The sequence below is a fragment of the Arthrobacter sp. AFG20 genome (genome assembly GCF_002892795.1).
Taxonomy (GTDB): Bacteria; Actinomycetota; Actinomycetes; order Actinomycetales; family Micrococcaceae; genus Arthrobacter.
The window spans coordinates 1-57671 of sequence record NZ_PJMC01000005.1; the positions used below are offsets into that span (position 1 = coordinate 1).

General features: G+C 67.7%; 46 protein-coding genes, 2 tRNA genes and 1 riboswitch (1 of these 49 running past the window's edge). Of the genes, 28 read left to right on the forward strand and 20 right to left on the reverse strand.

Annotated features, from left to right (window positions below; all coding sequences use genetic code 11):
* Both CXZ05_RS07055 and CXZ05_RS07060 read right to left on the reverse strand, forming a co-directional pair.
* The coding region (locus tag CXZ05_RS07055; protein ID WP_102971921.1) for a DEAD/DEAH box helicase at positions 1-1673 on the reverse strand (1673 nt) is incomplete at its 3' end.
* A 302-nt stretch (positions 1674-1975) separates the two neighbouring features.
* Positions 1976-3496 (reverse strand): RNB domain-containing ribonuclease, encoded by a 1521-nt coding sequence (locus CXZ05_RS07060; protein WP_102971922.1) that lies wholly within the window; start codon positions 3494-3496, stop codon positions 1976-1978.
* A gap of 41 nt (positions 3497-3537) precedes the next feature.
* Here CXZ05_RS07060 and CXZ05_RS07065 point away from each other — a divergent pair, with 41 nt between their 5' ends.
* Entirely contained in the window at positions 3538-4224 is a 687-nt protein-coding gene (locus CXZ05_RS07065; protein ID WP_102971923.1) for a ferritin-like fold-containing protein, read from the forward strand.
* Positions 4225-4257: 33 nt separating this feature from the next.
* On the opposite strand, the gene thiE is transcribed toward CXZ05_RS07065, so the two are convergent.
* Positions 4258-4959 carry a thiamine phosphate synthase gene (thiE, locus tag CXZ05_RS07070; protein ID WP_102972181.1) on the reverse strand — a complete coding sequence of 234 codons (702 nt, stop codon included), beginning with the start codon at positions 4957-4959 and terminating at the stop codon, positions 4258-4260.
* Between the two features lie 27 nt (positions 4960-4986).
* Positions 4987-5107: riboswitch (TPP riboswitch) on the forward strand.
* Between thiE and thiO the strand changes: the two genes are divergently transcribed.
* The 4 genes from thiO (at position 5099) to CXZ05_RS07090 (ending at position 8239) form a co-directional block, all read left to right on the forward strand.
* Positions 5099-6373: a glycine oxidase ThiO gene (thiO, locus tag CXZ05_RS07075; protein ID WP_102972182.1), complete on the forward strand. Its 1275-nt coding sequence runs from the start codon at positions 5099-5101 to the stop codon at positions 6371-6373. It overlaps the preceding riboswitch by 9 nt.
* Before the next feature lie 78 nt (positions 6374-6451).
* Positions 6452-6688, forward strand: coding sequence for a sulfur carrier protein ThiS (thiS, locus tag CXZ05_RS07080; RefSeq protein ID WP_102971924.1), 237 nt, complete (start codon positions 6452-6454; stop codon positions 6686-6688).
* 5 nt (positions 6689-6693) lie between these two features.
* Positions 6694-7488: a thiazole synthase gene (locus CXZ05_RS07085; RefSeq protein WP_102971925.1), complete on the forward strand. Its 795-nt coding sequence runs from the start codon at positions 6694-6696 to the stop codon at positions 7486-7488.
* A gap of 64 nt (positions 7489-7552) precedes the next feature.
* Positions 7553-8239, forward strand: a complete 687-nt coding sequence (locus tag CXZ05_RS07090; protein WP_102971926.1) for a 4a-hydroxytetrahydrobiopterin dehydratase — start codon at positions 7553-7555, stop codon at positions 8237-8239.
* Here CXZ05_RS07090 and CXZ05_RS07095 read toward each other — a convergent pair.
* From CXZ05_RS07095 to CXZ05_RS07115, 5 genes are all read right to left on the reverse strand, one after another.
* Positions 8236-8958 (reverse strand): cation transporter, encoded by a 723-nt coding sequence (locus tag CXZ05_RS07095; protein ID WP_102971927.1) that lies wholly within the window; start codon positions 8956-8958, stop codon positions 8236-8238. The two genes, CXZ05_RS07090 and CXZ05_RS07095, sit on opposite strands and share 4 nt — an antisense overlap.
* Entirely contained in the window at positions 8955-9281 is a 327-nt protein-coding gene (locus tag CXZ05_RS07100) for a helix-turn-helix transcriptional regulator (protein ID WP_102972183.1), read from the reverse strand. Before CXZ05_RS07100 ends, CXZ05_RS07095 begins: the two co-directional genes overlap by 4 nt.
* 152 nt (positions 9282-9433) lie before the next feature.
* Positions 9434-9736 carry a hypothetical protein gene (locus tag CXZ05_RS07105; RefSeq protein ID WP_102971928.1) on the reverse strand — a complete coding sequence of 101 codons (303 nt, stop codon included), beginning with the start codon at positions 9734-9736 and terminating at the stop codon, positions 9434-9436.
* An 8-nt stretch (positions 9737-9744) separates the two neighbouring features.
* The gene (locus CXZ05_RS07110; protein ID WP_003805104.1) at positions 9745-9969 is read right to left on the reverse strand and encodes a DUF3107 domain-containing protein; all 225 of its coding nucleotides are present in this window, start codon (positions 9967-9969) and stop codon (positions 9745-9747) included.
* A 56-nt stretch (positions 9970-10025) separates the two neighbouring features.
* Positions 10026-10694 carry a TetR/AcrR family transcriptional regulator gene (locus CXZ05_RS07115; protein ID WP_102971929.1) on the reverse strand — a complete coding sequence of 223 codons (669 nt, stop codon included), beginning with the start codon at positions 10692-10694 and terminating at the stop codon, positions 10026-10028.
* A gap of 84 nt (positions 10695-10778) precedes the next feature.
* Between CXZ05_RS07115 and moeB the strand changes: the two genes are divergently transcribed.
* On the forward strand, positions 10779-11978 hold the full coding sequence (moeB, locus tag CXZ05_RS07120; protein WP_102971930.1) for a molybdopterin-synthase adenylyltransferase MoeB: 1200 nt from the start codon (positions 10779-10781) through the stop codon (positions 11976-11978).
* A gap of 11 nt (positions 11979-11989) precedes the next feature.
* Here the strand turns inward: moeB and CXZ05_RS07125 are convergent, their stop codons facing one another.
* The 3 genes from CXZ05_RS07125 to CXZ05_RS07135 all read right to left on the reverse strand — a co-directional run bounded on the left by CXZ05_RS07125 (position 11990) and on the right by CXZ05_RS07135 (position 16482).
* Positions 11990-14335: a multicopper oxidase domain-containing protein gene (locus CXZ05_RS07125; RefSeq protein ID WP_102971931.1), complete on the reverse strand. Its 2346-nt coding sequence runs from the start codon at positions 14333-14335 to the stop codon at positions 11990-11992.
* Positions 14332-15018, reverse strand: a complete 687-nt coding sequence (locus CXZ05_RS07130) for a hypothetical protein (protein WP_102971932.1) — start codon at positions 15016-15018, stop codon at positions 14332-14334. The genes CXZ05_RS07125 and CXZ05_RS07130 overlap by 4 nt, the downstream gene beginning before the upstream one ends.
* A 96-nt stretch (positions 15019-15114) precedes the next feature.
* Positions 15115-16482: a glutamyl-tRNA reductase gene (locus CXZ05_RS07135; protein WP_102971933.1), complete on the reverse strand. Its 1368-nt coding sequence runs from the start codon at positions 16480-16482 to the stop codon at positions 15115-15117.
* Between the two features lie 156 nt (positions 16483-16638).
* Here CXZ05_RS07135 and hemE point away from each other — a divergent pair, with 156 nt between their 5' ends.
* The 10 genes from hemE (at position 16639) to hemL (ending at position 27797) form a co-directional block, all read left to right on the forward strand.
* Complete coding sequence (hemE, locus tag CXZ05_RS07140) at positions 16639-17733, forward strand: uroporphyrinogen decarboxylase (RefSeq protein WP_102971934.1); 1095 nt, start codon at positions 16639-16641, stop codon at positions 17731-17733.
* A 6-nt stretch (positions 17734-17739) separates the two neighbouring features.
* Positions 17740-19224: a protoporphyrinogen oxidase gene (gene hemG, locus CXZ05_RS07145; RefSeq protein ID WP_102971935.1), complete on the forward strand. Its 1485-nt coding sequence runs from the start codon at positions 17740-17742 to the stop codon at positions 19222-19224.
* A 117-nt stretch (positions 19225-19341) separates the two neighbouring features.
* Entirely contained in the window at positions 19342-20406 is a 1065-nt protein-coding gene (locus CXZ05_RS07150) for a hypothetical protein (RefSeq protein WP_146033073.1), read from the forward strand.
* Between the two features lie 74 nt (positions 20407-20480).
* Positions 20481-21182: a hydrogen peroxide-dependent heme synthase gene (gene hemQ / locus CXZ05_RS07155; protein ID WP_102971937.1), complete on the forward strand. Its 702-nt coding sequence runs from the start codon at positions 20481-20483 to the stop codon at positions 21180-21182.
* Complete coding sequence (locus tag CXZ05_RS07160) at positions 21179-22414, forward strand: ferrochelatase (protein WP_102971938.1); 1236 nt, start codon at positions 21179-21181, stop codon at positions 22412-22414. The genes hemQ and CXZ05_RS07160 overlap by 4 nt, the downstream gene beginning before the upstream one ends.
* Positions 22411-23409 (forward strand): hydroxymethylbilane synthase, encoded by a 999-nt coding sequence (gene hemC, locus CXZ05_RS07165; RefSeq protein WP_102971939.1) that lies wholly within the window; start codon positions 22411-22413, stop codon positions 23407-23409. The genes CXZ05_RS07160 and hemC overlap by 4 nt, the downstream gene beginning before the upstream one ends.
* 26 nt (positions 23410-23435) lie before the next feature.
* Positions 23436-24317, forward strand: coding sequence for a uroporphyrinogen-III synthase (locus tag CXZ05_RS07170; RefSeq protein ID WP_308410996.1), 882 nt, complete (start codon positions 23436-23438; stop codon positions 24315-24317).
* Between the two features lie 42 nt (positions 24318-24359).
* The gene (gene hemB / locus CXZ05_RS07175; protein ID WP_102971941.1) at positions 24360-25340 is read left to right on the forward strand and encodes a porphobilinogen synthase; all 981 of its coding nucleotides are present in this window, start codon (positions 24360-24362) and stop codon (positions 25338-25340) included.
* Positions 25340-26452, forward strand: a complete 1113-nt coding sequence (locus CXZ05_RS07180) for an LLM class flavin-dependent oxidoreductase (protein ID WP_102971942.1) — start codon at positions 25340-25342, stop codon at positions 26450-26452. Before hemB ends, CXZ05_RS07180 begins: the two co-directional genes overlap by 1 nt.
* Positions 26453-26465: 13 nt before the next feature.
* Positions 26466-27797, forward strand: a complete 1332-nt coding sequence (gene hemL / locus CXZ05_RS07185) for a glutamate-1-semialdehyde 2,1-aminomutase (protein WP_102972184.1) — start codon at positions 26466-26468, stop codon at positions 27795-27797.
* 88 nt (positions 27798-27885) lie between these two features.
* Here the strand turns inward: hemL and CXZ05_RS07190 are convergent, their stop codons facing one another.
* From CXZ05_RS07190 to CXZ05_RS07205, 4 genes are all read right to left on the reverse strand, one after another.
* Positions 27886-28731 carry a MetQ/NlpA family ABC transporter substrate-binding protein gene (locus CXZ05_RS07190; protein ID WP_102971943.1) on the reverse strand — a complete coding sequence of 282 codons (846 nt, stop codon included), beginning with the start codon at positions 28729-28731 and terminating at the stop codon, positions 27886-27888.
* 96 nt (positions 28732-28827) lie between these two features.
* Entirely contained in the window at positions 28828-29499 is a 672-nt protein-coding gene (locus CXZ05_RS07195) for a methionine ABC transporter permease (protein WP_102971944.1), read from the reverse strand.
* The gene (locus CXZ05_RS07200) at positions 29496-30566 is read right to left on the reverse strand and encodes a methionine ABC transporter ATP-binding protein (RefSeq protein WP_102971945.1); all 1071 of its coding nucleotides are present in this window, start codon (positions 30564-30566) and stop codon (positions 29496-29498) included. The genes CXZ05_RS07195 and CXZ05_RS07200 overlap by 4 nt, the downstream gene beginning before the upstream one ends.
* A gap of 297 nt (positions 30567-30863) precedes the next feature.
* Positions 30864-31574, reverse strand: coding sequence for a 3'-5' exonuclease (locus CXZ05_RS07205; protein WP_102971946.1), 711 nt, complete (start codon positions 31572-31574; stop codon positions 30864-30866).
* A gap of 144 nt (positions 31575-31718) precedes the next feature.
* Between CXZ05_RS07205 and CXZ05_RS07210 the strand changes: the two genes are divergently transcribed.
* The 3 genes from CXZ05_RS07210 to CXZ05_RS07220 all read left to right on the forward strand — a co-directional run bounded on the left by CXZ05_RS07210 (position 31719) and on the right by CXZ05_RS07220 (position 38979).
* On the forward strand, positions 31719-32135 hold the full coding sequence (locus tag CXZ05_RS07210) for an MGMT family protein (protein WP_102971947.1): 417 nt from the start codon (positions 31719-31721) through the stop codon (positions 32133-32135).
* Between the two features lie 140 nt (positions 32136-32275).
* Positions 32276-35524, forward strand: a complete 3249-nt coding sequence (locus CXZ05_RS07215; RefSeq protein WP_258006500.1) for an ATP-dependent DNA helicase — start codon at positions 32276-32278, stop codon at positions 35522-35524.
* On the forward strand, positions 35521-38979 hold the full coding sequence (locus CXZ05_RS07220; protein WP_102971948.1) for an ATP-dependent DNA helicase: 3459 nt from the start codon (positions 35521-35523) through the stop codon (positions 38977-38979). Before CXZ05_RS07215 ends, CXZ05_RS07220 begins: the two co-directional genes overlap by 4 nt.
* A 49-nt stretch (positions 38980-39028) precedes the next feature.
* Here CXZ05_RS07220 and CXZ05_RS07225 read toward each other — a convergent pair whose 3' ends face one another.
* The gene (locus CXZ05_RS07225; protein WP_258006482.1) at positions 39029-40378 is read right to left on the reverse strand and encodes a phosphotransferase; all 1350 of its coding nucleotides are present in this window, start codon (positions 40376-40378) and stop codon (positions 39029-39031) included.
* A gap of 164 nt (positions 40379-40542) precedes the next feature.
* On the opposite strand from CXZ05_RS07225, the gene nudC reads away from it, so the two are divergent.
* The 3 genes from nudC (at position 40543) to CXZ05_RS07240 (ending at position 44449) form a co-directional block, all read left to right on the forward strand.
* Entirely contained in the window at positions 40543-41595 is a 1053-nt protein-coding gene (nudC, locus tag CXZ05_RS07230) for an NAD(+) diphosphatase (RefSeq protein WP_102971950.1), read from the forward strand.
* Between the two features lie 86 nt (positions 41596-41681).
* Positions 41682-43814, forward strand: a complete 2133-nt coding sequence (locus CXZ05_RS07235; RefSeq protein ID WP_102971951.1) for an ATP-dependent DNA helicase UvrD2 — start codon at positions 41682-41684, stop codon at positions 43812-43814.
* Positions 43814-44449, forward strand: a complete 636-nt coding sequence (locus CXZ05_RS07240) for a M48 family metallopeptidase (RefSeq protein ID WP_102971952.1) — start codon at positions 43814-43816, stop codon at positions 44447-44449. Before CXZ05_RS07235 ends, CXZ05_RS07240 begins: the two co-directional genes overlap by 1 nt.
* Before the next feature lie 13 nt (positions 44450-44462).
* Here CXZ05_RS07240 and CXZ05_RS07245 read toward each other — a convergent pair whose 3' ends face one another.
* Entirely contained in the window at positions 44463-45920 is a 1458-nt protein-coding gene (locus CXZ05_RS07245) for a zinc-dependent metalloprotease (RefSeq protein ID WP_102971953.1), read from the reverse strand.
* A 222-nt stretch (positions 45921-46142) separates the two neighbouring features.
* Here CXZ05_RS07245 and CXZ05_RS07250 point away from each other — a divergent pair, with 222 nt between their 5' ends.
* The 5 genes from CXZ05_RS07250 (at position 46143) to CXZ05_RS07270 (ending at position 51948) form a co-directional block, all read left to right on the forward strand.
* Positions 46143-47294 carry a PDZ domain-containing protein gene (locus tag CXZ05_RS07250; RefSeq protein ID WP_102971954.1) on the forward strand — a complete coding sequence of 384 codons (1152 nt, stop codon included), beginning with the start codon at positions 46143-46145 and terminating at the stop codon, positions 47292-47294.
* A gap of 130 nt (positions 47295-47424) precedes the next feature.
* Positions 47425-50406 carry a UPF0182 family protein gene (locus CXZ05_RS07255; protein ID WP_102971955.1) on the forward strand — a complete coding sequence of 994 codons (2982 nt, stop codon included), beginning with the start codon at positions 47425-47427 and terminating at the stop codon, positions 50404-50406.
* A 168-nt stretch (positions 50407-50574) separates the two neighbouring features.
* A tRNA-Met gene (locus CXZ05_RS07260) sits at positions 50575-50648 on the forward strand.
* A 125-nt stretch (positions 50649-50773) separates the two neighbouring features.
* Positions 50774-50850 (forward strand) — tRNA-Met (locus tag CXZ05_RS07265).
* A 162-nt stretch (positions 50851-51012) separates the two neighbouring features.
* Complete coding sequence (locus tag CXZ05_RS07270; RefSeq protein WP_102971956.1) at positions 51013-51948, forward strand: cytochrome b/b6 domain-containing protein; 936 nt, start codon at positions 51013-51015, stop codon at positions 51946-51948.
* A 16-nt stretch (positions 51949-51964) separates the two neighbouring features.
* Here CXZ05_RS07270 and CXZ05_RS07275 read toward each other — a convergent pair whose 3' ends face one another.
* From CXZ05_RS07275 to CXZ05_RS07285, 3 genes are all read right to left on the reverse strand, one after another.
* Positions 51965-53389, reverse strand: a complete 1425-nt coding sequence (locus CXZ05_RS07275) for a deoxyribodipyrimidine photo-lyase (RefSeq protein ID WP_102971957.1) — start codon at positions 53387-53389, stop codon at positions 51965-51967.
* Positions 53390-53477: 88 nt separating this feature from the next.
* Positions 53478-54272: a PspA/IM30 family protein gene (locus CXZ05_RS07280; protein WP_102971958.1), complete on the reverse strand. Its 795-nt coding sequence runs from the start codon at positions 54270-54272 to the stop codon at positions 53478-53480.
* A gap of 108 nt (positions 54273-54380) precedes the next feature.
* A complete protein-coding gene (locus CXZ05_RS07285) occupies positions 54381-56456 on the reverse strand; it encodes a TPM domain-containing protein (protein ID WP_102971959.1) in 2076 nt (691 codons plus the stop codon).
* 308 nt (positions 56457-56764) lie between these two features.
* Here CXZ05_RS07285 and CXZ05_RS07290 point away from each other — a divergent pair, with 308 nt between their 5' ends.
* A protein-coding gene (locus tag CXZ05_RS07290; protein WP_102971960.1) for a S1C family serine protease crosses the window boundary here: on the forward strand, positions 56765-57671 show its 5' portion. The gene runs 674 nt beyond the window's last position; the window shows 907 of its 1581 coding nt (coding positions 1-907); it begins with the start codon at positions 56765-56767; its stop codon lies off the right edge, out of view.

Consider the following 57671-nt stretch of genomic DNA (forward strand, 5'->3'; position numbering starts at 1 on the left):
GGGGCCTCGGTGCCGGGCTGCGAACCGGTTGCGGCGGATTCGCCGCCGGAGACCACTTCGCCGTTGCGGCGGCGCGTGCGGGTGCGGCTGCGGCGGGGGCGCGCCGGCTGCTCGGTACCCGTTGCGGCGGCGCCGGTGGCAGTGGAAACGGGACCGGTAGCAGCGTCCGCGCCGGAGTCTGAGGAACGACGGCGGCGCTCGCCTGAACGCTTCCCCGCGTCACCGCCGCGGCGGCTGCCTTCCGTGCTGGCGGAGCGGCCGGAATCGCGGCCGCCGGAGCGGCCGTTCTTCTTGCCGGTCTCGCCCAGGTCCTCCAGGACCTCGGCGTCGACGCCGGCAAGGGTCCGCTTGCTGCGCGGCAGCCGGCCCTTGGTGCCCTCGGGGATGTCCAGGTCCTCGTACAGGTGGGCTGAGGAGGAGTAGGTTTCGACGGGCTCGGGAACGCTCAGCCCCAGCGCCTTGTTGATGAGGCCCCAGCGCGGCATGTCGTCCCAGTCCACGAACGTGACGGCGGTGCCCTTGTTGCCGGCGCGGCCGGTGCGGCCGACGCGGTGCAGGTAGATCTTCTCGTCCTCGACGCACTGGTAGTTGATGACGTGGGTGACGTCGTCGACGTCGATGCCGCGGGCTGCGACATCGGTGGCCACCAGGACATCCACCTTGTTGTTGCGGAAGGCACGGAGCGCCTGCTCGCGGGCTCCCTGGCCGAGGTCGCCGTGGATGGCGGCGGCGGCGAACCCGCGGTCCACGAGTTCCTCGGCAACCTTCGCGGCAGTGCGCTTGGTCTTGGTGAAGATGATGGTGCGGCCGCGGCCGCGGGCCTGCAGGATGCGGGCGACCACCTCGGTCTTATCCATGCTGTGAGCGCGGTAGATCAGCTGCCGGATGTCGCGCTTAGTCAGGCCCTCGTCGTCCGGATCGGCGGCGCGGATGTGGGTGGGCTGTGTCATGTACCGGCGGGCCATGGCAATGACCGGGCCGGGCATCGTGGCCGAGAACAGGAGAGTCTGGCGAACTGGCGGGGTGCCGGCGATCAGGGTCTCAACGTCCGGAAGGAAGCCGAGGTCCAGCATCTCGTCAGCTTCGTCCAGCACTACGATCTTGACGTTCTTCAGGACCAGGTGCTTCTGCTTGTAGAGGTCGATGAGGCGACCCGGCGTGCCGACCACCACCTCGACGCCCTTCTGCAGCGCATCGATCTGCGGCTCATACGCGCGGCCGCCGTAGATCGTGGCGATGCGGGCATTGCGCTTGCGTGAGGCGGTCTGCAGGTCGTTGGCGACCTGGACTGCCAGCTCGCGGGTGGGAACAATTACCATGGCCTGCGGTGCCCCGGGGGCAGGCAGCTTGCCGAAGCCCGGGTCGTCCTGGCCCACTACGCGCTGCAGGGCGGGAATGCCGAAGCCGAGGGTCTTGCCCGTGCCCGTCTTGGCCTGGCCGATGATGTCGTGGCCGGACAGCGCCACGGGCAGGGTCATCGCCTGGATCGGGAAGGGGTGGGTGATACCGGCGTCGGCGAGGGACTCGACGATGTCGGCGCGCACGCTGTAGTCGGCGAAGGACTTTTCGGCTATTTCATGCGGCTTCTCGTCCGAGATGATGGTCTCTTCCGGCTCGATGGTCTCGGTGCCGGTGTCGTCGGAGAGAAGCTGGTGGGTATGCAATTCACTCACAGGGGAGTTTCCTTATTCATTTAGGCATTGGCGCCGCCTGCTCAACGGGGCGGGCACGGGGGCCGTTCCGGAGCACGCTCAGGCGCGCAAGCAATTCCAGTGGAAGCCGATCGCGGGCTATCTAAATGCCGGCACTGGGGACCGGCGGGTGTGACTCAAGATCGCGTAGGGGCGGGCTTGTTGAATTCAAATCAAGGAAATCAACGACCGGGCATCCATTACTACCCACCCAGTCTACTGGCAAACCCATGTTTTCCTTGACTCACGCCGCCTCAGGGGCCTGTGGCGGGCGCAGGAGCGGATCAGCCGACGAGCTCGAGGTGGATCTCCCTGGTGGTGATGTCCGAGGAGATGAGCCGGACGCGGACCCTGGTGCCGGGCTCCATTTCGCCCGCGCACCTGGCCGTCACGGCCGGTTCGGCGATCTGGACCACGCCGGAGGGGCCCGAACCGTTGGTTCCCTTGCCGTTCAGGCCTTTACCGTTCCCGTTCCCGTTGCCGCCGCCATTCCCGTTTCCGTTGCCGTTTTTGGCCGGCTTCGACCCGGAGATCACCACGGCATCGAACTCCTGTCCGATGTGGTTGATCAGCAGCGCGGCTTCCACGGTGTCCAGGGCAAGGCGTTCCATCCTTGCCGCCAGCTGGTCCGAGTACGCCATGATTTCGGGCAGCGAGGGGAGCGCCTCCCGGGCCCAGGCCGGCACCGGGCGGTTGTTGCTCAGTGCGTCGCAGATGACCAAAACAAACCGGTCCACGAGCCGGCGCAGCGGCGCGGTGGTGTGGGCGTACGCTGTGCCGATGGCTGACTGGACGGCGTCCTCCGGGACGGTTCCGTCGAAGTGCGTGTAAGCGGCTCCGCGGAAGAGCATGCCGGCCGAATGGAGGATGGCCAGTTGCCGGTGGTCGGTGGGATCGAGGGTGCGTAGGTACTCGCCGTAGCTTTCCTGCCCGTCCCACGGTTTGCCCAGCGCGGCAGTCTGACGCTTGAAGTGGCTGAGCGAGCGTTCATCGGGGGCCGGCATGGTGCGCAGGATCCCGACCTTGCCATTGAGCATCAGCGAAGCGGCGGCCATCCCGGTCATAAGCGAAATCTGGGCGTTCCAGTCCTCCACCGGAAGCTGGGGGACCGCCACGATCCGGTAGCCGCCGTCGGGCAGCTGGACGATCTCCTGCTCCGGCATGTTCAGGCTGGCCCCGCCGCGGGCCCGCTCCAGGTCCACGCGCTTGCGCCCCACCTCACGCAACAGCTGCAGCATCGGAGGGGCGGTGCCGGCATCCAGGTCTGCCTGGACGCCCTTGTAGTTGAGCTTGGCCCGGCTGCGCACGGCGGCCCGGCGCACCGCCGCGGACACCACCTCGGCGGCGGCGTCGAGCTCGAACTCCCAGACGAAGGCGGAGCACAGCTGCCCGGCGAGCAGGCTGCCGGCGTTCTCACTGATCGCCTCCGGATGCAGCGGAATGCGGCCGTCGGGGGCGTAGAAGGTCTGCCCGCGGCGGCGGGTTTCGGCGTCGAGCGCGCCGCCCGGCTGCACGAAAGACGGAACGTCCGCAATGGCATAGAGGATCCGGTACCCCTCGCCGAGGCGTTCAATGAAGAGCGCCTGGTCAAGGTCGGTGGACGACGGCGGATCGATGGTCAGGAAGTCCACCCCGGTCAGGTCCAGGGCCGGAAACTGCCGGTCCGCAATGGCGGCTTCAGCTTCCTTGAGCACATCCTCGGGAAATTCCCCCGGAAGCTCCAACTCCGTCCGCAGCGCGCTCAATGCCTCCTCGAGCGCGTTGGTCTGCTCGTGGACGCTGGGCGACAGACGATGATGTGACACGAAAATCAGGTTAGCCCGAATCGCGCCGTTAGTCTTGGATTATGGGCACATCCTCGGCTGACACCGCTCGCTACGACCGCTTCGTCGCAGACCTGTTCGGCGTGATGGCCTACGGCGAACTGTCCGCGTTCGAACGGCTGTCGTCCGACGCCCGTTACTCACCCACGCTGCACGACCGCGCGGTGCTCGGCAGGATCGCCGTCATCGAATTCCAGCACTACGAGCTGGTGAGCGCCAAGCTGGCGGGGATGGGCGTCGACGTCGAGGATGCGATGCTGCCGTTCCAGCTGGCCGTGGACCACTTCCATGAACGGACCCGCCCGGCGGACTGGTACGAGTCCCTGATGAAGGCCTACGTGGTGGACACGGTCTCCGCCGACTTTTATCAGGCGGTGGCCCGGTTTGTGGATGCCGGAACCCGTGATGTCATCCAGCAGATCCAGTCGTCGGAAGAGGCCACGGCCGTGCTTCGGGAACGGCTCAGCGGGGCGCTGGCGGACGACCCCCGGCTCGCGTCCAGGCTGGCGCTGTGGGGCCGCCGCCTCCTCGGCGAAGCGATCACGCAGGCCCAGCGCGTGGGCCACGAACACGCCTTTCTTGGCGGGCTGTTCGTCGAGGCGGAGCCCGGTGCCACGGACGCCACAGCACGCGAGCTGGTGCGGGGCATCACCGCCGAAGTCGCGGAGAACCATTCCCGGCGGATGGTCCAGCTGGGCTTGAGCGGGTAGCCCAGGCCCCGCTTGCGTGCCGGGCCGCTCCGGTCAGGAGACGGCGGCCTGGGACGTTGCGTCGAGGGCGTCGAGCAGTTCCGCCGCGGCTGCTGCCGGGTCTGGTGCCTCGGTGATCGCCCGCACCACGACGATGCGGCTGGCTCCGGCCGCCAGCACCTGCTCCACGTTCGTGCGGTCGATCCCGCCGATCGCGAACCAGGGCAGCAGCAGGCCGCCAACCCGTTCCTCGTTTGCGGTGCGGACGGCCTCTGCCGCGTAGCGCACCAGGTCGAGCCCGACGGCGGCGCGCCCGGGCTTGGTGGGGGTGGCCCACAGCGGGCCCACGCAGAAATAGTCCAGGCCACTGCGCCCGTGGGCGGCGCCGATGGCGGCACCCACCTGGTCCGTGCTGTGGGTGGACAACCCAATGACGGTGGCATCGTGCAGCAGCTTCCTGGCGGCACGGAGCGGCAGGTCCTTCTGGCCGATGTGGAACACCGGTGCACCGGCGATGGACGCGATGTCGGCGCGGTCATTCACGGCCCAGAGCCGGCCGTGCCTGCGGGCGGCGGCACGGACTACTTCCAGCAGCTCGAGTTCCTCGGCTGCCTCGATGCTCTTGTCCCGCAACTGGATGATGTCCACGCCCCCGGCGAACGCCGCGTCCACGAAGTCCGCGAAGTCCCCGCGGTCCTTGCGGGCGTCGGTGCAGAGGTACAGGCGGGCGGCGGTGTGGGCAGAGTGCACGGTCATGGCAACCACCTTAGTTCCTCTAAACTGGGCAGGTACCGCGGGAGCCCGTTGCTGCTGTCATAAAGACGCAGGGCTGAGAGGGCGTCAGAGCCGACCGCTTGACCTGATCCGGTTAGTACCGGCGTAGGGAAGGAATTCCATGAACCCTAAAACCAGCGGCGACGAACACTCCGCGGCAGCCTTGGGGTCCGGCGCACTTGAGGCCGATGTAGCCGTCATTGGCGGCGGCGTGGTGGGCCACGGCATCGCCTGGGAGGCACGGCGGTCCGGCCGTTCGGTGGTGCTCATCGATGAAGCCCCGGGCAGCGGTGCAAGCTGGGCTGCGGCCGGCATGCTCGCTCCGGTCAGCGAACTGCATTACCAGGAGGAAGGGCTCCTGGAACTGATGCTGGAATCCTCCGCCAGGTGGCCGGGGTTTGCGGCCACGCTCACCGCCGGCGAGGACGCCGGTTACCTGACGACGCCGACCCTGGCGGTGGGTGCCGATCCGGCCGACCGCCGGGCCCTGACGGACCTGCGGGACGTGCAGCGGACTCACGGCCTGAACGTTGAACCGCTGACCATCCGCGAGGCACGTTCCCGGGAGCCGCTGCTCAGCCCCGCAATCTCCTGCGCCCTCGACATCCCGGCGGACCACCAGGTGGATCCCCGCAGACTCGTCCGGGCGGTTGCTGCCCAGTTGGCCGGCCATGGCCAGCAGATTGCGGCAGCGGAGGGATACGCGGTGCGGGAGCACGCCGCCGGCCTGCTCTGGGACGGCGCGCGGGTCTGCGGGGTCCGGCTGGCCGGCGGCGGGTCAGTCAGGGCGGCCGAGACGGTGGTGGCCAACGGCCTCGCCGCCGCGCACCTGCAGAACCTGCCCGAAGGCCTGCAGTTGCCGTTGCGCCCGGTCTACGGAGACATCCTCAGGCTCAGGGTCCCCGCACACCTGCAGCCCCTGCTCACCGCAACGGTCCGCGGCATGGTGCGGGGCGTGCCGGTGTATGTGGTGCCCCGCCGGGACGGCACGGTGGTGATCGGCGCCACCCAGCGTGAGGACGGTGTGCCCGGCACCAGCGCCGGGGGTGTCTACCAACTGCTGCGCGACGCCCAGGCGCTGCTGCCAGCGGTCGCCGAGCTCGAGCTTCTCGAAGCCACCGCGCGGGCGCGGCCCGGCACCCCTGACAACGCCCCGCTGCTGGGCCGGGTGCCGGCCGGCGGGCAAGGAGCCGGTACGGACGTGGCGGGCCTCATCATCGCCACCGGTTTCTTCCGCCACGGCGTCCTGCTGACCCCGGCCGCCGCGGCAATCTGCCGCCAGCTCATGGACGGAATTACCGATCCGCGCTGGGCCCACTTCCGGCCGGGCCGGTTTTCGCCCGGGCTTAGGGACACTCCGGGCTCCGCCGCTCTACTCAGCCCTGTCCCCGGCTAGTCACCGCAAGTGACACCGCCCCGCTGCGGGCACTGCCACGTTGACCCACGTCACATTTGACCAAAGCAAGGAACCAGCATGAACATCACATTGAACGGCATCGAACAGGAAGTCAGCGAGGGCGCCTCCGTCACCTCACTCGTCAGCCAGGTGACGGGACGCCAACTGGCGGCCAGCGGGCAGGCCGCCGACGGCCAGCGGCTGGGTGTGGCGGTGGCGCGCAATGCAGCCGTCGTGCCGCGCAGCCAGTGGCACAGCACCGCCCTCGCAGACGGCGACGAGATCGAACTTGTCACGGCAGTCCAGGGAGGATGAGGACGATGGCAGAAACAATGATTGAAACAGCAGACAGCCTGGCCATTGACGGGGTGGAGCTGACCTCGCGGCTCATCATGGGCACCGGAGGCGCTCCAAGCCTGGACGGTCTCGGCGCAGCGCTGCTCGCGTCCGGCACCCAGCTGACCACTGTCGCGATGCGTCGCTACTCGCCTGCCGAAACCGGCTCGCTGTTCCAGCTGCTGGTGGACCACAACATCCGCGTGCTTCCCAACACCGCCGGCTGCTTCACGGCCCGGGACGCTGTGATGACGGCGGAGCTGGCCCGTGAAGCGTTGGAGACCGACTGGGTCAAGCTCGAAGTCATCGCCGATGAGCACACCCTCCTGCCTGATGCCGTGGAGCTGGTGGACGCCACCGAACAGCTGGTCAACCGGGGCTTCAAGGTCTTCGCCTATACCAATGACGATCCCGTCCTGGCGCTTCGGCTGGAGAACCTGGGTGCGTCGGCAGTCATGCCGCTGGGAGCGCCGATCGGCACGGGCCTGGGCATCCTCAATCCGCACAACATCGAGCTGATCGTGTCACGGGCCTCCGTTCCCGTGGTCCTGGACGCAGGGATCGGAACGGCCTCGGACGCGGCCCTGGCCATGGAACTGGGTTGCGACGCAGTGCTGCTGGCCACCGCCGTCACCCGCGCCCAGAACCCCGCCCTCATGGCCGAGGCCTTCAAACACGCCGTCATCGCCGGTAGGCTGGCGCGTGCGGCCGGGCGGATCCCGCGCCGTGAGCATGCCTTGGCGTCGTCGGCCATGGAGGGCCGGGCGGAGTTCCTCTAAGCCCGGCCAATCCCTGCCCACGCGGTGCGCGGCCGGCTCGACAGGTACTTCCCAGGAGCCAGTTGTGGCCGCCAGCGACGACATCCTCACCCGAGCCCAGATCGACGAAGCGCTCGCCGGGCTGCCCGACTGGCGCTACCGGCTCGGCGGGCTTGTCACTGTCTATAAGACGCCGACGGCGGCCGTCGCGCTCGAGCTGATAGCCGCCGTCGGGCGCGTGGCAGAGGACATGGACCACCACCCGGACCTGGACTGGCGCTATAACCGGGTGTTCATCCGGTTCAGTTCCCACGACGTCGGCGGCGAGGTGTCCGCGCGGGACACCCGTGCTGCCGCCTCCGTCAGCGATGCCGCCTCAGCGGCAGGCGCCGAAGCCCAGCCCGGCCTGTACCGGTCGGTGGCCATCGGCATCGACACGGCTGACGCGGCGGAAATTAGCGAGGTCTGGCGCGTAGCCCTCGGCTACCGGAAGGGCCGGTCCGGGGACCTGGTTGACCCGTACGGGCGCGGTCCCGGCCTCTGGTTCCAGCAAACGCCGACGCCGAACGACAACCGCCTCCATCTCGACATCCACCGCTCCATGGCCGAGTCGGCGCCCGTACTCGAGAAGACCGCGGCAACCGGGGCGCACATGAACAGTGACCACGCACCCAACTGGGTGGTTGTCACTGATGCCCAGGGGAACCGGCTCTGCCTGCACACCGAGGAAGGCCAGGGCCCGGACGGTGCCACCCCGCCGGGGTCTATCTAGCGGCGTTGTCCAGCAGTTGCTTTGCAGCCGTCGCAGCAGCCGTCCGCGGCAGGCCCGGACGATGCTTCCTGGTCTTCACCGGGCACCGCTTGGGGGACCGCGCAGCACACGTCCCCGCGCCACGCGTTGACACCCTCACGGACGGCGATCGCCGCGATCACAAGTGCGGCGCCGGCGTCGGCCCACCACCAGCCCAGCGTGCTGTTCAGGACGAGGCCAACCAACAGGACCGCGGAGAGGTAGGTGCACAGCAGGGTCTGCTTGGAGTCCGCGACAGCAGTCCTGGAGCCCAGTTCACGGCCTGCCCGGCGCTGCAGCCAGGACAGAACAGGCATGATGGCCAGGCTCAGCGCGGCGATCACTATCCCGGGGGTCGAGTGCTGGGCCTCCCCGCCGCCGGTGAGGGAGCGGATGGCGTCAATGGACACGAAGGCTGCCAGCGCGAAGAAGGACAGGGCGATAATCCGTAGGGTGAGGTGTTCTCGGCGCTCAGGGTCTTTGGAGGAGAACTGCCATGACAGGGCAAGGGCGGAGGTGACCTCGATCACCGAATCCAGCCCGAACCCGATAAGTGCCGATGAGTCCGCGACGCCGCCCGCCCACAGCGCCGCCGCGGCTTCAACCAGGTTGTAGGTGATCGTCGCCGCTGCGAAGACACGGATACGGCGGTTCAGGACCGGCCGCCGAGCCGGCGCCAGTGACAGTTGCACTGCGCTCATGCCAGGCGCGTCCCGTCAGGGGCACAGCATGCCGGATCCACGGCAAGCACCACTCCGATCAAATCCCGGATGGCGTGACCCAGCCGGGAGTCGGCGAGCTCATACCGCGTCCGCCTGCCGTCCGGGACAGCCACCACCAGGCCGCAGCCGCGCAAACAGGTCAAATGGTTGGACATGCTCTGGCGCGACACCGCCATGGCATCAGCAAGATCGGAAGGGTAAGCGGGGGCATCGGCCAGGGCCAGCAGAATCCGGGCGCGCGTCGGGTCGGAGACCGCATACCCGAAACGGGCCAGGACCGGGGCGTGTGTCAGGGTCTCCATGGTGCAACGGTACATCAGGCGATGTATTCAGCCCACCCTGGCCAACCCGATTCAGGAATCTAGAATCTTCTTAAAGGACAGTGACCACGCACCCGCTTGGGTGGTGGTCACTGATGCCCAGGGAACGAGGCACCGGCCAGGTCCTGCCGGGGCTAAATTTTCAGCGCTGCAGTCAGCCGCTGGGTGTCCTGCCTGGCGCGCGTCCGGCCAAGGTAGACCGCAACTGCCAGGGCAGCAGCCGTCCCCGCCGCCATGGGAATGACCCACGATAGCCACGTCAGGCCCGGCTGGTAGCCCAGCCCCGCCCAGATGCAGATGATCCAGGCAAGCATGCCCGCCACAGCCGCGGTGCCCGCCGGCACGAGGATGCCGTACTTGGTGTGGCGCCGGTCGTTGGCCCAGACGATGAACCCGGCAGCAGCGGTCACCAGGACCACGATCACGAGGGACAGCACGGCTCGGCCTACAGTGCGCCGAAGCCGACCCGGCGCACTTCCTCTGCGCCGATTTCGACGTAGCCGAGGACGTTGGCAGGGATGATGATCTGGCGGCCCTTCTCGTCGTTCAGGCGCAGTTCGCTGCCCTTGGCTATGGCCTCGGCCACTACTTTGGCCACAGCGTCAGCATCCTGAGCCGATTCCAGCACAATTTCACGGCCGACGTTCTGAATGCCGATCTTTACTTCCACAGCAAGGCCTCCCAGCCAGTCAAGGTTGAAATTTCAAAGGTAGTTTCAGTTGTAGTCTAGGTCTCTTTGGGGAAGCGAGAGATTCCGCGCCAAGCTAAACGGTAAATCAGGTCGCTGGCCACATCGAGGTCGAGGTCCCCGTCCGTTTCGAGCCAGTAGCGCGCGCTGACCTGGGCCATGCCCGCAAGCCCACGCCCCAGCAGCTGGGCCTCCAGCAGCGGAAGCTTGGTGTCCTCGGCGATGATGCGCGCTATGGCCTCGGCGAAGGTCTTGTTGAAAGTCTCAAGGCGCGAGCTGACATCGACGTCGTTAATCAGGTCGGACTCGAACACCAGCCGGTGCGCCTGGTCGTCGCTGTCAATGAAACGGAAATAGGCACGCATGACGGCCTGCACGCGTTCCTTGTTGTCCGTGGTGGAGTTCATTGCCCCGAGCATGAGCTCGGTCAGTGCCTCGAGGTGGCTGTCCAGCAGGGCAAGGTACAGCTCCCGCTTCGACGGGAAGTGCTGGTAGAGCACAGGCTTGCTGACGTGCGCCGTCTCGGCGATCTCGTCCATCGCGGCGCCGTGGTAGCCGTTGGCGACAAAAACCTCCTGGGCAGCGGCCAGCAGCTGGGCCCGGCGCTCGTCGCGCGGCAGCCTGGCGGAACGCTGGCCGGCGGCGCGGACCGGGCCGGCATTGGATTGCGCGGCCTGAGTTCGATCAACCGGTGCATGATGAACCACTGTTGGCCTTCTTTCCTTTGCAGTTAACTTCACTTTACCCGGGGGTAATATGACCGCGCGGTATCTTCAGGCATACATTGAAGTATGGCTTCTCCGTCCACGGCAAATACAGTCCGCACGCTCCCGGGCCCCCTCGTTGATCCCGCAGCCGGGCTCTCCACCGAAGAGGTGGAGCGGTATTCCCGGCACCTCATCATTCCGGAAATAGGCGCACTCGGCCAACGCCGCCTGAAGAACGCGCGGGTGCTGGTCATTGGCGCGGGCGGCCTGGGCTCGCCGGCCCTGCTCTACCTTGCCGCAGCCGGCGTGGGAACCATCGGGATCATCGACGACGACGCCGTGGACCTGAGCAACCTGCAGCGGCAGATCATCCACGGGATTAAGGATGTGGGCCGGCCCAAGATCGAATCCGCCCGGGACGCCATCGCGGAGCTGAACCCGCTGGTGGATGTCCGCCTGCACGACGTGAGGCTTGATGCCTCCAACGCCCTGGAGCTTTTTGCCGGCTACGACCTCATCCTGGACGGGGCCGACAACTTCGCCACGCGCTACCTCGTGAACGACGCCGCCGCCATCCTCGGCAAGCCGTATGTGTGGGGATCGATCTTCCGCTTCGACGGGCAGGTCAGCGTGTTCTGGGAAGAGCACGGGCCCACCTACCGGGACCTCTATCCGGAGGCGCCGCCGGCCGGATCCGTGCCTTCGTGCGGAGAGGGCGGCGTGTTCGGCATGCTGTGCGCTGCGGTCGGATCGCTCATGGTGACGGAGGCCGTCAAGCTGATCACCGGCGTCGGGCGTTCCCTGCTGGGCCGGGTGGCGCTGTACGACGCCCTGGGCGGCAGCTGGCGGGAGATCAGGGTGTCCAAGGACCCCGACGCCCCGCGGATCACGGAACTCACCGACTACGAGGCCTTCTGCGGCATTGCCCCGGCGGAGACAACCGACACGGAGCACACCGTGACGGCAACGCAGCTGGCCACCATGCTGGCCTCGCGGCAGGCCGGGCTGAAGGACTTCGACCTGGTGGACGTGCGTGAATCGGGGGAGTACGACATTGTCCGGATCGACGGTTCCGTGCTGATCCCGCAGGGGCGCATCCTCTCCGGCGAGGCCTGGGGTGAGCTGCCGCAGGACAGGGACATCGTGTTCCACTGCAAGGCCGGGACGCGCTCCGCCGCCGTGCTGGCAGCCGCCCGGAAAGCCGGCTACCAGCGCGTCAGCCATCTCGACGGCGGCATCCTCGCCTGGGTGCGCGACGTGGAGCCGCAGAAGCCGGTTTACTGAGCCAGCCTCCCTCACCGCGCGATGACCGGGATCTGCCGTGTATGCAGTACTTTGCCGGTGATCCAGTGCAGCAGGTCCACGGTGAGCTTGTAGTCACCGGCGGCAGGCGGGCGCAGGAGCATGTCGTACCGTTCCGCCGCACCGAAGTTGACGATGCTGCTGCGCAGGGGGCCGGTGGCGGAGATGGGCCGTGCCGGTCCGGACGGGCTGGACGTGTTGCGGAAGGGCCGGCCGTCGTGGGCGATCAGCTCGGCCATGGCCACACGCTTTCCCGCGGCGTCGGTGAAATAGGCATTCACGGGGAAGTAGTTGGCATTGAGCAGGCGCAGCAGGGTGGGCTTGACCGTGCCACCGGCCATGCGGGCGCGGATGCGGGTCACGAAGATCGGGCCCTCTGCGGTGGGCAGGGGGGCCAGTTCGCCGCCGAGCAGGTAGAAGTGCTTGGGCTCGAACCTGTCCAGGCCGGCGTCGTCCCCGGAGAGCCCCGCGGCGTGGTTCATCTCATGCCAGCGGGGATCCACCGAATACGGGACCAGGATGGTCTCTGTATCGATGTCGTACTCCGGCCCATCGACGAATGCCCTGCGCGCTCCCTTGGTCACCGGGTAGTCCTTATGTACCGGCGGGTCGATGATCAGCGGCCCGAACATGCCCATCTGCACATGCAGCGTGGTGTTGACGTGGCAATGGTAGAAATACGTCCCGGACGCCCCGACGTTCGGGTTTCCGGGTATGCCCCGTTCCGGGCGCCACTGGTAGGTGTACGAGCCTGACACTTCAAAGGAGGTGTGGCCCACGCCGTCGTTCCGTGGGTCGGGCTCCATGCCGTGCCAGTGCACGGTGTGGACCTTCTTGCTGGGATGGATGGTGCCGTGGAACAGTTGGCCCTCGGTGAGGCGCACCAGGGGAGCCGGGAAGATCCGGCCCGAGTTCTCGGTCTCAAACGTCCACATCTCGAATTCGCCGCCGTCGTCGAACTTCATCTTCCGATTGAAGAACTTGAATTCATGCGCGACGTCGGGAGTCAGGCGGAACTCCGTCGCCGGGCTTCCCTCGTGCATTTGGTGTGAACTGAAGTCCACCTGGCTGCCGAAGAGCTCATGCGCCGGTGTGGCGTTGACCGGGCCGGGGGCGGCAATGGTCCAGTGGCCCACGAGGCCGCCGGGATACATTCCGCCGCGCGCCACCTGTGACGGTTCAGCGTGGCAGTGCATGGGATAGTTCCAGTCCGTCTTGCGGGCGTTCCACACCTGGTCGATGGCCTCCGGGGGACGCCGCAGCGGAAGCACGGAGGCCTTGCGGTCCAGCGGGTGCATTTCGACCACGTCCTCCCACTGCTGGAGCACCACATGTCCCTCGGAGTCGATGTGGCCGCCGCTGCGGGGGAATGGCTCACCGTTTCGCCGCACGGTCCAGAGGTGGTTGCCGTGGAAATGTAGCTGATGGTGGACCAGTCCGGCATTGACGAAGTGCATGAGCTGCCCGGCGCGGACCGTGCCGGGCGCCGGGGACAGGCTGAAATTGCGGACGTCGATCTGGCGGGGGGAGCCCGACATCAGCGTGTCTTCCTCCCGGACCCGGTTAAGGGTCTCGTCGGTTGACGCGGCCAGTGACTGGAAGCCGCTGCGCCCGTTGAGGGCGAAATACCGGGGATGCGCAGGGGTCTTGTCCGGGTCCACCGTCCCCTGCCGGGAGGCGATGCCCGCCCACGCCGGATCGACGTTGTGCAGGATCCACATCCATTGGCGCTCAAATTCCGGACCGTTGGCACCGAACCGCCAGGGCGAGTCCGGATTGACCACCAGCAGGGCGCCAAACAGTCCCAGTACCCGCTGGACGGGGTCCGCCTCCGGATCGGCTGGATCAGCCCCGGGGTCGCAGTACAGATAGGCGCCTTCTGCCGGGGCCTTGAAGGTTAAGGTTTTTGTCTGGCCCGGCTTGATGACACCGGTTCCGACGTGGTCCTTCGTTGGGCCCGCATTCAGGAACTGCAGCGAGTGGTCCTGGGGCAGATTGTTAGTCGCACGGATGCTGATGCTACTGCCGGTTTCGGCGATGAGGGTCCGGTCGGGGAAGAAGCTGGCCCAGTGGGCGCGGCGCGCGAGGAACTCCCCGGGACTGAGCGGGTCCTTGGTTGCCGGTGACGGCCGCCCCAGGGGAGGCAGGGCGGCCTTGAGCGGATAGGTCCGGCTGGCCACGACGGAGCCGTTGCGCAGAAACACCCTGGGGCTCACGAAAAGGCTGGGCTTGGGGTCCTTGACCGCAGTCCGGCGGTCCCCGAACCCGCGGTGGTAGACGAGAGTTCCGTCCACCATCGGAAGGTATCCGTCGTTGATGTGAAGGTCCAGTGGGCTCATGAGGTTACCTGGGCGACTGTCAGCAGCGGGAGCGCAAGGGCCAGCGGTGCGTCGTCCTCCAGCCCCGTGTACTCGATTTCCATGGCCACCGAATCGTGCGGGGCCAGGTAACTGATCCAAACCTTTTCGGTGGCACCGGCGGCAATCGTGCCGGGGGCGCGGTCGGCGTCCTGCGGGGCTACCGTGATGCCGGAGGGCAGCAACTTGAGGCGCAGCTGTCCGGGGCTGAACAGAACAGGCTCGGGCCGGACATTGGTGAGTGCCACTTCGAGCACGACGACGTCGCCCCACGTGAAGTTTCCGGGCTGCGGCCAGTCTGAGTCCAGGAGGGGGTCGCTGTGGTGGTCGTCCACCGCGGCACCCTGGCGGCTGGAAACGCGCTGGATTCCGGGCTGGCCTGCTGCAGCCGCCCCGCGCGTTCCGTCCGTGACCCGGGATACGGCCGAGGCGAGCGGCGTGGCGGCAGGCTGCCCCTGTGCATCAAGCCTGGCCAGGCGTCCGGCGTCGACGAGCGAAAGTGTGCCAAAGGTTGTGGAGAGTCCGGCTCCGCCGCCGGGTCTGCCGCGGGAAACGATGCCGTACGTCCCGCCTCCTACCAGCAGGAGCGCTCCTCCGCCCACGATAAGTCCGAATTGCCGGCGGCTCAGGGACGGCGCGGCAGAGGCCGGTGCATCAAGATTCATGGTGGCTCCCCAATATGGTTTTCACGGGCAACTTCAATGCTGCGCGGGGAACCTATGGAAAGCTTGTGGGGTCCGGTTTGTCAGAACATATGCGGGCTAGGCGGAATTCCTGCGGGCCTCATTTTGCTGCAGGTTGGCGGCGCCCTGCAGGGGGCTGGCCGTGAGGCCACTGTGGTCCACGGGGCACTCGGCCTTGGACGCGGCGGCCGGCTGCTCCACCGTGATGCCGTACAGGGTTTCCAGGGCTGCGACGTAGTCGTCCTGCTGGCCGTTGGACGCCAGCTCGCGGGCGCGGACGGTGGGGACATGCAGCAGCTGCTTCACCATGCGGCGCAGCGCGAACTCCACCTCTTCGGCAGCGGCGGTACAGCCGTGGCGGGCCCGCACCTTTTCCATTTCCGCGTCCAGTACGTTCATGGTGTGGCGGCGAAGGGCGACGATGGCCGAGTCCACGGACCGCACTTCGCGCTCCTGCTCAAACGCCTGCGCGGCGCCGGTAACCAGGCTGCTGGCCTGGGCGAGCGATTCCGCCTGCTCCTGGGGTGCCGCGAGCCGTACGGACTCCAGCGTCAGCAGCTCCACGCCGTCGAGCTCTCCCACGGCGGGATCAAAATCGTGGGTGAGCGCCAGGTCGATGGCGATCAGGGGCTGGGCGGACGCGGCGCGGACCTGGGCGAGCTCGGCGGCTTCCACCCTCGTGTCCGAGCCGCTGCAGCCGATCATGACGTCGGCGGCGGCGACGGCGGCGTGCAGGGTGTCGCCGTCGAGGGCGGTCCCGCCGCGGGTGGCTACGAAGGTGGCCGCGCGTCCTGACGACGAGAACACCGAGATGTCGTGGCAACCGCGTTCGCGGAGGAGGGCCATGGTGGCGCCGGCGTAGGCGCCGGTGCCGAACACCACGACCTTCTTCTTCGACCAGTCGGTCTCTTCAGACAGGTCGATGGCGAGGTCGAGTGCCACCGAGACGATGGACAGGCCGCGGGAGCCGAGTGCTGTCTGCGCGCCGACGTCCTTGGCGGTCTTGGAAGCGGCCTGGAACAGGCGGACCAGTCCGCTGCTGGCCGTGCCCTCTTGCTGGGCGGTGATCAGGGCCCGGCGCACCTGCCCGGCGATTTCACGCTCGCCTATGACTGCGGAATCGAGTCCGGAGCTCACGGCGAAGAGGTGCTTCGTAACCTCGGGACCGGTGTTCGTGCTGAATGACCGGGATACCAAGTGCTCGCTGAGTCCGCTTGATTCGCTGATCTGGCCCACCAGGGCGGCGCGTGCAGCCTCCACGTCGTCGGCATGGTGCGCCTCGCCGTAGATTTCGTAGCGATTGCAGGTGGCAAGGACAACCGCACCCTTGACCGCAGGCGAACCGGCGAGGGCGGACGTGGCAATGCCAGAAGAACCGTTGCTGAGCTGAGCAACGGTTTCGAGGTCGATGTCGGCGTGTGTAGCCACCAATGAGAAAAGAACCACAGCACGACAATCATAGCTTTTTCGCAGGCGCGTAGAACAACCCTTTGTCCGGATATCCGATTTCCAGGCCTGTGATTCCTGCCACCCGTTGATGGGCTGCCGCGGGTGACAGGCTGTCGTTATCTTTTGGGGGCGAATTTGGGCACAATCAAAGGCATGACTTCTAGCGCTGTAACCCCCGCCGGTACCGGACTCGACGCAGGCCATCCGCTTCGCGACGGACGTACTGCTGACTCTCCGCTTATTACGGCGTACCGCGGCGGCAAGCCGAGCCGCCGCCCGGTGTGGTTCATGCGCCAGGCGGGGCGTTCCCTGCCGGAGTACCTGAAGGTCCGCGAAGGCGTCGCCATGCTGGACTCCTGCCTCCGCCCCGAACTTGCCTCCGAGATCACCCTGCAGCCGGTGCGCCGGCACGACGTGGACGCGGGCATCTTCTTCTCCGACATTGTCATTCCCCTGAAGCTCGCCGGTGTCGGCGTCGACATCGTGCCCGGTGTGGGCCCGGTCCTGGATAAGCCCGTGCGGACCGCCGCCGACGTCGCCGCCCTGCCGCGTCTCACTGAGGAGTCGCTGGAACCCATCCGGGAAGCCGTTCGGCTGACGGTGGATCAGCTCGGCAAGACCCCGCTCATCGGCTTCGCCGGCGCGCCTTTCACGCTGGCCGCCTACATGGTGGAGGGCCGCCCCTCCCGGGACCACCTTGGCCCGCGCACCATGATGCACGCCGACCCCGAGACGTGGACGGCGCTGGCCAACTGGGCCGCGGACGCCTCCGGGCTGTTCCTGCGAGCCCAGTTGGAGGCGGGCGCCTCCGCGGGCCAGCTGTTTGACTCCTGGGCAGGTTCCCTGGGCCTGGCCGACTACACCCGTTTCGTTGCCGCAGCCTCGTCCCGCGCCCTGGACCACGTCCGTGACCTGGGCGCGCCGCTGATCCACTTCGGCACCGGCACCTCCGAGCTTCTGGTGGCCATGCGCGACGTCGGCGTTGATGTCGTCGGCGTGGACTACCGGCTGCCCCTGGAGGAGGCCAACCGCAGGCTGGGCGGCAGCGTCCCGCTGCAGGGCAACATCGATCCTGCACTGCTGTCCGCCCCGTGGGAGGTCCTTGAGGCGCACGTCCGCGAGGTCATCGCATCGGGCGCGGCGGCCCCCGGCCACGTGCTGAACCTTGGCCACGGCGTCCCGCCGGAAACCGACCCTGACGTGCTGACGCGCGTCGTCGAACTCATCCACTCCGTCTCTCCGGAGTAAAGGGCTGTGGCTGCGGGCAGTCCTCGGGCCGCCGGACGCACTGCACTGGTGGTGGGCGGCGGCATTTCCGGGCTCCTGGCCGCCCGGGAACTGGCCCGGGCCGGCCTCCACACGACTGTGCTGGAAGCTGCGGAAGCCTGGGGAGGCTGCGTCGGCAGGCACGATGTAGCGGGGCTGACCCTGGACAGCGGGGCCGAGTCATTCGCCACCCGTTCCACTGCGGTGGCCGACCTCGCGGCTGAACTCGGGCTGGGCGGACATATCGTTGCCCCGCGGCCCGGCGGCGCATGGGTGCAGCTGCCGGGCGGACCCCGCGAACTTCCCAAGACCGGCGTGCTCGGCATTCCAGCCAATCCGTGGGACCCCGAGGTCCGCCGCTCGCTGGGCCTGGGCGGCTCCCTGCGCGCGTCGCTGGACAAACTGCTGCCCGCCTCCGTGGGGACCACTGCCGAGGTTTCGAGCGTCTCTGCGCTGGTGCGGGCCCGTATGGGACGCCGCGTCCTGGAACGGCTGGTCGAACCCGTGGTGGGCGGCGTGCATTCGGCTGACCCCGGTCTGCTCGACGTCGACATGGTGGCGCCGGGGTTGCGCGCGGGCATCGCCCGGCACGGCTCGCTGGCCGCAGCCGTTGCTGCCCAGCGCAAGGGGTCAGGAACGCAAACCGCGCCAACGCAGGGCGCGCCAACGGAAGCCAAGCCTGCCAAGGCAGGCTCCGCCGTCGCCGGCCTGAAGGGCGGCATGCACACCCTCGTCACGGAGCTCGTGGCGGACCTCCGGGCACGCGGCGTGCAGCTGATGCCGGGGACAGCGGCGACCGACGCTGCACGGACCCCGCAGGGCTGGGAAGTGGCGGCGGGGGAGGGCAGCTACGCGGCTGACGTCCTGATTGTTGCCCTGGACGGACCATCCGCAGTGCGGCTCCTCGGGAAAGCGGTCCCGGCGCTGGCCGGGCACCAGCCCGGGCCCGGGCCTCTGGTCAAGCTTGTGACACTCGTTGTTGACCTCCCTGCGCTGGACCGTCGTCCGCGCGGCACGGGAATCCTCGTTGCGCCGCAAACGGAGGGAATCCGGGCGAAGGCCCTCACCCATGCCACCGGCAAATGGGACTGGGTGGCGGAGGCGGCCGGACGCGGCAGACATGTGCTGCGGCTCTCCTACGGACGCAGCGAGGGTACGTCAGCCGCTGCGGCTGCCGCGGCACCGGGGCCGGAATCGGCATCGGATGAGGCCTTGCTTGACACGTCTTTGCAGGATGCGTCAGCACTGCTGACGGTGCCCGTCACACGGGAGGCGCTGGTGGACTGGGACGTTGTCAGCTGGGCGGGAGCGCTGCCATTTGCCGCTGTGGGGCACCGGCAGCGGGTTGCCGAAGTCCGGCAGATCTGCGCCGGTACGGACGGACTGCTGATGGTCGGCGGCTGGCTGGCCGGCAACGGGCTGGCGGCCGTGGTGGCCGACACGAAAACACAGGTCACGGCCTTCCTGGCATAGGACGGCCCCGCCCGCCCTATCTTGCGCGGAGGCAGCTTACCCGACGCCCGCGATACCTTCCGGGAGGACCTTCCGCAAGTTTTCCCCGGCGCGAAATTGTGTCTAGGGTCGATGACCATGGTCATTCAGAAGTCCGATGGTTTTCGTTCGCTGACTGGTTTCCATGGGGGACTTCGGCGCGGCACAGCAGCGGCAGCGTTCGGAGCGGTACTGGTCTTGTCCGCAGGGGTTCCTGCATCCAACGCTGCTGCATCCGACCTGCCGGAAGACGCGGACGGCGGCACCACCGCCGCCGCGGGGCTCGGCGCCACTGTCGACGCCGCGGGCCTCGAGGCCTGGGCGGCGGCCGCCCTGTCCAATGAGCGAAGCCTGTCCCATGATCGCCGGGATGGTGACCACAGGTCGGGCGATCCGCGGCCCTCGGACCAGCCCGCACCGTCCGTGCCACCGTCGCTGGCGCCCGTGGTTCCGGCTCCGACGCCGGATCCTTCCGTGACCATCTCCGCCCGCCCGGCGCCCGCCGTTCCCGTGCCGTCGCCTTCCGTCACGGTTCCGTCCGTTCCGGTTCCGACGTCGCCGGTTCCGTCCGTTCCGGTCCCCAGCACTCCGGCGCCGTCATCTCCCGCCCCGTCGCCAAGCTCGTCAGGAAGTTCGGCGCCTGCCCCGACCCGGTCAGCGAATCCGGCCCCGCCGTCCTCGCCGGCAGCCCCGTCGTCCCCGGGAACGGCGTCGCCGTCTGGAACGGCAGCAGGAACCGGAGGCTGGTCGGGACCCTCAAGCGGCACCGGCGGCACGTCTGCCGGCCAGGCTCCTGGCTCGGCGACCGGAACCGCAGGATCCCCGCCGCCAACCGCCGGCAGTTCCCAAACCGCAGCCACCACCGAAACCCCGTCCGCGGACGCCAGCCCGTTCGAGGAGATCACGGGCCTGTCAGGCGGCGCCGGCCTGCGGGGACGTTCGGCCGCGGGCGTCGCCGGCGGAGTCTGGGGCTCGGCGCAGCTCGCGGGCCCCAACAACATGGCCACGATCAGCTCACCCTACACGCGCGGGCCGGCAGAGAGTGCCGTCATGGGCCTGTCACGGAACGGAACCATTGAGCCGCAGGTGTGGTGGGGTGCTGGACTCCTGGCGCTCGCCGGGGCGGCAGGTGTGGCGGCAGTACGGATCCGGCGGGCGCTGTGAAATTAGCCACTTCTACGCAGTGTAGAAGTTGAGTTTTTCGACTTAGGCCGCATGGAAGGGGCAGGATAGTAACCATGAGCCACACTCCTGCCGAATCTGTCACCAAAACCGAAGAATCAGCCGAGCAGTTCTTCACCCTCTGGACCGTTTTCAAGCGTTCCGCCGAGGCCCTCCGCAGCGCCGATGCCGCCGAGGATTTCGACGCCCTGGTGGCGCGCCTGGCTGAGGGCGGGGTGACCCACCGCGGAAGCTACGACGTTTCCGCCATGCGCGCCGACGCCGACGTCATGGTCTGGCTCCACGGCCCCAAGCCTGAGGCGCTGCAGCAGGCCATCCGTGACATCCGCCGCAGCAAGCTGTTCGCGGGAACTGAAATCGTCTGGTCCGCCATGGGCGTGCACCGGGAAGCGGAGTTTGCGAAGAACCACACGCCGGCGTTTTCCCGGGGCGTGGAGCCGGCGGAATGGCTGTGCGTGTACCCGTTCGTCCGCTCATACGAGTGGTACCTGCTGCCGGAGAATGAGCGCGGCACGATGCTGCGCGACCACGGCATGCTGGGCCGCGACTTCCCGCAGGTCATTTCCAACACCGTGTCATCCTTTGCGCTCGGCGACTGGGAATGGATCCTCGGCCTCGAGGCGCCCGAGCTCGTGGACCTCGTTGACCTGATGCGCCACCTGCGTTCCACCGAAGCGCGCAACCACGTGCGCGAGGAGATCCCCTTCTACACCGGGCGGCGGATCACCGCGGGCGAGATCGCCGAGGTCCTCGCATGAGTCCGCTGGACCCGCAGGAAGACGCCGCGAACCCTGTCACCGAGACCGGCCGGCTGGCCCCCAAGGAATACGACGGCGTCCTCCTCGCCTCCTTCGGCGGCCCCGAAGGCCAGGACGACGTCATCCCGTTCCTCCGTAACGTCACCCGCGGCCGGGGTATCCCCGATGAGCGCCTCGAAGAGGTGTCCCACCACTACCGCGCCAACGGCGGCATCAGCCCGATCAACCAGCAGAACCGTGAGCTGAAGGCAGCCCTCGAGGCTGAGCTGGCCGCGCGCGGGATCGACCTGCCCGTGCTGTGGGGCAACCGCAACTGGGACCCCTACATCCCGCAGACTCTCCAGGACGCGTACGACGCCGGCCACCGCCGGCTGCTCATGCTCACCACGAGCGCGTACTCCTGCTACTCCAGCTGCCGCCAGTACCGCGAGGACATCGGCATGGCCCTGACGGAAACCGGGCTCGACGGCAGGCTGGAAGTGGACAAGGTCCGCCAGTACTTCGACCACCCCGGCTTCGTGGAACCCTTCATTGCGGGCACCGCCGAGGGAGTCGCCGAGGTGCGCGCGCAGCTTGCCGCCGGGGGCAAGCCCGACGCCCCCATCCACGTTCTCTTCGCCACCCACTCCATCCCCACCCGGGATGCCGTGGCCGCCGGCCGTTCCGAGGACGAGCCCCGCGAGTTCGCGGAGGATTCCGCCTACGTGGCCCAGCACCTCGCCAACGGCGCGGAGATCATGCGCCGTGTGGAAGCCGATTCCGGCCTGTCCGCCGCCTGGTCCCTCGTCTACCAGTCGCGGTCCGGCGCCCCGCATATCCCGTGGCTCGAGCCGGATATCAACGATGCCATCGAGGACCTGGCCAAGCAGGGCGTCGCGGGCATCGTAATCGTGCCCCTGGGCTTTGTCAGCGACCACATGGAGGTGGTCTGGGACCTCGACACCGAAGCGCTGCAGACCTGCCAGGACCTGGGCCTCGCCGCCACGCGCGTGCCCACTCCGGGAACGCACCGCCGCTTTGTCGAGGGGCTCGTGGAACTCATCTGCGAACGCACGGTGGCCAACAACATCGCGGACCGCCAGGCCGTCACCGGTCTCGGGCCCTGGTACGACGTATGCCGTCCCGGCTGCTGCGAAAACTTCCGCGGCGAAAAGCCCACCATTGCCGGTGCCGACACCACCGTCGGCCAGGGGCACGACCCCTACCCGGCCGCCGGGCAGGACGCGAAGTGACGGTACGGATCGGCACCAGGGCGAGCAAACTCGCCCTGACCCAGACCCAGCAGACGGCCGACCGGCTGGCCGCCGTCGGAGGTTTCGACGTCGAACTCGTCCATGTCCGGACCGACGGCGACGTCCTCACCGGCTCGCTGTCCCAGATGGGCGGCACCGGAGTCTTCGTCGCCGCGCTGCGCGACGCGCTGCTGCGGAACGAGTGCGACGTGGCCGTCCACTCCCTGAAGGACCTGCCCACGGGCTCCGCCCCGGGCCTGACCCTGGCCGCCACCCCGCCCCGCGTGGACGTCCGCGACGTCCTCTGCGGCCGGGACGGGCTCAAGCTGGCCGACCTGCCCAAGGGCGCCCGCGTCGGCACCGGCTCACCCCGCCGGGCAGCGCAGCTCCGCGCAGTGCGCCCCGACCTGGACATCGTGGACATCCGCGGCAACGTGGACACGCGGCTGGGCCGGGTTCCCGGGCTGCCCGGCAACGCCACCGACGCGGTAGTTGCCGGGAAGTCGTGCGACCTCGACGCCGTCGTCCTGGCCGCCGCCGGACTGGAACGGATCGGCCGCCTGGACACCGTCACCGAATACCTGGAGACGGACATCATGCTCCCGGCCGCCGGCCAGGGATCGCTGGCCATCGAATGCCGCACCGCCGAGGCGCCGCGCCGGGCCGGGTCAACGGAAGGATCGCAGGGCGTGCTCGCCCAGGCGCTGGCCGCCCTTGACGACGTCGACACCCGGCTGGCGGTCACGGCCGAGCGTGCACTGCTTGCCCGGCTCGAGGCTGGCTGCGCCGCCCCTGTGGGCGCATACGCGTACCGCAAGGGCAGCATGCTCCACCTGGAAGCTGTGGTCTGTGCCGTGGACGGCACCGCCTCGGTGCGGGACAAGCGTGCAACGGACGGACTCACCGAGGTCGGTGCCACCCTGCTCGGAATCGAACTGGCCGAGGTCCTGCTGGCAGCGGGGGCTGCGGACATCGCGGACCTGACGGCTTCCTGACCGCAGCCGGCCACCGGATGGAAATGATGAGCGGGGAGGACGAGGCGGGCGAACGCCCGCTGGATAAACGTCCGCTGGAAGGGCGCCGCGTCCTGGTGACGCGGAGCCCCGAGCGGTCCGGGCCCCTCACGGAGGCACTGCGGCTGGCCGGCGCCGTTCCCCTCCTGCTGCCGCTCACGGCCGCCGAACGCGCCCCGGACCAGGCGGCGCTTGACGACGCCTTTGAAGCGCTGGGCGCGGGCACGTTTGAGTGGCTCGTGGTCAGCAGTGCCACCACCGTCCTGGCCTTGAAGGAAAAGGCGGCAGAGCGCGCCGTGGAACTGGGCGACTGGCTTCCGGCCGGAACCCGGGTTGCCGCGGTGGGCCCCGCCAGCCGGAAGGCGCTTGAGGCTGCGGGGATTGGCGTGCACTTCGAGCCGGAGCAGGAACATTCAGCCGCCGGGATCGTCAACGGGTGGCCCGGCGGTCCCGCCCACGTGCTGCTGCCGCAGGCCGATATCGCGGCCCCTGCGCTGGCCCAGGGGCTTGCGGCGAAAGGCGCCCGGGTGCGCACCGTGGTGGCTTATTCCACCGTGAACTTCCCAGCCGAGCCGGCGCGGCGCCTCGGCGCAGAGCTGGACGGAACCGGCACCGAAGGCACTGCCCCCGCGCTGCCGTTGCTGACGCCCGCCGAGGCGAAAGCCGAGATCGACGACGGCGCCCTGGCCGCCGTCGTCGCCGCCTCACCCAGCGCGGTGCGGCGCATCGGCACCACCCTGGCGCCGCTCGGCTCCTGCCGCCTCGTGGCCATCGGCCCGGCGACAGGTGCTGAGGCGGAAGCCCTGGGACTCGTCGTGGCTGCCACGGCCCGGGAGGCCACGCCGGAGGGGCTCGTGGCGGCCGTCATCCGGGCCGTTGAAGCCCCCTAAGCATCCATTCATCAACAGCAGGCCCACAGTGAAGGACAGGACATGAGCTTTCCGCACCACCGCCCCCGGCGGCTCCGCACCACCCCCGCCATGCGCAGGCTCACGGCTGAGTACCGGCTTGCCCCGGCAGACCTGATCCTTCCCGCGTTCATCCGCGAGGGGCTCTCGGAGCCCAACCCGATCGCCTCCATGCCGGGCGTCGTGCAGCACACCACCGACACCCTCAAACGCGCGGCAGCCGAGGCCGTGGAGCTGGGCGTCGGCGGCATCATGCTGTTCGGCATTCCCGAGACCCGTGACGCGGAGGGGACTGCGTCCCTGGACCCCGACGGGGTCCTGAACAAGGCCATCCGCGACGTCCGGGCGGAGGTGGGGGACAGCCTCGTGGTGATGAGCGACGTCTGCCTGGACGAATTCACCGACCACGGCCACTGCGGCGTCCTCGACAGCGACGGCTACGTGGACAACGACGCCACGCTGGAGATCTACGCGAAGATGGCGGTGGCCCAGGCCGACGCCGGCGCCCACGTGCTGGGCCCGTCCGGAATGATGGACGGACAGATCGGCGTGATCCGCCAGGCCCTCGAGGGCGCCGGCCACGTGAACACCGCCGTGGTGGCCTACGCCGCGAAGTACGCGTCGGCGTTCTACGGCCCGTTCCGGGAAGCGGTGGACTCGCAGCTGAAGGGCGACCGCAGGACCTACCAGATGGATGCCGCCAACCGCCGCGAGGCCATCCAGGAGGTGGAACTGGATCTTGCCGAGGGTGCGGACATGGTGATGGTCAAGCCGGCCATGAGCTACCTCGACATCCTGGCCGACGTCGCCGGGATGAGCCCCGTGCCGGTCGCGGCCTACCAGATCTCTGGCGAGTACGCCATGATCGAGGCGGCCGCCGCCAACGGCTGGATCGACCGGCGGGCGGCCATCACCGAATCAGTACTCGGCATCCGCCGCGCCGGGGCCAACATGGTCCTCACCTACTGGGCCAGCGAAATCGCCGGCTGGCTCAAGGAATCCTGATGCAGGCGCCGGCCCCGGGCCAGACCACAACACCGGCCGGGGGACCGACCGCTCCGGTGGGTCCCGGGCAGATCCTGCTGGGCCTGAACACGTTCGGCGACGTCGGCGTGGACGGTGCCGGCGAGCCGAAGCCGCACGCCCAGGTGCTGCGGGAACTGCTGGACCAGGCGGTCCTGGCTGACGCCGTCAGACTTCACGCCTTCGGCGTGGGGGAGCACCACCGCCGCGACTTTGCCGTCTCCGCCCCCGAGGTCTTTCTGGCGGCCGCCGCGGCCAGGACCAGCAACATCAGGCTCGGTTCGGCCGTGACCGTCCTGAGTTCGGACGACCCCATCCGGGTGTTCCAACGCTTCTCCACGGTGGACGCCCTCTCCGGCGGCCGCGCCGAGGTGATGCTGGGCCGCGGCTCGTTCATCGAGTCCTTTCCGCTGTTCGGCCTGGACTTGGCGGACTACGAGGTGTTGTTCGAGGAGAAGCTGGAGCTCTTCGACAGGGTACGGGCGCAAAAGCCGGTCCACTGGGAAGGGCGCACCCGGCCTTCCCTTGCCGGGCTGAGCGTGTATCCGCCGCTGGAGCACCACCTGCTGCCGGCCTGGATCGGTGTGGGCGGCACCCCGGAGTCCGTCCTGCGGTGCGCGGAGTACGGCTACCCGATCATCTTTGCCATTATCGGGGGCCAGCCGCGCGCCTTCGCCCCGCTGGTTGACCTGTACCGCGAGGCGATGGCCAAGTACGGCCGGCCCATGCAGCAGATCGCCACCCACTCGCCCGGCCACATCGCGGACACCGACGAGGCGGCCCGCGAGGAGCTGTTTCCGCACTGGCTTGCCCAGCGGAACAGGATCGGCGCCGAGCGGGGCTGGGGCCCCGGAAACCGGCGGGAATTCGACGCCATGTGCGGTCCGGAGGGTGCCCTGTATGTCGGGTCGCCTGAGACGGTGGCGCAGAAGATCGCGCTGCTCAAGCGGAACCTCGGCGTGGACCGCTTCGACCTGAAATACGGCAACGGCACGCTGCCGCACGAATCCATGATGCGCTGCATCGAACTCTTCGGCACCGTGGTGGCACCGCGGGTGGCCGAGCTCCTGTCCGGTGACACTCCCGCAGACTGAAAGAATGGGAACCATGACTTCCAGTACCCCTCGCAACGAGGAACTTTTCGACCGCGCCCGCCAGCTGATGCCCGGCGGCGTGAACTCCCCGGTCCGTGCCTTCGGTTCCGTCGGCGGGACGCCCCGCTTCATGGTGGCGGCCAAGGGCGCCTACCTGACCGACGCCGACGGCAAGGACTACGTGGACCTGGTCTGCTCCTGGGGCCCGGCCCTGCTGGGACACGCCCACCCTGCCGTCCTCGACGCCGTGCACGCCGCCGTGGACCGCGGACTCTCCTTCGGTGCCTCGACCCCCGATGAGGCCAACCTGGCCGCCATCGTCAAGGAACGCGTTTCCGCCGTCGAACGGCTGCGCATGGTCTCCACCGGCACGGAAGCCACCATGACGGCTATCAGGCTCGCCAGGGGCTTCACCGGCCGCAACCTGGTGATCAAGTTTGCCGGCTGCTACCACGGGCACCTCGACGGGCTGCTCGCGTCCGCAGGCTCGGGCGTGGCCACTCTTGCCCTGCCCGGGTCCGCCGGCGTCACGGCCGCCACCGCCGCCGAGACTCTGGTGCTGCCCTACAACGACCTCGGCGCCGTTGAGGCCGCGTTCGCTGAGCACGGGCCCAACATCGCCGCCGTCATCACAGAGGCGGCGCCCGCCAACATGGGCGTGGTCACCCCCGGCGAAGGCTTCAATGCCGGCCTTTCACGGATCACCGCCGCCCACGGCGCGCTGCTGATCGTTGACGAGGTCCTGACCGGCTTCCGCACCGGATATTCGGGCTACTGGGGCCTCACCGGCGGCGCCGCCGACGCCACCGAGAAGTGGACCCCGGACCTTCTCACGTTCGGCAAGGTAATCGGCGGCGGCATGCCGACGGCGGCCCTCGGCGGACGTGCCGACGTCATGGACTACCTCGCGCCACTGGGTCCCGTGTACCAGGCGGGCACGCTGTCCGGCAACCCGGTGGCCATGGCTGCCGGTGTCGCCACCCTGACGCACGCCACCCGGGACGTGTACTCGTTTGTGGACGCCCGGTCGCTGGAGCTGTCCGCCGCCCTGTCCGCCGCCCTGGCTGCGGCCGGCGTGGACCACTCCATCCAGCGCGCCGGCAACCTGTTCTCGGTGGCGTTCGGCACGTCCGAGCAGGGGGTCCACAACTACAGCGACGCGCTGAAGCAGGAGTCGTTCCGCTACGCGCCCTTCTTCCACTCCATGCTGGAATCGGGCGTCTACCTGCCGCCCTCCGTCTTCGAGGCCTGGTTCCTGTCCGCGGCGCACGACGACGCCGCCATGAACCGGATCTTCGAGGCATTGCCCGCCGCCGCGGAGGCGGCCGCCGCAGCGAAGGCCTAGATCGCCGTCGGACTTTCTCTCGATTAAAAAACTCTGGCACCCGCCGCGGCGGGTGCCAGAGTTTTTTGGTTCTCGGTGTCCTGCTGGCCTAGAAGGCTACAGTCACGTCACCGTTGGGCCATTCCTTCTGGATGAATGCCTTGACCTCGGCGGAGTGCAGGAGTTCGTCCAGTTTCTTGATGCGCGGGTCGTCCTTGGACTCCGAGCGCCAGGCCAGGAAGTTGGCGTAGGGGTTGTTCTCGGTGGATTCCACGGCCAGGGCGTCGGTGGTGCTGAGCCCGGCCTTGAGGATGAAGTTGCCGTTGATCAGGGCCAGATCCACGGAGGGATCCTTCAGGTCGTTGATCAGCAGTTCAGGCTGGTTCTCGGAGAACTTCAGCTTCTTCGGGTTCTGGGCATCAGTCAGGCCGATGACGGAGGTGTCATCCTTGATGTCCTTGACCAGGCCGGCCTTTTCCAGCACCCGGAGCGCCCGCACCTGGTTGGAGGGGTCGTTGGTGATGGCGATCTTGGCGCCGTCCTTGATCTGGCTGATGTTCTTGACCTTCTCGGAGAAGGCAGCGTACGGCTCGATGTGGACGCCCGAGCCGTGGCCAAAGTCGTAGCCCTTGGTCTTGACCTGGTCCTCGAACCACGGCAGGTGCTGGTAGTAGTTGGCGTCCAGTGAGCCGTCACTCAGCGCGGTGTTGGGCGTCTGGTAGTCCTCGATCTCCTTGATGTCCAGCTTGAGGCCGGCCTTCGGGGCGAGGTCCTGGTTAAGGAATTCAAGGATCTTGGCCTGCGGAACGGGGCTGGCGCCGACGGTAAGGGTGACGGGCTTGGCCGGGTCAAGGGCCTGGCTGGACTCGGCGCTGGGAGCGGAGGAACCGCCGCACCCGGTCAGTGCCAGGGCCGCGGCGATGCCAGTGGCGAGGAGGGTGAGTGATTTACGCATGGGATGCGTTCCTTTCGAAATAACCTGGATCCCGACGGCGGCGCCGGGAGATCCTATTCAGGTGCAGTGAGCGGCTACTCCCTGCGGTGAAGACTTTTAGCGGTGGTCCAGGCTGCGGGAGATCCATTCACCCGTGAGCTGGATGAGCTGGACGAGGACAATGATCAGCACGATGGTGACGATCATGACCGTGACGTCGAAGCGCTGGAAGCCGTAGTTGTAGGCGAGTTTGCCCAATCCGCCGCCGCCGACGAGACCGGCCATGGCGCTGTAGCCCACCAGGGTCACAACAGTGGTGGTCGCGGCTGCAACGAGCGCGGGCAGGGATTCGGGCAGCATCACCTTGCTGATGACCTGCATCCGGGTGGAGCCCATCACCTGGGCAGCGTCGATCTTGCCGTGGTGGACGTCGCGGAGACAGGCCTCTACCAGGCGGGCGAAGAACGGGATGGTTCCGATGGAGAGCGAAACGGAGGCAGCGACCGGTCCGAGGCTGGTCCCCACGAGGAGCCGGGCGAGCGGGATCAGGGCCACCATCAGGATCGCAAAGGGGATGGATCGGGTGATGTTCACGACGATGTCGCTGACGATCCGGTTGACCACCGGCATGGGCCGCAGCCCGCCGGGGACGGTGACGTGCAGGAAGACGCCGAGCGGCAGTCCGACCAGCACGGTGAAGAAGGCAGAGATACCCACCATCTGGAGGGTTTCGACAATGGCCTCCGGCAGTGCCTTGGCCAGGACAGGGTTGCTGAAGATCTCGTTCACTTGGAGTCTCCCGTCTCGGCGGCGAAGTCAGTGTCCGCCGGGGCGAATTCAGACAGTTCCGCCTCGTCGGCGGTGGAACCGGCCAGCTTGGCGCTGATGCCGCGGTTGCGGAGGTAGCCCAGGACGGCGTCGCGGTCGGCGTCGTCGCCCAGCTGGACCCGCAGGTGGCCGAACTGCTGGCCGCCCAGAGTTTCGACGCTGCCGGCAAGAACGTTCAGGTCAATGTCGAAATGCCGTGCCACTCCCGTGAGCACGGGCTCCTTGGCGCCCTCGCCGGAGAAGAGAATTTCCAGTACCGGCCCGGCCTGGAGCGCACCCTTGATGGGTTCCGACACCGGCAGGGGCAGAAGTGCCCGCGCCAACTTGCTGTCCAGGTCCGAGGCGACCTCGGCGAGCGGGCCGGACTCGATGACCTGCCCCTTGGACAGCAGGGACACGGAACCGCAGACGCGCTTCACCACGTGCATCTCATGGGTGATGATGAGCACCGTGAGCTGCAGGCGGCGGGTCAGGTCCTGGATCAGGTCGAGGATTTCATCGGTGGTGGCGGGATCCAGCGCGGACGTGGGCTCGTCGCACAGCAGGACATCCGGGTCGGATGCCAGGGCGCGGGCGATGCCAACGCGCTGGCGCTGCCCGCCGGAAAGCTGGGAGGGGTATGCATTCTCGAAGCCTTCGAGGCCCACAAGTTTCAGCAGCTCGGCCACCTTGGCCCGGATCTTGTCCTTCGGCGCCTTGACCAGTTCCATGGGATGGGCCACGTTTCCGGCGGCCGTGCGCGAATCCATGAGGTTCGCGTGCTGGAAGACCATACCGATGCGGCGGCGGGCGGCGCGGATTTCCGAGTCCCTGACAGAGCTCAGTTCGGTACCGTCAATGCTGACCGACCCCGACGTCGGGCGGTCCAGCAGTGTCAGGCAGCGCACCAGGGTGGACTTGCCCGCTCCGGAGTGGCCAATGATGCCGTGGATGGAGCCTTTGGGGACAGAAAGCGAAACCCCGTCAAGGGCCACCACTTCCTTTTTCCCCTGACGGTAGACCTTGCGCAGGTCGGTGACTGTGATCATTTATCCTCAGGAGGTAGGACTTGGGCAGGGCATAGCACAAGCACGGTTCTGAACTAAATTATGTCAGCGCAAGGATATGCCAGCCACTTCCGAACAATGTTCGGCCAACGGCGCGTCAGCCGCGCCATTGACTGCTGTTGCGCTCATGAGACCGCGTGATTGGCGGCTCCCAAGAGACTTCCTGAATCAGGATGGCGGCGGGATTCCTCCCCGGGCTTTAGGCGGGACCTGTGATCTTCGTCCCAGCGGGTTCGGATCTGTTCCTGCAATGCCTCTCTGGCTTATTTCCGCTTGGATCTAGAAGCCGCCCCGGCTGGCATCCTCAGGAGGCAGCACCGGCCAGTCGCCCTCGATGACGGCGGCGGGTTTGGTCTTGCGGAGGTACTGCTGGAAGTCGGCGGCCTGGCTTGCAGCCCAGTCCACCTGAAGCTGGTGCAGTTGACTGGCCGGTATGTTGAGCTTGGGGAACTTGCCGGCCATGGCATCGAGCATGCGCAGCGTTGCCAAGGCGTCCGCGGCCGATGTGTGGGCGTTTTCCAGGTCCACGCCGTACTCCTCGCACAGGGCGGTCAGCGTCCGCTTGCCCTTCCGGTACCGGTCCACCTGCTTGTTCATGATGTAGGGGTCCAGGACGGGGAACCGGCTCAGCTGCGGCACGCCGTAGCGGGCCGACTCGGCGGCCAGGACGGTGAAGTCGTAGCTGGCGTTGAACGCGATCACCGGGACGCCGTCGTCGAAAAGCCCCTGCAGCACGGCAGCGACTTCCTTGGTGACCTCGGCCGCAGGCCGGCCATGGCTGCGCGCGTGTTCGGTGGTGATCCCGTGGACCTCGCTGGCCTCCGCCGGAATCTCAACGCCCGGATCAGCCAGCCATTCATGCTCCCGAATCACGTTCCCGGAACTGTCCACCACGGTGACAGAAGCCGTCACGATCCGGGCGGCACGGGAGTTGCGGCCCGTGGTTTCGAGGTCGAACGCGGCCCGGGGGAGAGTGTTCCAAGTGCTCATGGCTCCAAATTACCCGGCGGCACCGACAGCCATGGTGCTTGCCCCCCGCGTGTCCGGCAGGGTGTGGGAAGACACGCTGTGGGAAGAGGCACACCGCGCCCGTCCTGACCGCTGATGATGCGTGCCGGCCGATAGTCTGAGGGCATGCGGGCGGAGTACGTGGAGGCGGTTTTGGCGGTGGTTGACCTCATTCCGGCCGGTTCGGCGGTGGCTTATGGCGACGTCGCGGAGCTTCTTGGCGCCGGAGGGCCGCGGCAGGTGGGGTCAGTGCTGAGCCATTGTGGCAGCGGCGTGCCATGGTGGCGGGTGCTGCGGGCCAGCGGATTGGCCCCGGACGGCCATGAGTCCGAGGCTCTCAACTACTACCTGAAGGAAGGCACGCCCCTCCGCGGGGACTTTCGCGGGTTTGCGAGGACGGGCGAAGGGCGGTGGCGCGTGGATCTGACCGCCGCGCGCTGGTCGCCGTCGGACGCCGATTTCGATGCCCTGGACGTGGTTGCCGAGCGGCTGGAAGCGTCGCTGCGAAAATTGTCAGTCCCGGGTGATGGAATGTCCGTGTGACCGCAACACTCGATCAGACCTCCGCCGATCAGACTTCAGCCGATCAGGCATCCGCACTCGCTTCGGAGCGGGACCAGGCGGACTCGTTTTCCGCCGCCCCGTTTCGCCCTGCGGGTCTTCGTTTGCTGCCCCCCCGCCAGGTGCACTCCCGCGTTCCGGTCCTCACCGCGGACCAGCGGGCCGCCGTCGAAGTGCCCCGGGGAGCTGGTCCCGTACTGGTCCCGGGAGCTCCCGGCACCGGCAAATCCACCGTGCTCATTGAAGCGGCCATCCGCCGGGTGGAAGCGGAAGGGGTGGACCCCGAGCGGATCCTCATTCTCGCCCCCGGACGGCTTGCGGCCGACACCCTGCGGGACCGGTTTACTGCCAGGCTGAACCGGAGCCTGAGCACCACCCCTGCCCGCACCTGGGCGGCGTATGCCTTTGATCTCATCCGCCGTGCCAAGGCGGAAGGGCTCCTGCCGCTGTCGAAGGCGCCGCGGCTCCTGTCAGGCCCCGAACAGGACCTCATCATCAAGGAGCTGCTGGAGGGCCACGCCCTGCCGGGCCTCGGGCTGCCCTGGCCCGATGACCTCACGGCCGCCCTCCCTACCCGTGGGTTCCGGCACGAGGTCCGCCAGCTCTTCGACCGCATCACTGAGTCGGGCCGCACCGCCGAGGACCTCGCCGGCCTGGGCCACGCCTGCGGACGGCCGGACTGGATCGCCGCTGCGGCACTGTATGCCGAGTACCGCGATGTCCTGGACCTGCGCATGCCGGAGGCGTTCGATCCCGCGGGCATCATCACGGCGGCCCGTCAGCTCTTTCAGGATTTTCCGGACTTCCTGGCGGCCGAACGCGACCGTCTCCAGCTGATTCTTGTGGACGACATCCAGGAGGCCAATCCCGCCGTCTTCGAACTCCTGGCCGATGTGGCCGCCGGCAAGGATGTCTACGTGACGTCCGCACCGGACACGGTGGTGCAGGGGTTCCGCGGAGCGCGGCCGGACCTCGTGGCCGAGCTCCCGGGCCTGCTCGGCGGCGAGGAACGGACAGTCGTTGAGAAGCCGCTGTCCCGGGCCCACCGCCACCACCCGGCGGTCGCCCGGGCCTGGCTCGGGGTGGCGGACCGGATTTCCCTCCGGGCCGGCGGCCAGCTCGCCCGCCGTCTGGACCCGGTTGACTCTGACCTTGCTGATAATGCCGGGGAACCGGGTGACGCCACCCAGCCGGCAGGCGGCACCGTGGAGGCCCATCTTCTGCCCTCGGCTGTGCATGAGCAGCGATACGTGGCCCAAAGAATTCTCGAGGCGCACCTCAGGGACGGGCGGTCGTTCGAGGACATTGCCGTCGTTGTCCGGAACGGGGGCCAGCTGAGCCAACTGCAGCGCTACCTCTCCGGCCAGGGGATTCCGGTGCGGATTCCGGTGGCGGAATCCGCTGTGCGCGATGAAGTGGCCGTCCGTCCGCTGCTCGACGCCTACGCGGTGGCCCTGGACCCGGCAGTCCTCACGCCGGAATCCGCTGTGTCGTTGCTGACATCCCGGATCGGCGGGGCCACGTCCCTTGAACTGCGCCGGCTCCGCCAGTCGCTTCGGCGGGAGGAACTGCTCGGCGGCCGCGGCCGCTCCAGCGATGCCCTGCTCGTGGAGGCGCTCCTTGAACCCGGCGCGCTCGGCTCACTCGGCATCGAGGGCCGCTCGGCCCGCAGGGTCGCACGGATGATCCAGGCCGGCCGGAAGGCCGTTGCCGAATCCGGGGCCAACGCAGAGACAGTGCTGTGGGCCCTTTGGCACTCCACCGGCCTCGCATCGGCATGGACTGCCGCGGCCCTTGCAGGCGGGCTGGTCGGAGCCCGGGCGGACCGGGACCTGGACGCCATGATGGCGCTGTTCCACACGGCCGAGCGCTACGTGGACCAGATGCCCGGATCCGGCCCCGAACAGTTCCTCGAATACCTGCTGAACCAGGAACTGCCCATGGACACCCTGGCGGCGCGTGCCCAGGTTGACGACGCCGTCGAGCTCATGACGCCAGCCAGCGCCGCCGGCCGGGAATGGCCGTTCGTCATCGTCGCCGGCCTGCAGGAGGGCGTCTGGCCCAATACCCGCCTCCGCGGCGAGCTCCTGGGCAGCACACTGTTCGCGGACGCCGTCGAACATGGCGTGGAGTATGCGCTCCAGCTCGGCCCGCTGAGCCGGCTGCGGGAGATCCGCTATGACGAGCTCCGCAGCTTCTCTACGGCGGTATCCCGGGCCAAGGATGTGCTGCTGTGCACCGCCGTGTCGTCGGAAGATGAGCAGCCGTCCTCCTTCCTGGACTACGTCGCGCCGCTGCTGCCGGACCAGGAGGGGCGCGGCTACACCCCGGTGGAACGGCCCCTGACGCTGCGTGCGCTCGTAGCCGAACTCCGCCAGTACGCCCAGCTGGACGGCCGGATGGCCGCGGAGGCGGACGAGGCCGTGCGTGTCCTGGCCCGCCTTGCCTCGGCGGAGCCGCCAGTTCCCGGAGCCCATCCGGACACCTGGTGGGGGCTGGCCCCGCTGACGTCCGTGGACCGTGTTGTGCCTCCGGGCGGCACCGTGTACGTTTCGCCGTCCAAGGTGGAGTCGGTGCAGAAGTCGCCGCTGGACTGGTTCGTCCAGGCCGCCGGAGGCGAGGCGGCCACGGACTTCGCCCGCAGCCTCGGCACCCTGGTGCACGCCATCGCGCAGGACCTCCCCGATGCCAGCGGAGCTGAATACCTTGCCGAACTCGTCCAGCGTTGGCCGGCCCTGGGCATGAAGGACAATTGGGAAGGCAAACTGGACTTCCGCCGGGCGGAAGCCATGGTCCGGAAACTGGCGCAGTACGTCCTGGTCATGCGCGGCGAGGGCCGGCGCCTGGCCGGCGTCGAGCAGGACTTCGAGGTGACCCTGCCCGAGCCAGAGGCTGTTCCCCGCGGAGATGTTCCCACCGATGCAGGGCCCCGGTCAGCCGTCCTGCGCGGGCAGGTGGACCGGCTGGAGATCGATGGCGATGGGCGGCTGGTTATCGTCGACCTCAAGACGGGCAAACGGCAGCCGGGCAAGGCCGAACTTGGCAGGCACCCGCAGCTGGGCGCCTACCAGGCGGCCGTACTGGCTGGTGGCTTTGGCACCACCGCGGCATCCGAAGCCGAGCCCCAGCCCGGCGGCGCCGTGCTGGCCCAGCTGGGCACAGCCACCAAGAGCCCGGGTATCCAGCAGCAGGATCCGCTGGACCCGGGGGACAACTGGGCGATGGAAATGGTGAACGACGCAGCCGCGCTGATGTCCGGCCACGAATTCGAGGCAAGGCACGATCCCGCCAAAGCCGGTTTCGGCGGCCACGGCTGCCGGTTGCCGGAAGTATGTCCGCTGTGTGCGCGGGGAAAGCAGGTTACCGAATGAGCCGGACGGCGGAGCTGCCCGAGCCCAGATTCAGTCCCGAAGAGTTGACCGTCCTGCTGGGTGAGAAGAACCTCCCGACGGCGGAGCAGTCGGCCATCATCTCTTCGCCGCTTGCGCCCCGGCTGGTCATCGCCGGCGCGGGCTCAGGCAAGACGGCCACCATGGCCGACCGCGTCGTCTGGCTGGTCGCGAACGGCTGGGTCAGGCCGGAGGAAGTCCTCGGTGTCACCTTCACGCGGAAGGCTGCCGGCGAGCTGGCCAGCCGCATCCGCGCCAAGCTCAGTGCGCTGCAGCGGACTGCCGCCGGCGCCGCGGCAGGGGCACTGCTCAGCGCCGATGCCCTGGAGCCGAAAGTTTCCACCTACCACTCGTTTGCCAGCGGCATCGTCTCGGACTACGGCCTGCGGCTCGGGATCGAGCGGGATGTCGTGCTGCTGGGCGGTGCGCAGGCCTGGCAGCTGGCCAGTGAGGTGGTTGAAGCGTTCGACGGCGAGTACTCGCACTTCAGGGTGGCCAAGTCCACCCTCGTCCAAGCCGTCATCCAGCTCGCGGGGGAGTGCGCGGAGCACCTCCAGGACCCGGACGGCGTCCAGGGCTGGCTGATGCAGCGGCTCGCCGAGTTCGAGGCCCTGCCGCATGTGGCAGGGGCAAAAAAGAACCCCAGCCAGGCCGCCGGCGAGCTGGCGGCCATGCTCCGGACGAGGGCCAGTGTGGCAGAGCTCGTAGGGCGGTATGCGGAAGCCAAAAGAGCACGCGGAGCCCTGGACTTCGGCGACCTCGTGGCGCTCGCGGCCCGCGTGGCCCGGGAGGTGCCCCTGGCCGCCGAGATGGAGCGCCAGCGCTACAAGGTGGTGCTGCTGGACGAATTCCAGGACACGTCGCACGCCCAGCTGGTGCTGTTCTCCAGGCTCTTCGGGGACGGCCACGCCGTCACAGCCGTGGGTGATCCGAACCAGTCCATCTACGGCTTCCGTGGGGCGTCCGCCGGACAGCTGTTCCACTTCGTCAACGAGTTTCCGGTCTGCGAGGACGGCCAATCGGGGACAGCGTCCCGGCGTCCAGCCCCCGTTTCGTACCTGACCACTGCCTGGCGGAACGGCCGCAACATTCTGGCCGCGGCCAACCTGATCTCGGCTCCGCTCAACGCGGCCGCGGCCCAGGCCGGGCCCGCAGGGCAAAGGTCTTCCAGCGCGGCCGTGGAAGTGCCTGCGCTGCAGCCCAGCCCCGCCGCGGTGCCGGGCCGCGTGGTGATTGGCCGTTTTGCCACTGATGAAGATGAAGCAGCGGCGATCGCCAAGGATCTCCTGAGGTTCCGGGCCACGGATTTCGACGGTTCCTCCCCGGAACCGCGCATCCAGCCTGCCATGGCCGTCCTGTGCCGCAGGCGCGCCCAGATGGAATGCCTCCGCAAGGAGTTCGAGGCCAGCGGGATCCCGTACGAAATTGTGGGCCTCGGGGGGCTGCTGGACACTCCTGAAATCGTGGACCTGGTGTCCACGCTGCGGGTCCTGGCCGACCCCGGCCGGTCGGATTCGCTGATGCGGCTCCTGGCCGGTGCACGTTGGCGGATCGGGCCCGCCGACCTCATGGCGTTCCGGGACTGGTCCGCGTTTCTGGCCCGGCGCCGCGGCATGGCCGATAACGGCCGCGGCACGGTGGATGACGGCCGCGGGGTGAGCGGAAACGATCCGTCCGGCGACGAGGATCCGGAGGCCGCCGACGTCGTGATCGAGGGCGACATCACCGACGCCGCAAGCCTCGTCGAAGCCCTGGACTGGCTGCCCAACGAAGGGTGGACGTCCGGGCACGGCCGTAGCCTGACGCCTTCTGCCCGGGAACGGCTGCATCGCCTCGGCACGGAGCTGCGGCAGCTTCGGGCGCTGATGGGGGAAGACCTGACCACCCTGCTGGGCGAAGTGGAACGGGCCATGCTGCTGGACATCGAGGTTGCCGCGAGGCCCGGGTTCAGCATCCACCAGGCGCGGCGGAACCTGGATGCGTTCCAGGACGCTGCCGCCGGGTTCCTGCAGACATCGCACCGGGTGGATGTCCTTGCCTTCCTTTCGTGGCTCGAAGTGGCAGCATCAGAGGAGGGCGGCCTGGACGTGCCGCCCACGGAAGTCAACCACGAGGCCGTGCAGCTGCTGACGGTGCACGCCTCGAAAGGACTCGAATGGGACGTCGTGTTCGTGCCAGGCCTCAACACGGGCGCGTTCCCCAGCAGCCGTGACTCAAGGTGGAGCAGCGGTTCCGCCGCCCTGCCATGGCCATTGCGGGGCGACCGTGCAGATCTTCCGCAGTGGGATCTGGACCAGCCGGACCAGAAGGGGTGGCTCGACGCCGAGAAGATGTTCAAGGCCGACGTCCAGGCCCACGGCGAGGCTGAGGAACGGAGGCTGGCCTACGTTGCCTACACGCGGGCCAAGCACGTGCTCTGGGTATCCAGCGGAGCCTGGGTGGGCGGGCGCGGCGGGATGGCGGAGATGTCGCCGTTCCTCGCCGAGCTGGCGCCCCTGGCAGAACAGGAAACTGCGGAAATCCATCCCGGCTCTGTCGATGAGGAATCCCTGCCCCAGGAAAGTCCCCTGACCCGCGAGCTGGAGGTGGCGGCCTGGCCGTATGACCCGCTGGAGGGACCTGTGGACCCCCGCAGCGGGAACCGGTTGCGGCTAGTGCCGGGACGGCGGGAGGCCATGGACCGTGCCGCCGAGCGGCTGCTCACCGAAATCGCCGCGGTCGAAGCCGGTACGCAGGGACTCCGTGCGGGCCAGGGGCTCCGCCCCCAGGCGGCAGGATGGGAACGCGAAGCCGCACTCCTTCTGGAACGCCGCGCCAGGCGGGCCCGGAGCCGCGATGTTCATCTGCCCGGGCACATCTCGGCGTCCACCCTGGTGGACCTGGGGGAGGACGCCGAGGCCGTGGTCCAGCGGCTCAGGAGGCCTGTCCCGCGCGAACCGGGCATGTCCGCGCGCAAGGGCACAGCCTTCCACGCCTGGGTGGAAGAGTACTTTGGAACGGCGGGCATGCTGGATCTCGGCGAGGCGCCCGGCTCTGACAACCACATTGACGAGGCCTACGGCCTGGACGACATGGTGGCTACCTTCAAGGACTCCCGGTGGGCACACAGATCGCCCGCGTACGTGGAGGTCCCCGTGGAGACCCGGATCGGCGACGTCGTTGTCCGCGGCCGCATTGATGCAGTGTTCCGGGACGCCGACGGCGGCTGGGACCTCGTGGACTGGAAGACCGGCCGCCGGCCGTCGGCAGGGCAGCTGAAGACCAAGAGCGTCCAGCTGGCTGTGTACCGGCTGGCCTGGGCCAGGCTCAAGGGCGTGCCGCTGGAAGAAGTGCGGGCTGCCTTCTTTTACGTGGCGGACAACCACGTGGTGCGTCCGCACGACCTGGCGTCAGGCACGGAGCTGGAAGGGATCGTGGCCGCCGCCCTCGCCAGTTAGGAAACGCGGGCCGGTTGGGATGCACAGCCCGGCCAGTCGTCCGGGCCTGCTAGGTCGTCTTCGCGTCGACCACCGTGAGGGCAACGGTGGAGGTGTCGGCCCCGGAGGGCTTCGGAGCCGGGGCTTCCTCCTGTGCCTCGTCGTGGGGCCCGTTGGCTTCAGCATGGTCAGATGGGCCGGCATCCTCCGCCACGTCGTCATTCCGTGCACTCTTTGATGCGTCCTGCCCTGACGGCTGGTGGCTGCTGCCCTCGGCGTTCTCCCCGTCAGCCGGGATAGGCGCCACCTCGACCGGGATCGGCGTCACCTCGACCGGGATCGGTGTCACGTCGACAGGGATGGGCATGACGTGGACGGCGGGCATGGCCTCCGAGATGTCGGTGGCTGCCGGGGCGTCAACGAGGCCGGGAGCGGCCGGTGCCTGGCCGGTTGGTGGGGAGGCGGGCTGGGCCGGCGGCAGCGGTTCCACGCTGATGGGCTGGCCGCCGTATTCGGCGATGTCGTCGGCCAGTGTGGAAAGCATGCCTTCGGCCTCGGCGATCATGTCGGCGTCGGCCGCCGCGATGCCTTTGACGAGGTACTGGGCCAGCGCAAACTCGGCGGAGAGCGCGGCGCGGCGCAGCAGGTGGTTGTCCGGCGCGTCCCGGCGCTTCGCTGTGTAGTGCTTGACCACGGCGTCGACGAATTCGTGCTCATTGGATGCCACGAGCCAGGCGAGGTCGTCGGCGGGGTCGCCGATGCGCAGGTCGGTCCAGCCGGTGACGGCAGTGACGCGGTGGTCCTCGACCAGCAGGTTGTCCTCGTGCAGGTCGCCGTGCACCACGCACGGGTTGAACCGCCACAGCGAGACATCTTCCATGGCGTGCTCCCAGCGCCGGAGCAGGAGTGCCGGAATCTTGCCCGTGGTCGCGGCCATGTCGAGTTCGTTGAGCCTGCGTTGCCGGAACTCGTTCGGGGTGTAACTGGGAAGGTCGGCGTTGCTCACCAACGCGCGGGGCAGGTCGTGAATGGCCGCCAGGGCCGTGCCGATCTCCCTCGCCAGCTCCTGAGGGCCCGCCGTCAGCTCTTCCACGGTGCGCGTGGTGCCTTGGAGGTGGGAGTACACGAAGGTGGTCAGGTCCTGCTGCCGGACGGTGCCGGCCACGGTCGGCATGAGAAACGGCAGTTCGGCCCGGATGGCCGGCGCGAAGGCGCGCAGCACCAGGAACTCGGTCTCCAGCCTGGTGCTTGCTTCCGCGTGCCGGGGTGAGCGGACGCGCCAGCGCTTGCCTTCGGCATCAAGAAGGAGGGCCGAATCAAAGTCTGCCGGGTCATCCGGGGCAGAGCTCACTGCAGTCGGGCTCAGTCCGGGGACTGCCGCGGTGGCCACAGCTGCCAGTTCGATTGGTTCTCTTCTCACGGTTCCACGGTAGATTGAGCGGCGTCCAAGACAACGATGTGTCGCGGCGAGTCTCGAGATCCGCCCAAATATGGGTACCGCGGGGCCAGACCAGACGCCGTGTCAGGGCCGCCCGGCGCCCTCCCGAAATGTAAATTGTCACTGCGAGTCAGTACGGTGGATACATGAGTCATGCGGAGGCCGCTGTGCCGGTCGGTCAAGCGGCAGGCCCGGTGCCGGAAAACCAGCTGCCGGCACGCGAACTGCCGGCCAACCATCTCTTCGACACCGTGCTGCCGGTTCGGCCGGCAATGGTCAACAGGGGGTCCGTTGAACGGATGAGGCCAGGCCTCGTTCCGGACCTGCTCGCCGCCGGAATGGCCAAAGCCATGCTCCTGTCCGGCCGGCATGCGCTGGTGGACGGGGACGCGCTCGTTCTGGCAGAGGCCGGACCGCTGCTGGACCGGCTTGAGGGGGCGGCGTCCGGACCTGCGCACGTCATCTATCTTGGCGCGGCCCTCGGCTCCGAGGACCTGCCTGCCGGAACGGGTGTCCTGCTCTTCATTCTGCCGGAACCGGTGGACCCCGGGACGGCCGGCCTGCCCGCCGGCGCCACCTGGGAAGGCTTCCGGGACGTCGCCGCGCAACTGGACGCGACGCACACCGCCCTGTTCGTTGAGGCCAGTGCCATTGCCAACTGGCACGCCACCCACACCCACTGCCCCCGGTGCGGCGCCGTCACAAACGTGGAGGCCGGCGGATGGGTACGGCGGTGCCCAGCTGACAACTCCGAACACTATCCGCGCACCGATCCGGCCATCATTGTTACGGTGGTTGGCCCGGACGGCCGCGTCCTGCTGGGCGGCGGCGGTCCGCTGGATGCGAAGAACTACTCCACGCTGGCCGGATTCGTCGAGCCCGGGGAATCCCTCGAACAGGCCGTCGTCCGGGAAATCCAGGAAGAGGTGGGCGTGCGGGTCAGGGCATGCCAGTACCTCGGCTCCCAGTCGTGGCCGTTCCCGGCGTCCCTTATGCTCGGCTTTACTGCCGTCACCGACGACACGGAAGCAAAGCCCGACGGCGTCGAGGTCACCCGGGCGCGCTGGTTCAGCCGGGAGGAACTCCAGGAGGCAGTGCTGAGCGGCGAAATCACCATCTCCACCAGGCTCTCCATCGCCAGGTCCCTCATCGAGCACTGGTACGGCGGCGTGATCCAGGACCGTCCGGCCGACGACTGACCGGCACGCCCGGCCGGCAGCATGCATACCGTCGACGCCACCATGGCGGAGCAGCCCATCCATCCACATGAAGCAAGCAGCAAGAAGTGACGACAGAAAATCCTGATGGCAACGCCTCCCTCGAGGACCGGATCCTTGGCGGCCTCGACGCGGAGCAGCGGGAAGTGGCCACCACCCTGACCGGCCCGCTCTGCGTGCTCGCCGGAGCCGGCACCGGCAAGACCCGCGCCATCACCCACCGGATCGCCTACGGCGTGCACTCGGGGGTCTACAGTCCGCAGCGGCTGCTGGCGGTCACGTTTACGGCACGGGCGGCAGCGGAAATGCGCAGCCGGCTCCGCGATCTTGGGGTTGGCAACGTCCAGGCCAGGACGTTCCACGCGGCCGCGCTGCGGCAGCTCCAGTTTTTCTGGCCGCAGGCGGTAGGCGGGGCGCTGCCCAATCTGCTGGACCATAAGGCACAAATGATCGCCGAGGCCGCCCGCCGGCTTCGGCTGAGCACCGACCGTGCCTCCATCCGCGACCTGGCGTCGGAAATCGAGTGGGCCAAGGTATCCATGCTGACCCCCGCCAACTATCTGGAAAATGCGCAGGACAGGGGCGCGCCGGGCGGCTTTGACCTCACGGCCGTGGCCCGGGTGTTCCAGGCCTACGAGGACGTCAAGACCGACCGCAACGTCATCGACTTCGAGGACGTCCTCCTGATTACTGTAGGCATCCTGCAGGAAGACCCCAAGGTGGCGGCGACCGTCCGGGAACAGTACCGGCACTTCGTGGTGGACGAATACCAGGACGTTTCCCCGTTGCAGCAGCGGCTCCTGGAGCTCTGGCTCGGCGGCCGCAACGAACTGTGCGTCGTGGGTGACGCCAGCCAGACCATTTACTCGTTCACCGGAGCCTCCCCGAAGCACCTCCTCGGGTTCAAGGCCCAGTACCCGGACGCCAACGTGGTCAAGCTGGTGCGGGACTACCGTTCCACTCCGCAGGTGGTCAAGCTGGCCAACGATCTCCTGGCGTCGCGCCGGAGCGGCGGACCGGTGGCCGATGCTGCCTGGGCCACGCCGCTGAAGCTCGTGGCCCAGCGGAACCCGGGACCCCTGCCGCAATTCACGGAGTGCACGGATGACGAAGCCGAGGCTGCGACGGTCGCCGGCAAGATCCGCACACTCCTCGACGACGGCGTGCCGGCGAGTGAGATCGCTGTCCTGTTCCGGACCAACGGCCAGTCAGAGGCCTACGAGCAGGCTCTGGCGTCGGCCGGGATCGGCTACCAGCTGCGCGGCGGCGAGCGGTTCTTTGCCCGGAAGGAGGTCCGCGACGCGATCCTCCAGCTCCGTGCGGCCACCCGTGCCGTATCCGAGTCCGATCCCCAGCCGCTGGGCCAGCTGGTACGCGACATCGTCGCGTCGCTGGGTTACACGGACACCGCGCCGCACAGCGGCGGTGCCCTGCGGGAACGCTGGGAATCCCTGGCCGCGCTGGTGGCTCTGGCGGACGAGCTGGCGAAGAACCGCGGGCCGCAGTTTGGCCTGGCTGACTTCGTCAACGAGCTTCAGGAACGCTCCGTCGCCCAGCACGCCCCCACCGTCCAGGGGGTCACACTGGCGTCCCTGCACGCGGCGAAAGGCCTTGAATGGGACGCGGTATTCCTCGTGGGGCTGAGCGAGGGGCTCATGCCCATCTCCTTCGCGGACGATCCCGCCGCAGTGGACGAGGAACGCCGGCTGCTTTATGTCGGTATCACGCGAGCCCGCGAGCACCTGTCCCTCTCGTGGTCCACCGCCCGCACCCCTGGCGGGCGTGCCAACCGGAAGCCGTCCCGCTTCCTCGACGGGCTGCGCCCGGACTCCGTGGCAAGCTCGGCCGCACGGGGGAGGGGACCCGCGCCGCGCCGGAAGGCGGCCGCCCCAGCATCCTGCCGGGTGTGCGGCAGCATGCTGGCCAGCGGAGCCGAGCGGAAGGTCGGCCGCTGCAGCCAGTGCCCTCCCAGCTATGAAGAGCAGACGTTCAACGCGCTCCGTGAATGGCGCAAGGAGGTCGCGCACTCCGCCGACGTCCCGGCCTTCGTGGTTTTCACCGACGCAACCCTCACCGCCATCGCCGAAGCGCGGCCGTCCTCGCTCGAGGAACTGGCCCGGCTCGCGGGGGTTGGCCCGTCCAAACTGGAGCGGTACGGCGAGGCGGTCCTCGCGGTGCTGACGGAAAGCAGCACCCTCTGATGCGCGGAAAACAAGAGACCGGCATGCCACTGACCACCCATGGCGGGGCTCCGGTGGAGGTTCGGCGTTCCGCCCGCCGGCGCCGCACGGTTGCGGCCTTCTGGGAGAACGGCACCGCCGTCGTCGCCATCCCCGCCCACTTCAGCCGGGCGCAGGAGGCGGACTGGGTTCACCGGATGCTGGAGAAGCTCCGGACCCAGGGGGAGAAGCGTTCCAGCGGTGCGGGGCGGCGGCCGTCCTCGGACGCAGCGCTGGCCGCGCACGCTGCGCAGCTCTCTGCCAGGTACTTGGGCGGCAGGTCGGCCCCGACATCGGTCCGGTGGGTCAGCAACCAAAACTCCCGCTGGGGTTCAGCCACCCCCTCGGACGGGTCCATCCGGCTTTCCGACAAGCTCCGGCCCATGCCGCAATGGGTTATCGACTACGTGCTGCTGCATGAACTGGCGCACCTGCTGGTGGCAGGCCATAACGCGGCGTTCTGGAAGCTGCTGGAGGCGTACCCCGAAACGGAGCGCGCCAAGGCTTTCCTGGAGGGCGTGTCGTTTGCCACGTCGCGCGGCCTGCCGGCCGGCGACGCAGGCACACCGCAGGAGGCCGACGGCGAGAGGTTGCCCTCCGACGTCGGCCTCTACTAACCAGCGGGTACGCCTAGCTCTTCGGAGCGTCGCCGTCTTCGTCGCCGTCGGTCTTTTCGGTGTCGCCGTCCCCGCCTTCGGTGGTTTCGGCCGCGTCACCCTTCTCGGACTCGCCTTCAGCGGGGCTGTCAAAGCCGCCGTTCAGCAGCTTCTGAAGGGCATCGTCCACTTCGCTGTCACTGGCCTCGGCGAGCTTGCGGCGTTCGCTGAATCCCTTGGGATCGTCAAGATCCTCGGCGGTGGGGAGCAGGTCCGGATGCTTCCAGATGGCATCGCGGCCGTCGATGCCGCGTTCGGCCTTGAGCGACGCCCACAGCGTGGCGGCTTCGCGGAGCCGGCGGGGCCGCAGCTCCAGCCCGACGAGCGAAGCGAACGCATGTTCCGCGGGACCGCCGGTGGCCCTGCGGCGGCGGACCGTTTCGCGGAGCGCTGCAGCAGAGGGGAGGACCTTTTCCGTGGCGGCAGCGGTGAGCTCGTCCACCCACCCCTCGACGAGGGCAAGGGCCGTCTCCAGCTTCTGCAGGGCCTGATCCTGTTCCGGCGTGCGCTGCGGCATGAAGACGCCCTGCGAAAGGGCCTCCTGGATCCCCTCCGGGTTGCTGGGATCAAGGTCCCGCGCCAGCTCCTCGATCCGCGACGTGTCGATGTGGATGCCTCGGGCGTAGGCCTCAATGGCACCCAGCAGGTGCCCGCGCAGCCACGGAACCTGGACGAACAGGCGGGCATGGGCGGCCTCGCGGACGGCGAGGAAGAGCCGGATGTCGTTTTCGGGAAGGCTGAGCCCCTCGCCGAACTTGGCCACATTGCCGGGAAGCAGCGCCATCTCCAGGTCGGCCAAGGGAACTCCGATGTCCGTGGAGCTGACCACATCGGTGGACAGGGCACCGATGGCCTGGCCCAGCTGCATGCCGAAGATGGCACCGCCCACGTTCTGCAGCATGGACGAGGCGCCGCCCATCATGGACTTCATCTCCTCGGGCATCTGCTCCGTCATGGCGGTGGAGAGGGCGTTGGCCACACTGTTGGCCACGGGTTCCGTCAGGCGCTTCCAGGTGCCAAGTGTCTCCTCCACCCATTCGGCCCGGGACCATGCCTTGCCGATGAGGCCTGTGGCGGGCAGGTCGGTGACCTGGTCGAGCCACAGTTCGGCCAGCCGCAGCGCCTCATCCACTTCGCGTGACTGCGCGGCCGTGACCGAGGGGTCGGAGCTGCCTGCGGCGACGCGGCGGGCGTTGTCATGGGCGAGTTTCCAGTTGACCGGGCCCTCCGAGGGCGCGCTCATCATGGCCTGCACCTGGGAGAACATCTGGGCCAGCAGGTTGGGATCGTTCGGCAGTCCGGCGGCTTTGGCCAGTTCTGCGGGGTCAATGTCACCCAGGCCCTTGCCGCCCATGAGGTTCTGCAGCATCTCAGCGAGCGGATCCTTTGGATTTTCGTCGCCATTGGACGGATTGAGTGGATTGGAGGTCATGATCCCGCCGATCGTCGGTGTGACTATTAATCAACTTCACGCTACCCCTGTGCGGGAGCGGCTGTCTGCCGAAAGGGGGAACGTTCGCTGTAGGCAAAGCGCTAACGGCGGACCGGGACGCGTACTGTTAGAAGCCGGAACGTATGTAGGCTGCGCCCCGGCCGTCCGCCGGGCTGCGGCCGCGGTGCAGCGCTGAACGACGCGGTGCGGAGAGGTCCTTCAGTGACGATTACCAAGGGCGGCCAGCCCGCAGAGGAGTCTCCGGCGCCCGCCGCCGGTGGCGGGATTCCCGATGGAACCCGGGAGGCCCGGCGTGCCCGGGGCAGGGATCCCCGCATCTCCGCGATGACACTGTCCGGGCTTCTTGCGCTCGGGCTGGGCGTGACGGCCGCCGTCCTCCCGGTCCCGTATGTGGTGGAATCGCCAGGGCCCACGTTCAACACACTGGGCACGGAAAACACGAAGCCGGTGATCAGCGTTTCCGGCCGCGAGACGTTCCCGGCCAAGGGGAACCTCGATCTCACCACTGTCTACGTCGACGGGGGCCCCAACGGTCCCGTCAGCGTCTTTGAGGCGTTCTCGGCCTGGCTGGACGGCTCCAAGGCGGTGTACCCCGAGGAACTGATCTTCCCGACGGGAGTAACCAAGGAGGAATCCCAGCAGGAGAGTGCCGTGGCCATGGCCACGTCGCAGGAGAACGCTGTGGCGGCGGCCCTGAAAGGACTCGATATTCCTTACGGGCAGAAGCTCGAAGTGGCGGACCTGTCCGAGGGGTCGGCCGCGCAGGGCAAGTTGCAGAAGGGTGACGTCTTCACCTCCCTCAACGCCAAACCTGTCACGTCACTGGAGGTGATCCAGGAAGAACTGGCCGCCGGAAAGGGGAAGCCCGCCACGGTCGTCGTAAGCCGGGACGGCAAGCAGGTCACGGAAACCGTGACGCCGGCAAAGAACCCGTCCGGACGGTACATCCTGGGCGTGCTGCTGCAGTACCGCTTCACGTTCCCGTTCGACGTGAAGATATCCCTGGACAAAGTGGGCGGACCGAGCGCCGGGATGATGTTTGCCCTGGGAATCATGGACACCCTGACGCCCGGGGATCTCACCGGCGGAAAACACATCGCGGGGACCGGCACTATCAGCCCCGACGGCGTGGTGGGCCCGATCGGCGGCATTGCCGTGAAGATGCACGGTGCCCGGGCTGACGGCGCCTCTATGTTCCTGGCCCCTGCGGCGAACTGCACAGAGGTTGTGGGGCATATTCCGGACGGGCTGCAGGTGGTCAAGGTGGAAAACCTGGACGAGGCAAAATCGGCCGTCGAGCTGGCCGCCAAGGGTGCCGACACGTCGGGACTTCCAGGCTGCACCAACAACTAGACTAAATCGAGGAACTAAGGCTCCGGTCCGCTCGTGGCTCTTATTGACAGCCGGTGCCGGCGCTATGCAGGCGTTCCACTGAAAACTTAAAATTAATACCAGCAACTGACCAAAGCTATGAGGTACGAGTTTGTCCCGTCCTGCCAGCCCCACCCCGCCCGGAAAACTCCAGACAAGGCGAGGTGCGTTGACGCCCACGCTCATCGTCGTTGCGCTGGTTGTTGTCGGGTTCATCTTCTTCGCCAACGTGTGGACGGACGTCCTGTGGTACCAGCAGCTTGGCTACTTCGAAGTGTTCCTGACGGAGAACCTGGCCCGGATCGGCATATTTGCCGCCGGCTTCCTGCTCATGTTCGCGGCCGTGTTCTACGCGATCCGCATCGCCTACCACGCCCGGCCCGTCTATGCGCCAGACTCAGAAATCCGGGATAACCTCAATCGCTACCAGGCGCAGTTGGAACCCGTGCGGCGTGTGGTCATGATCGGGCTGCCTGTGCTGTTTGGGCTCTTCGCCGGCAGCGCCGCCTCCAGCCAGTGGCAAAAGGTCATGCTGTTCTTCAACCAGGAGTCCTTCGGCCAGAACGACCCGGAGTTCGGACTGGACATCGGTTTCTACCTGATGACGCTGCCGTTCCTGGGCTTCGTCACCGGGTTCCTGATCAGCGTCGCAATCGTGGCCGGCATTGCAGGCATCCTCACGCACTACCTCTACGGCAGCATCAGGATCATGGAACGCGGCATCTTCACCAGCCGCGCCGCGCAGATCCACCTCGCAGTCACCGGCGCTTCGTTCCTGATTCTGCTGGGCATCAACTTCTGGCTGGACCGCTACTCAGCACTGCAGAACAGCGGGGGCCGCTGGGCCGGCGCGCTGTACACCGACGTCAACGCCGTCATCCCCACGAAGGCGATCCTGGCCGTGGCGGCAGCATTGGTTGCCATCCTCTTCATCGTCGCAGCCGTCATCGGCAAGTGGCGGCTTCCGGTCATCGGCACGGCGATGCTGGTCATCACCTCCATTCTTGCCGGCGGCGTCTACCCGTGGGTCATCCAGCAGTTCCAGGTCCGGCCCTCCGAGCAGACCCTTGAACGGAAGTACATCGAGCGCAACATCGGCATGACTCGGGCCGCCTACGGCCTGGACCAGGTGAAGGTGGAGCGGTACAACGCCACCACCACCACCACCGCGGGCGCCCTGGCCCCGGACGCGCAGACCACGGCCAACATCCGGCTCCTGGACCCCAACCTGATCTCGGACGCCTTCTCGCAGCTTGAGCAGTTCCGCCCGTACTACCAGTTCCCCAAGGCGCTCAACGTCGACCGGTACATGGTGAACGGCAAGATGCAGGACACCGTCATCGCCGTGCGCGAGCTGAACCCGGACGGCCTCAGCGCCGACCAGCAGTCCTGGCTGAACCGCCACGTTGTCTACACCCACGGCTACGGCGTGGTTGCCGCGAAGGGCAACAAGTTCACGGTCGACGGAAAGCCGGAGTTCCTGCAGTCCGGCATTCCGTCCACCGGCGTCCTCGGCAACGATGAGACCTACGAACCCCGCATCTACTTTGGCGAGGACTCCCCGGAGTACTCGATTGTGGGTGCCCCGGAAGGCGCGGCGCACCGTGAGCAGGACCGCCCGGCGTCCAAGGAAGGCGGCGAGACCCAGTACACCTTCACCGGCAACGGCGGGCCGAACGTCGGAAGCTTCTTCAACAAGGTCCTGTACTCGATCAAGTTCCAGTCCTCGGACCTGCTGCTGTCCGACGGCGTGAACGACGCCTCCCAGATCCTGTACGAACGCAACCCGCGCGAGCGCGTGCAGAAGGTGGCGCCCTACCTGACCGTGGACGGCAATGCCTACCCCGCCGTCGTTGACGGCAGGGTTAAGTGGATCGTGGACGGCTACACCACGAGCCAGTACTACCCGTACTCGCAGCAGGAACAGCTCTCCGATGCCACCACGGATTCGCAGACCACCGCCGGCCGCAACGTGGCACTGCCCAACAGCTCCGTCAACTACATCCGCAACTCGGTCAAGGCCACGGTTGACGCCTATGACGGCTCCGTCACTCTCTACGCCTGGGACGACCAGGACCCGCTCCTGAAGGCCTGGCAGAAGGTGTTCCCTTCCACCCTGAAGCCCTATTCGGAGATGTCCGCCGCTGTCATGAGCCACGTCCGCTACCCGGAGGACTTGTTCAAGGTGCAGCGCGAGCTGCTGGGCCGCTACCACGTGACGGACCCCGTGAGCTTCTACAAGAACGACGACGCGTGGAGCGTTCCGAACGATCCCACCGTGTCCGAGGAGGTCAAGCAGCCGCCGTTCTACATGTCACTGCAGATGCCGGACCAGAAGGCGCCGGCGTTCCAGCTGACGTCGTCCTACATTCCGCAGGTGGTGAACAACAACGCCCGCAACGTCCTCTACGGCTTCCTCGCGGCGGATTCCGACGCGGGCTCGCAGAAGGGCGTCAAGGCGGACAGCTACGGGCAGCTCCGGCTTCTGCAGGTTCCGCCTGAAGCCCAGGTGCCCGGCCCCGGGCAGGCACAGAACAAATTCAACTCGGATCCCACCGTCTCGCAGGCCCTGAACCTGCTCCGGCAGGGCGCGTCGGATGTGCTCAACGGCAACCTGCTGACGCTTCCTGCCGGCCGGGGAATGCTCTACATCCAGCCGGTGTACCTCAAGTCCACGGGTGAAACGTCCTATCCGACACTGCAGAGGGTGCTCGTGGCCTTTGGCGACAAGATCGGTTTCGCACCCACCTTGGACGAGGCTCTCAACCAGCTGTTTGGGGGCCGGTCCGGAGCGACGGCCGGTGACTCCGACAACAACGGTCAGACGCCCGCACCGCCCAGCGGCGGAGGCGCCACCCCGGCCCCCGCGGCGGACGCCAAGGCGGCGCTGAAGGCGGCGCTGGATGAAGCAAACGCGGCCATCAAGGCCGGCCAGGAGGCGCTGGCCAAGGGAGACTTTGCGGCGTACGGCGAGCAGCAGAAGAAGCTGTCAGCGGCACTGAAGAAAGCGCTCGACGCCGAGGCCAGGATTGGCAGTACCGGCACGGCCAGCAGCCCGACCTCGCCGTCCGCGACGCCGACACCCAGCAGCTGACTGACAGCGGCTGGCTGAAAGGCAACTGACTGGTGAAAGGCCGGCCCTCCCCGCGACGGGGATGGGCCGGCCTTTCACCGTATGAGAGGGGCCCAGGGTTCCCGAGACGCAGATCACGCCGTTTGGATTTGGCCTCCTGTTCACCGGCCGGTAGAGTAGTTCTTGCGACGCGGGGTGGAGCAGTTCGGTAGCTCGCTGGGCTCATAACCCAGAGGTCACAGGTTCAAATCCTGTCCCCGCAACTGAAGAAAAGACCCGGATTACCGTATGGTGGTCCGGGTCTTTTGTTGTCTCGGTCCGGCGCGGGAACCACTGAAACAGGAGTGGTCAAAGCCTCCGCAAAAGTAGGGTATTGTTGATCAAGCGACGCGGGGTGGAGCAGTTCGGTAGCTCGCTGGGCTCATAACCCAGAGGTCACAGGTTCAAATCCTGTCCCCGCAACCAGAAGGAAGCCCTGGCCACAATGTGGCCGGGGCTTTCTGCATTACCGGAGCATTTGTTCATGTGCTCGGGGTTCCTAGTATTCTCTTTCGCAGGGCCCGGAATTCCTGGCCGGCGCAGGGCGCCCACACTGGTCAGTCATTCTCGAGAGGAATGGATAGCTCGATGTCCACAACGAAGAACAAGTCCGGCACTGCCAGGGGCAAGCGCGCCAGGCTGTACTGGGCGGTGCCTGCAGCGCTCGTGGCACTGGTGCTGGTGGTACTCCTCGCAAAGTGGATCACAGGACTGCCCGCCGTGGGTTCCTTCATGAAGGACTACCCTGGACACTCCGAGCTTCCCGCCGGCGCCCCCGTCGGCTTCCCGGCCTGGCTGGCCTGGCAGCACTTCCTGAATGCCTTCTTCCTGCTGCTCATCATCCGTTCGGGCTGGCAGGTCCGCACCACCACCCGCCCCGGCGGCTACTGGACCCGGAACAACAAGGGCCTCATCAGGACCAAGACGGCTCCGACCAAGATCAGCCTGGAACTCTGGTTCCACCTGACACTGGATGCGCTGTGGATCCTGAACGGGCTCGTCTTTGTGATCCTGCTTTTTGCGACCGGCCAGTGGACCCGGATCGTTCCCACATCCTGGGATGTTTTCCCGAACGCCGTCTCGGCCGCCCTGCAGTACGCTTCGCTGAACTGGCCCACGGAGAACGGCTGGGTCAACTACAACGCCCTGCAGCTCCTGACCTACTTCGCCACGGTGTTCATCGCTGCTCCGCTGGCCTTCATCACGGGCCTGCGGATGTCCGCCGCGTGGCCCAAAAAGGCCTCCGGCCTGAACAAGGCCTTCCCCATTGAGGCCGCCCGCGCCGTGCACTTCCCGGTGATGATCTACTTCGTGGCCTTCATCGTGGTGCACGTGTTCCTGGTCCTGGCCACGGGCGCGCTCCGCAACCTCAACCACATGTACGGCGGCAGCGACGACGTGAGCTGGGTCGGTTTCTGGTTCTTCGTGGCATCAGTTGCGGTGATGGTTGCGGCATGGTTCCTGGCCCGGCCCCTCTTCCTGCGCCCGATCGCGTCCCTCATGGGCAAGGTCACCAGCCGCTGATCTCCGGCGTCGTTGCTCACCTGTCCTTGAGCCGCCGGTAGGTGTCCAGCGCCCTTTCACGGGATTCCTGCAGGCCTACCAACGGTTCCGGGTAGCCGGGGGCGGCCGCCGCGTTCTTCCACGGCTCGTGCACCGTTCGGTCATCCAGGCCCGCGAGTTCCGGTATGTGGCCGCGAAGGTAAGTGCCCCCGGCGTCGAACTTCTTGCTCTGCGTCACCGGGTTGAAAATGCGGAAGTAAGGCGACGCGTCCGCGCCTGAGCCCGCCACCCATTGCCAGTTGGCCGGGTTGTTCGCCGCGTCGGCGTCGACCAGGGTGTCCCAGAACCAGGCCTCGCCCACGCGCCAGTCCGCAAGCATGTTCTTCACCAGGAACGACGCCGCAGCCATCCGCACCCTGTTGTGCATCCAGCCGGTCTGCCACAGCTGCCGCATGCCGGCGTCCACCAGCGGATAGCCGGTGTGCCCCTGCTGCCAGGCTTCCAGTTCGGCGTCCGACGGCGTTTGCCAGGCAAAGTCGTCGAACTCCCGGCGGTAGTTTTGCGTGGCCAGGTCCGGATTCTCGTACAGCAGCTGCCAGCAGAACTCACGCCAGCCGAGCTCGCTGCGGAAGATCCCGACGCCGGCCGGTGCTTGGCGGGGAAAGCGTTCCCGCAGGGAATGCCAGACACGGAAGGGACTGATCTCGCCAAAGCGCAGGTGCGGTGAGAGGCGGCTGGTGCCCTCGACACCCGGCAAGTCGCGGCCCCTGGCGTAGTCCTCCACGGGCCCGTCGAGAAAATCTTCCAGCCGGCCGGCGGCGCCGTCCTCGCCCGGGGTCCACGTCCCGGCGAGGCCGCCGCTCCAGTCCGGCTTGCGGGGGAGGAGCCGCCAACTGTCCAGCCGGTCACCGGCCGGCGGGCGGCCGGACGTTCCCGCTGCGGGCTGCGGCAACTGGTCCGGGGCATGGGCGGGAAGGCGCGGTTCGGCGCCGGCCAGGCAGGAACGCCAGAACGGTGTGAAGACCTTGTACGGCCCGCCTGAACCGGTGCGCACCGTCCACGGCTCGAACAGCAGGTTTGCCTGGAAACTGGTGGTTTCAATGCCCTGCCCGGCGGCCCACTCCTTGATGCCTGCGTCGATGGACCGCTCCGGCTGGCTGTAACGCCGGTTCCAGAACAATCTGCCGGCGCCGGTCTCAGCCGCCAATTCCTCGATGACAGAAGCGGCGGTGCCCCGGTGCAGCAGCAGCCGTGACCCGCGCGCTTCGAGGCTGGCGGCGAGGGCGGACAAGGAGTGGTGGAGCCACCACCTCGCTGCGGCGCCCAGCGGGCGGATGCCGGGGGAGTCCTCGTCGAGGATGTACACCACCGTCACCGGATCCGGCAGTGCAGCCGCGGCGGCGAGGGCCGGATTGTCGTCGAGGCGCAGGTCGTCACGGAGCCAGACAATGGTGGAAGCCATGGATTCACGCTACACGTCGTGGAGACGGCAGAGGCCGGGATCCATGTGGATCCCGGCCCTGCAACGGTGCGCCCGGGCGGGCCCGGACTTACAGCTTGTCGAAGTCTGCCTCGTCCACCGTGTTCGCGGATGCGGGTGCCGCGGTGCCTCCTGTTCCAATGGCCGGCTTCGCGTTCCCGGACTTCAGTGCCGCCAGCCGGGCCTCGATTTCCGTCTGCTCACCGAGGTCCTCCAGCTGGTTGAACTGGGCGTCAAGGCTCGACTCCGCGAGCTCCTGCTGGCCGCGGACTTTGGCTTCCTCGCGACGGATCTTCTCTTCGAATCGGCCAACCTCGCTTGTCGGGTCCATAATGTCGATGCTCTTCAGCGCATCGTGGACCTGGGATTGGGCAGCCGCGGTCTTGGAGCGGGCGACCAGTTCATTGCGCTTGCTCGTGAGCTGGTTCAGCTTGCCCTTCATCTGGTCGAGTCCGGTCTTGAGCCGGTCCACCACGTCGGCCTGCGATGCGATGCTCGGTTCAGCGGCCTTGGCCTCGCTTTCGGAAGCCATCTGGCGCTGCAGGGCAACCTTTGCCAAGTTGTCGAACTTTTGGGCATCGGAGGCGTTGCCGTTGCTGCGGTACTCATCGGCCTTGCGTGAAGCCGCAAGAGCCTTGTTGCCCCAGTCCTGGGCGTTCTTCACGTCCTCGTTGTAGTCGTCCTGCAGCATCCGCAGGTTACCGATGGTCTGCGCCACTGCGGACTCGGCCTCGGCGATGTTGTTGCTGTAGTCCCGCACCATCTGGTCGAGCATTTTCTGGGGGTCCTCGGCCTGATCGAGCAAGGAATTGATGTTCGCTTTAGCGAGCTGCGCCATGCGGCCAAAAATGGACTGCTTAACCATGGTGTTACCTTTCGTCCTGCTCAGTGTGAACCACTGATTTCAGTGAACTGTTGATGTACTGCTTCTACCGCCGGCCCCGATGCACCGGCTGGCGCTGAGTCTTGCCGGCTAGAAACTGCCGGAGTCGCCACCGCCGAAGTCGCCACCGCCGAAGTCGCCACCGCCGAAGTCTCCTCCGCCGAAGCCGCCGGAGTCGCCGCCCCAGCCGCCGCCGTCGCTGTGGCCGCCGCCCCAGCCGCCGCCGCTGCCGCCGTTGAGGATGGAGTTGATGAGGATGCCGCCAAGGATGGCGCCGCCCAGGCCACCGCCTCCGCCGCCGCCGAACATGCCGCCGCGCCCGTATCCCTGGCCGTACCCCTGGTTGGCGTACCCAAAGCTGTCGACATCGGACTGGGCCAGCTGGGCTGCCTGGGCAGCCAGCGCATGCGCCTGCTGCGCGTAGGTCAGCGCAGTCACGGGGTCGTTGCGTGAGATGGACAGTGCGTAATCGAGGTTGCGCTGGGCCTCTGCCAGGCGGGTCCGGGCCTCGGTGCCCACGCCGCCGCGGCGGGCGGTGATGTAATCCGACGTCGCGCTGATTTGGGCCTGGGCGGACATGATGGTCTGCTGCAGCGAGGCCTGTGCCCTGCGGGCCTGCTCCTGTTGGTCCCGGATCCCGCCCAGGGCCTGATCGAGGGTCTGGTGGGCCGATTCGACCCGCTCCAGAGTGGCGATGGGGTCGATCTTGCCGCTCTGGATTTCGCTCTTCACGCGGGCGAGGGCCGCTTCGACCCCTGCCACCGGCCCCTCGAGCTCCGGATGGGCGCCGGACTGGATCATGGCCCTCGCCTGGGCGAGGTCCTGGGAGGTGTCCACAACAGCGGATTCCAGTCCTTGACGGGCCGAGTCCAGGTTGCCGGCCACCTTGGAGATTGCATCGAGCAGCACGTTCGTCTGGTGCAGGCTCTCTTCCGATGCCCGGACGGCTACGGCGGCGAGGCTGCTTTCTCCGGATGCAAGCTTTTCACGCGCGGTGGCGCTGGCATTCTGCACGAAGGTCAGCCGCTCTTTGGCCTGCAGAATGTTGTCCGAGATCTGGGCGAGGGCGCTGTCGGCGTACTTGCCGCGCAGTTCCGCCAGGGTCTGCTCCGCCCGGGCTATCTTCGCGTCTGCCTCTGCGGCGCCGGCGTCCACTGCCGCGAGGGCCTGGGGTGCGTTCTTCTCGAGTTCGCGAAGCGAGTCGAAGTCGGCCTTCTGCTCCTGCAGCGACGCCAGAGCCGCTTCCGACCTCCTGATGATTTCGCCGAGCCAGCTGCGCTGCTGTTCTTCGGTGTCGGGGATGTGGTCGTCCAGCTGCTGCTGCAGCTTGAACGACTCGGACATGTGCGCCTTTGCTTCCTGGAGTGCCTTGGTGAAGTTGCCCACGGCCGCTTCCCCGTACTGTGCCTCGGCGAAGCCCAGTTCCTGCTCGCTCGACTTGATCGCGTCGTCGGCTTCAATCAGCAGTGAGCCGCTCTTCCTGCGCAGATCGTCGATGCTCATGCCGGCCAGGGGATCGAGCTCCGCGCCCTGCGGGCCGTAGCTTGCGCTGGACGCCTGTCCGGCCTTCTTGCGCCTGTTGCGCAGGTAAAGGTACGTGCCTGCGCCACCGGCGGCCACCACGCCGGCGCCCACGAGGACGGCCGTGCCTGCATCGGCGCCCGAGGGTACTGTTCCGCTTCCGCCGCCTGCGGCGTCGCCGATGGCGGCCGCAGTATCAATGGCGGCCTGCGCAAAGTCCCTCTTGCCGCCGCCGAGGTTGGCTGCGATTGCGTTCTGGGTGATGGTGGTCCGCTTGGGGTAGATGGTGCTGGAGGTATTGGGCGCGAAGTAGTACCGGCCCTGGTCGGTGGCGATCCCGAGGATCACATCAGCGGGGCCCATGCCCTTCTGCTCCGCGACGGTCTTACCCCACGCGGCAGGGTCAGTAGGGTTTTCGAATGATTTCACGGTGACCACGTACAGGTTGTACTTGTGGTCCTTGAGGAGCTTCTGGATGGAGTCCTCAACTTCGCCCTTGCGGCTGCCGAGCACGTTGGCGTCGTCGACAATGTTTTGGCCGGAGGGGATGGTTACCGGATCTTCGGCCCAGGCTGCCGCGGCCGGAGCCGCCAGCATTGCCGTCAGGCCGATCACGGCGAGAATACGTTTTAACATTGACCGCATGGCAACCCTTCAGCACGCCGCGGCTGGTTCGGGACGAACAGCCGTCACAGAATGCAGCAGCGCCCCCACGCCGGGTGTAAAGCCGCAGGTCGCTGTGGCAATTCTTCTTGATTCTATGGTGCACCAGCGGCAGCGTCCACGGCGGGGAATATGCCACCAGCGAAAAGCGCTGGAGACCTTGGTGGCTGTCCAGAACACTGGCCAGGAACGCCATTCCGGAGGCCATTCAGGAACCTCCCAGCAAACGTCCGTTTTAGTTTCAGTCGGATCGTCCATAGTTAATACAGACGAGGATGAAAGGAAGTCCAATGACTGAGCACCCAGTACCGGGCGCAGCACCTGAGAACCGAGATCCTTCAGGGCGGCCTGTTGATCCGACCCTTCGGCCTGAGCCCGCCGAGGGTCTCCAGCCTCCTGCGCAGCAGGACGGCGAGCACCGCACCGCCAATGCCGAGAACCCCACGGTGCGGCTGGACTCCGATAGCAACCCCACGATTCCGCTGTACCGGCCCGCGCAGGACCCAAACCAGCAGCAGCGTTCCGGCGGCCCGCACCCCGTCTACCCGCAGCACGCCCCCTTCTACGGGCAGCAGTCGGCACCGGCTACCCAGCCGATGGGTACCCAGTACTCCCAATACAACGCGCATTCCGGGTTCCAGGACACCCGTGCCAGCCAGCCCAAACGCAAGGCGACGTTCGGCGTGGGCACCCTCGTGGCCAGTATCCTCGCCGCAGGCCTCGTGGGCGGCGGAGTCGCAACCGTTGGCTCCGGCAACCTGTTCGACGCCGGCGGCACCGCACCGGCTGTCAGCTCCGGCAGCCAGCCCGGAACGGTGATCGTCAACAACCAGGACTCGGTCAACGAGATCACGGCCGCGGCCGTCAAGGCGTCACCGAGCGTCGTGACCATCAAAGCCACCAGCGGCAGCGACGGCGGCACCGGCTCCGGCATTATCCTCGACGACCAGGGTCACATCCTCACCAATACCCACGTGGTGACTCTGGACGGCGCCACCGCGAACGCCGACATTCAAATCCGCACGAACGACGGCCGCGTCCTCACCGCCAAGGTCGTTGGCACCGATCCGCTCTCCGACCTCGCGGTCATCAAGGCGGACAACCCGTCCGGGCTCACGCCGGCAGCCCTGGGTGATTCCAGCAAGCTGAACGTCGGGGACACGGCTGTTGCCATCGGTTCGCCGCTCGGCCTCACCG

Excerpts from the sequence above, each read along its gene's own strand:
- CXZ05_RS07065 (WP_102971923.1), top strand. The coding sequence starts at position 3,538 with ATGGGCACATCCTCGGCTGACACCGCTCGCTACGACCGCTTCGTCGCA.
- thiE (WP_102972181.1), bottom strand. The coding sequence starts at position 4,959 with ATGACCGTGCACTCTGCCCACACCGCCGCCCGCCTGTACCTCTGCACC.
- thiO (WP_102972182.1), top strand. The coding sequence starts at position 5,099 with ATGAACCCTAAAACCAGCGGCGACGAACACTCCGCGGCAGCCTTGGGG.
- thiS (WP_102971924.1), top strand. The coding sequence starts at position 6,452 with ATGAACATCACATTGAACGGCATCGAACAGGAAGTCAGCGAGGGCGCC.
- CXZ05_RS07085 (WP_102971925.1), top strand. The coding sequence starts at position 6,694 with ATGGCAGAAACAATGATTGAAACAGCAGACAGCCTGGCCATTGACGGG.
- CXZ05_RS07095 (WP_102971927.1), bottom strand. The coding sequence starts at position 8,958 with ATGAGCGCAGTGCAACTGTCACTGGCGCCGGCTCGGCGGCCGGTCCTG.
- CXZ05_RS07100 (WP_102972183.1), bottom strand. The coding sequence starts at position 9,281 with ATGGAGACCCTGACACACGCCCCGGTCCTGGCCCGTTTCGGGTATGCG.
- moeB (WP_102971930.1), top strand. The coding sequence starts at position 10,779 with ATGGCTTCTCCGTCCACGGCAAATACAGTCCGCACGCTCCCGGGCCCC.
- CXZ05_RS07125 (WP_102971931.1), bottom strand. The coding sequence starts at position 14,335 with ATGAGCCCACTGGACCTTCACATCAACGACGGATACCTTCCGATGGTG.
- CXZ05_RS07130 (WP_102971932.1), bottom strand. The coding sequence starts at position 15,018 with ATGAATCTTGATGCACCGGCCTCTGCCGCGCCGTCCCTGAGCCGCCGG.
- hemE (WP_102971934.1), top strand. The coding sequence starts at position 16,639 with ATGACTTCTAGCGCTGTAACCCCCGCCGGTACCGGACTCGACGCAGGC.
- CXZ05_RS07150 (WP_146033073.1), top strand. The coding sequence starts at position 19,342 with ATGGTCATTCAGAAGTCCGATGGTTTTCGTTCGCTGACTGGTTTCCAT.
- hemQ (WP_102971937.1), top strand. The coding sequence starts at position 20,481 with ATGAGCCACACTCCTGCCGAATCTGTCACCAAAACCGAAGAATCAGCC.
- CXZ05_RS07160 (WP_102971938.1), top strand. The coding sequence starts at position 21,179 with ATGAGTCCGCTGGACCCGCAGGAAGACGCCGCGAACCCTGTCACCGAG.
- CXZ05_RS07170 (WP_308410996.1), top strand. The coding sequence starts at position 23,436 with ATGAGCGGGGAGGACGAGGCGGGCGAACGCCCGCTGGATAAACGTCCG.
- hemB (WP_102971941.1), top strand. The coding sequence starts at position 24,360 with ATGAGCTTTCCGCACCACCGCCCCCGGCGGCTCCGCACCACCCCCGCC.
- CXZ05_RS07180 (WP_102971942.1), top strand. The coding sequence starts at position 25,340 with ATGCAGGCGCCGGCCCCGGGCCAGACCACAACACCGGCCGGGGGACCG.
- hemL (WP_102972184.1), top strand. The coding sequence starts at position 26,466 with ATGACTTCCAGTACCCCTCGCAACGAGGAACTTTTCGACCGCGCCCGC.
- CXZ05_RS07190 (WP_102971943.1), bottom strand. The coding sequence starts at position 28,731 with ATGCGTAAATCACTCACCCTCCTCGCCACTGGCATCGCCGCGGCCCTG.
- CXZ05_RS07200 (WP_102971945.1), bottom strand. The coding sequence starts at position 30,566 with ATGATCACAGTCACCGACCTGCGCAAGGTCTACCGTCAGGGGAAAAAG.
- CXZ05_RS07205 (WP_102971946.1), bottom strand. The coding sequence starts at position 31,574 with ATGAGCACTTGGAACACTCTCCCCCGGGCCGCGTTCGACCTCGAAACC.
- CXZ05_RS07210 (WP_102971947.1), top strand. The coding sequence starts at position 31,719 with ATGCGGGCGGAGTACGTGGAGGCGGTTTTGGCGGTGGTTGACCTCATT.
- CXZ05_RS07220 (WP_102971948.1), top strand. The coding sequence starts at position 35,521 with ATGAGCCGGACGGCGGAGCTGCCCGAGCCCAGATTCAGTCCCGAAGAG.
- nudC (WP_102971950.1), top strand. The coding sequence starts at position 40,543 with ATGAGTCATGCGGAGGCCGCTGTGCCGGTCGGTCAAGCGGCAGGCCCG.
- CXZ05_RS07240 (WP_102971952.1), top strand. The coding sequence starts at position 43,814 with ATGCGCGGAAAACAAGAGACCGGCATGCCACTGACCACCCATGGCGGG.
- CXZ05_RS07245 (WP_102971953.1), bottom strand. The coding sequence starts at position 45,920 with ATGACCTCCAATCCACTCAATCCGTCCAATGGCGACGAAAATCCAAAG.
- CXZ05_RS07270 (WP_102971956.1), top strand. The coding sequence starts at position 51,013 with ATGTCCACAACGAAGAACAAGTCCGGCACTGCCAGGGGCAAGCGCGCC.
- CXZ05_RS07275 (WP_102971957.1), bottom strand. The coding sequence starts at position 53,389 with ATGGCTTCCACCATTGTCTGGCTCCGTGACGACCTGCGCCTCGACGAC.
- CXZ05_RS07280 (WP_102971958.1), bottom strand. The coding sequence starts at position 54,272 with ATGGTTAAGCAGTCCATTTTTGGCCGCATGGCGCAGCTCGCTAAAGCG.
- CXZ05_RS07285 (WP_102971959.1), bottom strand. The coding sequence starts at position 56,456 with ATGCGGTCAATGTTAAAACGTATTCTCGCCGTGATCGGCCTGACGGCA.